Below are 57,073 nucleotides of genomic sequence, written 5' to 3'. Positions count from 1 at the left end.
TGGTTTGGGTTACGACATTATCGAGAAAGGCGCGATCATGGCTGACTAAAAATACCGTGCCCGGATATTCATCGAGTAATTGCTCAAGGAGTTCAAGCGTTTCAATATCCAAATCATTGGTTGGTTCATCGAGCACCAAAACGTTAGCCGGGCGGGTAAATAGGCGCGCTAAGAGTAAACGATTGCGTTCACCCCCCGATAGTGATTTAACCGGGCTGCGTGCACGTTCGGCGGGGAATAAAAATTGCTCCAAATAACCCATGATGTGTTTGCGTTGACCACCGATTTCGACGAAATCATCACCTTGACTGACAGAGTCGGCCACTGACTTTTCTTCGTCAAGTTGTTCACGGAACTGGTCGAAATAAGCGACTTGGATCTTGGTGCCGGCTTTCACTGAACCGGTATCGGGTTCAAGTTCGCCCAAAATCATTTTAAGTAAGGTGGTTTTGCCTGCGCCGTTCGGGCCGATTAGGCCGATTTTGTCGCCACGCAAAATGCGGGTGCTAAAGTCTTTGATGAGGACTTTATCACCGTAGGCTTTGCTGACGTTTTCGAGCTCAGCGACAATTTTGCCGCTGCGATCGCCAGCTTCAACTTGGAACTCCACTTTACCAAGACGTTCACGACGTTCTGAGCGATCACGGCGTAATTGTTCAAGACGACGAACGCGACCTTCGTTGCGGGTGCGGCGTGCTTTGACACCTTGGCGAATCCAAACTTCTTCTGCCGCAAGGTCTTTATCAAACTTTTTATTATTCACTTCTTCTTGCGCGATGAGTTCTTCTTTTTTGGCTTCATAAGCCGCAAAATTGCCTGGGAAGCTCACGATATTGCCGCGGTCGAGTTCAATAATACGATTACTTACATTATCCAAAAAGCGGCGATCATGGGTGATAAATAAGACACTGCCACCAAAGCCTTTGAGCATGGTTTCTAGCCATTCAATCGCGCTCACATCCAAATGATTGGTCGGCTCGTCGAGCAGCAAGACTTGGGGCTCGGTTACTAAAGCTCGCGCAATGGCGACGCGCTTTTTCCAGCCGCCAGAGAGTGCTGAAATCAATGTTTCAGGTGGTAGGCTGAGTTGCGACATGGTGGTCGAAATAAGCGAATCTAAGCGCCAGCCATCTTGGCTTTCCAGTTCATGCTGAATTTCAGTCAGACGATCTAGGCTTTCTTGGCTATCGTCTAAGTGATCGAGCGCTGCATGGTAATCGAGCAAGATTTGTCGAATATTACCAAGGCCTTCGGCAACCGCTTCAAATACAGTGTGCTCAGGGTTGAGCATGGGCTCTTGCGGAACAAAAGCCATTCTTGCGTTGTCAACTAAACGAATCGTGCCTTCGTCGAGTTTTTGTACACCAGCGATGGCTTTGAGTAGTGACGACTTGCCTGCACCATTGCGGCCAATTAAACCAACCCGCTCTCCAGGCTCTAAAACAAGGCCAGCGCCATCCAATAGTGGCCAGTGACCAAAGGCGAGGTGGGCGTTTTCAACCAGTAACAAGGGCATAACAGACTCTTTAATTTGCAATTTAAGCCGCGATTATACGGGTGTGTTGGGTCTTCGGCACGTTAACGATTAGAATCGTGCTCAATCTCATTGTGGAGTAGCGGGATGAAACGACTCGTTCTGTGCGTCATTTTGCTGTGTGTGGCTGGTATCGCTTGGTCGAGCCCGCCGAAGCCGAGCAAGGTTAAAGCAGAGGTCGCTAGTTTGAAAAGCACCCATCCAGCGCTCAAAGCAAAAAGTGCTTTGGCGCAAGCGGGAGCTTTTGATGTGAATAATCCGCCAGATCGAATTCGCGTGTTGGTGGGCTTGGGGGCATCGACTTATTTTTTAAAAGATGGTCGCCCTTACGGCTTAGAGTACGCTTTATTGAGCGGTTTTGAGGCAGAGCTTAATCGAACTCGCGCCAAAGGCTTGCCACCGATTCGGATTCAATTTATCCCTATGGACAGTGGTGAGTTGATTCCTGCTCTATTGGCCGGAGAGGGGGATATTGCCGCAGGTTTAATCCCGATTACTGAAGGGGCTCGCTCATTGATTTCATTCTCCACGCCTTACGCAAAGGATGAATGGTGTTTGCTTGGACCTAAATCGAGCGAAATAACTCGTTTTGACGCCTTGGGTGAGACGCCAGTATTGCTCAGTTCGAGTAGTTTGGGGCGTCGATTGCTGGCGGGCCAAGGCGAATTGAGTGCGCTGGCGCTTGAAGATCCGCCGCTGGGGCAGTCGGTTGAATCGTTGTTGGCGGAAATCAATGCTGGGAAAACGGCGTATACCATCATGAGTCGGGCGATACTAAAACTGTGGGGAGAGCGATTTAAAGACGTTCAAGTGGGTAGTTGTCTTGCTGAGCGCGTCGAGCTGGCGTGGGTGACGCGGCCAGCAGATAGTGGACTACTTGCGGCTTTGAATCGTTATATAGCAACGAAAAAAGTATCGATGGATGCCGCGATCCGCGCAACCCAACGTTTCTTGCCGGTGGATGCCAAAGCGGCGCGTTCTGAGGCGATTTCACCGCTGGATAAATTGGGCTTTTTTATGCCGATGTTTCAGACTATTGCTGCGGCGAATAATTTAGATTGGATGTTGTTGGCGGCGATTGGGCAAAAAGAAACCAAATTAAATCCGGTGGTGCGTAAAAACGGCCCGACAGGCGTGATGCAGGTCAATCCATCAACGGCAAGGGCGATGGGGGTGAGTGATCCGCATGGCAATGAAGGTAATATTACTGCGGCGGCTAAATATTTGGCTTACCTACGTAAAGTGTTTAGTCAGCAGGGCATATCAGAAGACAATCAACTGTACTTTATGATTGCCGCGTATAACGCCGGAGAAGGGCGATTAGCGCAGATTAGAAGCCGAACGAAGGCGCAAGGCTTGGATCCCAATGTTTGGTTAGGTAATGTTGAAAAAACGGCAATGAACCAAGTGAGTAAAGGGATGGTCGATTATGTTTCGACAGTGAATCGTTATTATCTGGCGTATCAATCGGCAGAAAAAACAGTCGCTAAAAAGGCCAGCCATGCCGTTGGCAAAAATACCCAGTAGTGGTTTGAAACCCTATTGGGGTATATCATTACAGACTAATTGCTGTAACGCATAGCTGGTAATACGTTAGATATGTATTTTCTTTGGCGATGATGCGCTCGACCCATGTTGTCTGAGTGGCTTAATTTACAATCGTCATCTACAGTTTTCCTGTTTTTTGTCATGTTTTTGCGCGAAGAAGTCGCGTATTGTTGGCTGATGTTTTTGGCCACTCATTGGAGATTTAAAAGTATGCAATGCGGTACTAAGATTGTTGCCACCCTCGGCCCTGCGTCGAATGATCCAGCGGTGCTGGAAAGTCTCATCGTTGCGGGCGTGAATACCGTACGTTTGAATTTCTCTCATGGTACAGCGCAAGACCATACTGATCGCGCGGCAATGGTGCGCTCGATTGCGGCTAAATTGGGTAAGTCGGTGGCTGTTTTGGCTGACTTGCAAGGCCCCAAAATCCGCGTTGGTAAATTTGAAAAAAATAAAATTGAGCTCAAAAAAGGCGCCAAATTTATTTTGGATGCGGAATGTGAATTGGGTAACCAAGACACCGTGGGCTTGGATTACAAAGAGTTGCCAAATGATGTGGAAGCGGGCGTTGAATTGTTGCTGGATGATGGCAAAATTCAGTTGATCGTTGATTCTGTTGTTGGCGCTAAAGTCTTCACCACGGTGACTGTCGGTGGCTTGCTGTCAAACAATAAAGGGATTAACCGCAAAGGCGGTGGTTTGACTGCGCCGGCATTGACGGCCAAAGACATGGAAGACATTAAAACTGCAGCGGCTTTGCAGGCAGATTATGTTGCGGTTTCATTTCCAAAATCAGCGGCTGATATGTATATGGCGCGCACGTTACTCCGCGCAGCTGGCGGCCATGGTGCTTTGATTGCCAAAATCGAACGGACCGAAGCGATTACTAATTTGGAAGAAATTCTGGCCGCATCGGATGGCATCATGGTTGCGCGGGGTGATTTGGCGGTTGAAGTGGGTGATGCCACGGTGCCAGCGCTGCAAAAACGCATGATCAAGATGGCGCGTAAAATGCACAAATTGAGCATTACTGCGACGCAAATGATGGAATCAATGATCGAAAGCCCAGTACCAACACGGGCTGAAGTATCAGATTGCGCCAATGCGGTACTCGATGGTACAGATGCGGTGATGTTGTCGGCGGAATCCGCTGCGGGTAAATACCCGCTTGAAGCGGTACAAGCGATGGCGCGGACTTGCTTTGAAGCGGAGCGCTCTGGTGAGTGCAAGGTTGAGGCTGAGTTTGATAATGTGAGTGACTTCTCTCGCATTGATGAAGCGGTTGCGATGTCGGCCTTGTATGCCGCTAGCAAGTTGCCAATTAAAGCGATTGTATGTATTTCACATTCTGGTGCATCTGCATTGTGGTTATCGCGTTACAATACTGGCGTGCCAATCTATGTGTTTACGCAAGAATTGAATACCTATCGTAAATTGGCGTTGTTCCGCCACGTTCGTCCGATCATGATGGATCCGAAAGTGGGTGCTGATCGTGAAGAGCAATTGGCATCTGCCCAGCTTGAGTTGCTACGTGCTGGTGTGGTGATCCCGGGTGATAAATTAGTAGTGACTTTGGGTGTGCATAAATCCGGTGTTGGCTCGGGTGCAAACACAATGCGTATTGTACAAGTGGGTAGCGGCACACGTTAATTGGTGCTTTGCTGACACAAACCGGCCTAAGGGCCGGTTTTTTGTTTTTGAGTTGCTCATTGCTGGCGATGGTTAAGTTCCGCGCAATGTGCCCATAATGAATGGTTATTTTTAATAAGGAAACCCCAATGACGCAAGAACTGATTCGTCTTTCCAAACGCATGGTCGAACTTGGCTTGTGCTCGCGTCGTGAGGCCGATGAGTTGATTGAACTGGGGCGCGTGACTGTGGATGGTCAAGTTGTTGATCAGCTGGGCAGTCGTGTGACGACAGAGCAGAAGGTGGTCGTACTGGCGGTTAAAATGCAGCTGCATAAACAACCTGATCGAGTAACGCTGTTGATGAACAAGCCGGTTGCATATGCCGCTTGGCCAGAAGCTGAAGGTGAGACGTGGCAGACGCTATTGAATACTGAACATCGTGATGCGAGTGATCGAACTGGTTTTGTATTGTTAAAAAAGGCGCTCCCTCATTTGCAAGTACCGTGCGGTTTGGATTCTGCCGCGCAAGGTTTGCTGGTGCTGACGCAAGATACGCGGCTGGCCCGTTCTTTGGCGACGGAGTTAGAGCAAGAGTATTTATTGTGGTTTGATGGTGAGCTTACTGCTGAATCGTTAAAACTCATGAATAGCCGGACTAAGTTTGATGGTGCAGTTTTGAAACCGTATAAAATAACCCGACAAAGCGATCAGCAATTGCGCGTTGTTTTGCGAGCGGCGATCCCTGATTTTTTACCCGCCTTATGTGAGTCGGTCGGCATTCAAATGCGCTCATACAAGCGCATTCGAATTGGCCGGATTGGTTTGGGCAGTTTGACTGAAGGGCAGTGGCGATTTGTGCAAAGCAATGAGCGATTTTAAATCGCCGATCTGTTGTGATTGATCAGTTAGGCTGGGTTTTGGGTTTTATGCGCAGACGCTCAATCTTATTTATTTTCGAGCATTTGCCGTATGACCTGATTAAATGGGGCAATCCATTCGGCAGAAAATTGTCGATCAGACGCGTTGATTTCAGCAATCGCTCGTAATATTGAGCGTTGCTGACCACGATGGCTATGGCGTAATAAAATCGAGTCAAAAGCATCAACAATGGCTAAAATTTTCGCGCCATCACATATTTCAGCGTGTTTTAGTTGGTTGGGATAGCCGCTGCCATTGGGTTTTTCATGGTGTTGAATAATCATTTGTGCCGCGTCTTGCCAACCGACCATTCTGGCTGTTATTCCAGCTCCCCATGCAGGATGCAAATTAATTTTTTGGCGCGCAGATTCATCTAAGGATTCGATTTTTAGCCAGTAGTTTTCGGGTAAGAACATCATGCCGATGTCGTGTAGGTAAATTGCCGCTTCGAGTTGAGTTGGATTGACTCGACTTCCTGCCGCGCGATTGGTTTCAAGTGCCAATTCAAGATTTCTTGCAGTGCGACCTGTAAATAAAGGTGAGCGCGTTTCAAGTTGTAATGCAAGCTGATGAAAAAAATTGAGGTCTTCGTGGCGCTCTGCATTATCACGTGCCGCATTGCTGGCATCTCTTTGTGGGATTTTGCTTAACCCCGGTCGAAAGCCCGTTACTGCCTCAATCAGACGTATTGCGCTGGCATCGATACTGTCTGTGCTCTGTAGCGATAAACCCTCTAGACCGAGTGCCAGTGTGGGTAGGGCTAATGCAGCCGCTGATTCATTGTCCCCGAGCAATTCAATGGTTTGTTCTAGCCGATCTAAGGTTAGTAAGATAACCTCGGCAAGTAGATCGCTAAAAGCTAATTCGTTGCTTCGCATTCGCGACAAAATGGTTTCAACGCCATGAATCAAGGGAATAATAAACGGCAGGCGACAGAGCCCCGCATCGCCTTTGATATTGTGAAATAAACGAAATAATTGAGTGATACGACTAAGATCGTCTGGGGTTTGTTTGAGCTCGGCGAGTAGGTTTTCTATTTGTGGTGCGGAGTCGATCAGCCCGTCCCGAAAATCAACAAATGCACTCCAGTCGATAACTTGCGGATTCTGTAGCCCTTGAGTTTTCATTGCGTGACCTAGCCTTTGTTGAAATCAGTTCGTTGAGGTTGAGGCAATTTTTTCATATTGCTTGTTGGTATCACTTATCCAGAAACGATATCTGGCGTGTGAAAAAATAGGTATGTAAATAAATTTAATTACTGCTTTTTGATTTTGTGCTGATTTTATAAATCATGCTGTATTTATAGTTTTGATTTGAGCATGAAGCGAAGATAATGTGATGGTTTAACAAGGAGCGCGCTCAATGATTGAAGTCAATAAATTAAGTCAGTTAGAAGTACGAATACTCGGTGCTTTAATCGAAAAACAACACACCGTACCGGATTCATATCCATTAACTTTGAATGCTTTGCTTGCAGCGTGCAATCAAAAATCCAGTCGTGATCCGGTGATTGACGCGACAGAGGGCGAGCTTCTTGTCGCGCTTGATCATTTGCGTGAACAGGGTTGGGTGCTAGAAGTCAATAAGGGACGTGTACTGCGCTATGAGCAGGCGTTGGCGAAGGTGTTGCGTATTCCGAGTCAATCGGTCGCGTTATTGGCCGTGCTAATGTTACGCGGACCGCAAACGTCGGGTGAGTTGCGCTTAAATTGCGAACGTTTGCACCGGTTTGCTGATATTTCGGCGGTTGAAGGCTTTTTAGAGGAGCTCGCCGCACGGCAACCTGCGGCTCTGGTTTTGCAAATATCGAAGCAAGCTGGCGCGAGAGAATGTCGTTGGTGTCATTTATTGGCCGGGGAGCCACCGGTATCTTCGGTGGAGATGCCGCAATTGGATCTTGTGGCACGAGTTGCTTATTTGGAACAAGAAGTTGAAAAATTAAAGGCGACGATGGCCGCTGTGCTCGAAAAATAAGGTGTCAGCCCTTAAAAATAGTGTGCTTTTCAGTAAATATTGACTTAATCCACCCTTTTTGTCGGAAAACCTCAAATAATGCTTGCCAGCAGCGGCGCGCTCAGCGAAGATACGAGCTGCAGGATCTTCAAGTAGTGGATGTGTGTGATGTAGTGGCCTTGCCGTACCGCAGTGCTTCATTTCCCTTGATTTTCGTGCTTTATATTTATTTTATTTTTAGGGAAATACAAAATGGCTCAAGGTACAGTTAAGTGGTTCAACGATTCTAAAGGCTTCGGTTTCATCACTCCTGATGAAGGCGGCGAAGATTTGTTTGCTCACTTCTCACAAATCAACTCTAAAGGTTTCAAAACTTTAGCTGAAGGCCAAAAAGTTTCGTTTGACGTTACTACTGGTCCTAAAGGCAAGCAAGCATCAAACATTCAACCAGTTTAATTAACTTGGTTTGTTGATGTAGAAAAAAACCCAGCTTGCTGGGTTTTTTTACGTCTACCTCTTATTGGTACTGAGGGTTCTTTCCGCTAATACCTTGGTAAAAATGCTGAATCACCAGCATGTCAGCCTCAATATCCCCTGTTGGATAAAAAACCATACCACAACCACCGGTTTTTTCTTTGAAGTCAATGTATCCCAGTACGATGGGTATATTGGCTTTCAATGCGATATAGTAAAACCCGGTTTTCCAGCGATGTACTTTTTGCCGTGTGCCTTCCGGCGGAATGGCAATAATAAGGCGTTCACTGCGCTGATAAACATCGGCAATTTGTTCAACTAAAGAGTTGGACTTGCGTCGATCAACAGAAATACCGCCGAGCCAACGCGCTAAAAGTCCAAGTGGACCGACAAACAAAGTGTGCTTGCCCATCCAGTAGACTTTTTGCCGTGCAATAAAGCAGAGCGCCAGTCCGATGGGGAAATCCCAGTTGCTGGTATGTGGCGCAGCGATGAGTACATATTTATCTAGCGCAGGAAAGTCACCTTTTAGGCGCCACCCTAATGAGTTGAGCAACCATTTTGATAGCCTTGGCATTACATCACGAATGATGGGAGTATCAAAAATGGTGCGTTGCATTATTTAGCGAGGCCGGTTTGAATCAACTCAGCCACCAAATCATTAAGTGTCATTTCTCGTTCTGAGCAACGGGTGTGTAGCTCTTGCACGAGATCTTTATTGAGTTTGCAGGCAAATGGCACCAAGCCTTTGGCTTGATCTTGTTTGCGCTGCTCTTTTTTGTCGAGCAGTGTGGTTGCTGCTTGACCAAAACGAGCGGGTGCATTAGCTGCACCGAGATCATTGTGTAGCTTTTCAGCTTTACGTTTTTCTAATTCAAATTTCTTCATTGCCATGATTGTTCCTTTGTAAGCGTCGCTATTCTAAGGCTTTGGGCGCTGCTCGTCGCTTACAATTTGCTCGAATGGCGGTGCAATGGCGCTAAAATCCCAGTTGATGGGGTCGGCTTGCTTTTGGTCGCAGAGAAAATCTAGTATTAATACGTAGTATTTCCCATGTTGTGTGGCGATAAACTGAGAATCGACAACGTTTTTAGCGCTGGTTCTTGCTACAATTGGCACTTGATATAATTCACCCGCGCTTAATTGGAGAACTGTGTATGGCTAAGTTATTTATTGAAGACCTCGATCTTGCAGGCAAACGTGTTCTGATCCGTGTTGACTTTAACGTGCCAGTTAAAAATGGCGTGGTTGAAAGTGATAAACGCATCCGTGCCGCATTGCCAACGATTCGCTATGCCTTAGCGCAAGGTGCTTCAGTGATTTTGATGTCGCATTTGGGTCGCCCAAATGGACAGAAAGTAGAAAAATACAGCTTGGCACCTGTTGCTGCGCGTTTAACTGAATTGCTTGGAAGCCCAGTGCAATTTTTGAATGATTGTGTGGGTGCAGAAGTAGAAGCGGCGTGTGCTGCGGTTCAGCCCGGTCAAGTGATCTTGCTGGAAAACGTGCGTTTCCATATCGAAGAAGAAGGCAAGGCTAAAGACGCTGATGGCAATTCAGTTAAAGCTGATCCTGCTCAAGTGGCGGCATTTCGCGCTAGCTTATCTAAATTGGGCGATGTGTTTGTCAATGACGCGTTTGGTACGGCTCACCGTGCGCACTCTTCAATGGTGGGCGTCGATCTGCCACGTGCTGCGGGCTACTTGCTGAAAAAAGAACTCGATTTCTTGGGTGAAGCGGTAAACAAGCCAGTTCGTCCTTTGGTGGCGATTATTGGTGGTTCGAAAATCTCCGGCAAAATCGATGTGATTCAAGCCTTGTTGCCAAAAGTGGATAAATTGATCATTGGCGGCGGTATGGCGTTTACTTTCTTGAAAGCGCAAGGCTATGAGATTGGTAAATCATTGTGCGAAAACGATAAAGTTGATTTGGCGCGTGAACTGATTGCGCAAGCGGGTGATAAGCTCGTGTTGCCAAGCGACACCATGGTGACGCGCGCTTTGAATTTTGATGCCCGTACTTTAGATGGCTTGGTTGAAGTGTCGTCGACAGCGATTCCTGCGGATCAAGAAGGCGTGGATATCGGTTCGGCTTCTTGTGCGCGGTACGCTGAGATTATCAAGTCAGCGAAAACGGTGTTGTGGAATGGCCCGATGGGTGTGTTTGAGATCGATGCTTCGGCTGTCGGTACATTCGCGATTGCACATGCTTTAGTTGAAGCCACAGCCAATGGCGCAATTACCATCGTCGGTGGTGGTGATTCAGTCGCCGCAGTTGAAAAAGCGGGTCTTGAAGATCAGGTCAGCCATGTTTCAACTGGTGGTGGCGCATCACTTGAATTCTTGGAGGGCAAGGCGCTGCCAGGCGTTGATGCTTTAACCGATAAATAATATGGATTTGTTGTTCGTATAAAAGCAAAACACCCTCGAGAGATCGAGGGTGTTTTTTTATGGCTGCTTGTCGTTGATTTTAGGTCTTTAGTTTGCGTTTTATTTTCGCAGTTGCAGCGACCAAGTTGCGAGTGCGGCTAATAACTGTTTTACGCCATCTTGAATGCGCTCGTCGGTCAGGTTGCCATCGGCATCAAATTGCCCAGCAAACGCGTTGGCAAACACTTCGGGTTTGTTGATGGGGTGGATGTCGGTAAAGACAAAAACTTGGCGTAAATGATATTGAGCGCGAGAGGTGCCCATGCCGCCGCCAGAGCCCATGACTGCAGCCGCTTTGCCGCCAAGCAAGGCGTTGTCTGGCGCGCGTGAAGCCCAGTCGATGGCGTTTTTTAGCGCAGGTGAAATGGAATAGTTGTACTCTGGTCCAGCAAATAAAAAAGCATCCGCAGCGGCAAATTGGGCAAGGAGTGTTTTTACTGCTTCTGGTGGTTCGGTGATGTCGGCGTTGTAAAAAGGGATGTTGCTTAGGTCGGCGATCTCAATGTGCATGCCTTCGGGTGCGTTGGCTTGCGCGTAGCGAAGTAGGCCTGTATTGCTGGATTTGGTGCGTAAGCTGCCGCTGAGGGCAAGTACTTTGGTCGTTGGCATTCTGTTGTATTCCTGTTGGGGTAATCTGTGTGTATCGTAGTCCATAGGTATTTGATTGAATAGCAAAAAGACTTGTGTAAGTCATTCAGTTAAATTGAATGGCAGGTCGTTGGTTTTTTGAGTTGGGGTGTTGACGTATTGATTTTGATTGTCCTGACTCACGATTCATCGCAGCCAAAACAGGCTAAAGCTGGGTCTATTGACACCGGTTTTTCTTATTTAATCCATACTCGTTGACAAAAAATGACTGTAGGTTTCACTAATTTGTGGTTTTATGAAATCAATACATCAGCAAGTTAATGAGGTATATCCATCTAGACTAATTATTATCTAGTATTGATGGATATACCCCATATTTATTGTGAGGTTGAATTATGCGTTTATTTCGCGTGCAAGTGCCGCAGACGAATCCTTTGCACGAGCCGCGCCCGAGTACTGGAGTTGATGTGGCCTCGCTTTGCATTGTGGCTGGCTTGCTGCTGGCAATTTTTTTATTACATCTTGTGCCGGCATTGCTGGCCGGTATGCTGGTTTTTTTATTGATTCAAGCTTTGGCTGGGCTGACTTTGGGGGCGTTGTCGATGGCGTGGAGTCGGTGGCTGGCGCTGGCATTGTTGTCAGGAGTGGTGATTACATCGCTGGCTTTCTTGGTTTTAGCCATCTTGAGCCTGATGAAATCAGAGTACGGCTTGATTGCCTTGTTAAGTAAAATGGCGCAAATCATTGCTCAAGCCAAAGGGGTTTTACCGGCATGGCTCAGCGAAGACTGGCCCAGTAGTCCGACGGGTATTCAGGCCGAATTACTGAATGTATTGCATCACCATGCTGCGCAGCTGCAGACGACGGGAAAAGAGCTGGGAATTTTGTTCGCCCATAGTGTTGTTGGGATGGTGATTGGCGGTATTGTGGCCTTGAGCGAAGTCGGTCGGCGTGATCAGTTGGGGTGTTTAAGTCAGGCGCTGCTTATTCGGGTGCAAGGTTTTGCCGTCGCGTTTCGTGCGGTGATGGTTGCGCAATTGAAAATATCGCTGATTAATACCGCGTTGGCTGGGGTGTATGTGTTACTGGTTTTGCCTGCAGTCGGTGTTCATTTGCCATTTGTTAAAACGATGCTGGTTTTAACTTTTATTTTGGGCTTATTACCGATCGTGGGGAATTTATTTTCTAATGCCATTATTGTTACGGTCAGTTTCTCGCAATCGTTGTCGATTGCAATTGCATCGCTGGTTTTTTTGGTTTTGATTCATAAAGGGGAGTATTTTTTAAATGCACACATCATTGGCACTCAAATTCGCGCTAAAGCATGGGAGCTATTATTAGCGATGCTGCTGATGGAGGCGATGTTTGGGGTGGCGGGTTTGGTGATGGCCGCTGTTTTGTATGCCTATCTCAAAGCGGAGTTGCGCTTACATCAGTTGCTTTGAGTTGCCTTTGGTATTTCTTGCTTGCGTTGTCAAATTATCGCTATAAAGAAAGAATATCTTAATTGGGTGGCCCAAATGAGTTCATTTTATGTGCCTAGTGATTTGCGTGCTTTAGTGATTGAGCCGTCAGCGGTGCAAGGTAAGGTCATGGAGGCGCGCTTGCTTGAATTGGGCATCGTCAATGTGCGTTGGGTTGAAACTGCCAGTGCAGCCCTCGCATTGCTACAACCCTTGACCGTGCAATCACCTAATTTAATTTTAAGTGCTTTGTATTTATCGGATATGACCGGTGTTCAATTGCTGACGCATTTACGTGATCGGGCGGAAACACAAGATCTGGCGTTTATTTTGATCTCAAGTGAAATGCGGCCGCAAGTGCTCGAGCCGGTACGGCAACTGGGCGCTTGCGCGATTTTGCCTAAGCCATTTAGTAATGAGCATTTAAATAATGCCCTAATGATGACGTTGGATTATTTGACGGTTGATCATTCGCTCGAAGAGCATGAAATTGAATTGGAATATATTCGCGTTTTATTGGTGGATGATTCACGGGCCGCGCGAAACTACATGCGAAAAGTGCTAGAAAACCTTGGAATTCGCAATATTACTGAGGCAGAGAACGGTAAGGCGGGCAAAGTCTTGTTGGAAGACAGCGCTTTTGATTTGTTAATCACCGATTTCAATATGCCTGAAATGGATGGTCAAGCATTAATTGAATATGTACGAACACAGAGTTGGCAAAGTCAATTGCCGATTTTGATGGTTTCTTCTGAGACCGATGGTGGTCGACTGGCCGCGATCGAGCAGGCGGGGGTGTCTGGGATTTGTGATAAGCCTTTTGAACCGGCGATGGTGAAGTCATTGTTGGAGCGGGTGTTAGCCCCACGTGTTGATTAGGGGGCGGTTTATTTTTTGATGTATTGATCGCTATCTCTTGATTTATAAAGCTTGGGTGATGATACCCCGTATTTTAGATACCTTCTCAAAATGACGATGTAATTTTTACTTGATCATTTTGTCTTTTATTACGTATTAAAATTACAATCCATTGCATGCTCAAGGTATACTCAAGACACATTAATTTGCCTTGCGGCACGTCATTTTGGGAGCCTTGTATGAGCACAAAGTTGCATCGTATCGTCGTTGTTGGCGGCGGAGCTGGTGGTTTAGAGTTAGCCACTAAATTGGGACGAACTTTGGGCTCGGCCAAGCGAGCTAAAGTGGTGCTGGTTGATGGCTCAGCGACACACATCTGGAAACCGTTATTGCACGAAGTGGCGACCGGTGCGCTCAATACCGGTGAGGATGAGGTCAATTATTTTGGTCATGCTTGGCGTAATCATTATCAATTTGAATTTGGCTGGATGGCCGGTGTTGATCGTGAACGTAAAGTGATTCAAGTGGCGGCCGTGTTAGACCAAGAAGGCAAGCAAATCGCCGCACCGCGTGAAATTGCTTACGACACCTTGGTGCTGGCATTGGGGGCGATTGCCAATGATTTTGCAACGCCAGGTGCGAAAGAGCACTGCATGTTTTTGAATAATCCGGTTGAAGCCGAACAACTGCGTAAAAAAATCCTCGATCTCTCTTTTGCCGTCGGGATTTCAGGAAATTCAGTCCGTAAACTCAATATTGGCATTGTCGGTGGCGGCCCTACGGGCGTTGAATTGGCGGCTGAAATTGATCATACCATCCGTGAAATGCATATTTATGGCGCTGAGTTAAGCCCAGCGCAGTTGGAAATCACCATTATCGAAGGGATGAGTCGGATTTTAGCCGGTGCGCCGGAGTCGCTTTCTGAATACGCGACCGAATCTTTGGCTGAGCGCGGTATTTTAGTCGCCAATAATAGTCGCGTCGTCGAAGTGACTGAGCAAGGTTTTGTTTTGGCCGATGGTCGTCAAATTGACAGTGATATTCGAGTTTGGGTTGCCGGTGTTAAAGGTGCCGATTGGTTGACAACGTTGGGTTTAAAAACCAATCGTTTAAATCAAATTGAAGTGACCGCCACCTTGCAAACCTTAACCGATAAGCACATCTATGCCATTGGGGATTGTGCCTCATGTTCACCCAATGATGATGGTGTCACGTTGTCGGCGACCGCGCAGGTAGCGCATCAACAAGCAGAATGGCTAGCCGGAACGATTCAGCAACAATTGGCGGGGCGTGAAGTGTTGCCATTTGTATTTAAACCGCAAGGCATGATGGTGTCTTTGGGTAAGCATACGGCAGTAGGCAGTTTGGCGTCGATTGTTGGCCCTAAGCGCAATTATTATGTTGAAGGCCGTGGCGCGAAATTAATTTACGCTTCGCTGTACCGGATGCATCAAGCGGCAGTACATGGTTGGATGTTGACGGGCTTGCTCTGGGTGGGGGATAAATTACGTCGCGTAGCTCGGCCATCGCTCAAGCTGCATTAAGCTGCATATTGTGGAATAAATAAAAAAGCGCATCGATTGATGCGCTTTTTTTATTGCGAGGCGGAATTCAATTGTCGCCAATTCAATTAGCGCCAATTGAGATTGCCGTCTAAAGCTTCCCATAGCGAGGGGGCTGCAGCAGGATTCCAGTTTGCGCCACGTTCAGATTGATGGCCTTGGCGCACACGATAGCTGCGGCCTTGATAATTCACGATCTGGCCTTTGCTATAGTATTTACCTTCTTGCCAGCCAAAACGACCGTTATTTCGACGCTCTACTGGCGCCCAGAGTGACGCGGCGGCTTCGGGGTTCCAATTGGCACCCCGCTCAGCCTGATGGCCTTGACGTGCCTTATAAGTTTGGCCTTGATAACGCACAATCTCGCCTTGGCTGTAATGGCGGCCTTCGCGCCATGGGCTAGATGCCCATGCGGAAGTGGCTAAAACCAAAAGTAGGGGAAATAGTGCTTTGGTTTTCAATGACATGATAGCAACTCCAAGTGGTCAGTATCGTGAGTATTTCATGCTGATGCATTCAACGACAATGTACTAGATTACTTTTGGCGTTAAAAATGCGGTGTTTAAGCCATTCACGGTAAAAGGGCGCGGAATGAATAGGAAGGAATAAAAAAAGCCATTCAATCGTTGAATGGCTTTTTATTTACGCGGTGTTTATTGAGGCCAGATTAATGGCTTTTACCGCCAAGGCATAAAATCGTTTTGCCGTACACTTCATTCAATACTTGCGCCATTGCAGTGTAAATGGCCGATGCGCCGCACAGTAAACCAACAAAACCAGCAATTTGCTTAATCGTGGCCGATCCGCTGAAGTCGCTGATCGCCAGCAAAGCAAATAACAGGGTCAAAGAACCAAAGATAAATTGCGATGCTTTATCCATTTTGAGCGTGCCGACAAATAAGAACGCAGTGAAAATACCCCACATCAATAAATACGCGCCCATGGCTGAGCTCGTTGCCGCTTCGGCTAAGCCCATTTCAGGTAGGACCAGCAAGCCAACCAAAGACAGCCAGAAGCAGCCATATGAAGTAAATGCGGTCATCCCAAAGGTATTGCCTTTTTTCCATTCTAAAACGCCGGCGATGACTTGGGCTAGACCGCCATAAAAAATGCCCATGGCTAAGATCATGGCGCTATTACCAAACAAGCCCAGATTGTGCAGGTTTAATAGCACAGTCGTCATGCCAAAACCCATGAGGCCCAATGGCGCAGGGTTGGCAGTAAGGTCTTTCTCGGCAAATAGAGTTGGGGCCGTCATCTTGCGTATTCCTATAAATTGTCAATTAGAGCTGCTTTATACAGGGGCGCAATGATATAGGATTTGTAACGTATCAAGAAATAGTTGATTGGTATAATTATTTACTATTTCTGCGGTAATTGAGCCAACCATCCATGGCATATACCGCTAAGGCCAGCCAAATTAAGCCAAAGCCGATGATTCGAGCTGCGCCAAACGTTTCGTGAAAAACAAACACGCCGATCAAAAGCTGTAGCGTTGGGCCGGTGTACTGCAAAATGCCGACTAAAGACAGTGGGATTCTTCTGGCGCCAGCAGCAAACAAAAGCAGTGGAATGGCGGTAATTGGGCCAGCCAATAAAACCAGCGCTTGTGTGGAGATGGGCGCGCGCACGAAATCACTTTGCCCGGTGGTGAGTAAATACACCATGGCCACTAGCGCGATGGGAAATAACACCAAGGTTTCCAGTGACAGCCCTTCGAGCGCGCCAAGTTGAGCCGTTTTGCGCAGTAAGCCATATAGGGCGAAGGTACACGCCAAGATCAGCGCCACCCAAGGCAGGTGCCCAGCTTGCCACGTGAGCCAAGCAACGCCTGCTGCGGCAATGGCCATCGCCAGCCATTGGGCACGGCGCAGTCGTTCATGCAAAAAAATAACGCCCAGCACAACACTAATCAAAGGATTAATAAAATACCCTAGGCTGGCATCAACCACGCGCCCAGCATTGACAGCCCAGATATAGGTATACCAGTTGCTAGCGAGTAAGACGGCGCTCAAGACAAATACGCCAATCAGCTTGGGTTGCTTGAGCGCGGGTTTGAGCCACGCCCAGCGCTGCTTGATGAGTAACACTGTGCTTAAAAAAACCAGTGACCAAATAAAGCGGTGCAGCACAATCTCTTCTGGGGCGATGCCATGCAGCGCTTTAAAATAAAGCGGAAATAAACCCCAAATTAAAAAGGCCAGCAGGGTGTAGATGATGCCGATTTGCATGCCGAGTGCCAAAAAGCGAAGAAAGCCTTTGAGTGTAATCTTTTTGGCTGCTCGGTGTCAGGTGATTTGGCCTAATTGACCTGATGCCGCCAGCTCACGAATTTTGCGAACGGTATCAATATCGGTTTCACGCCATGCTGATTTAAGAAACTCAAGGTAGTGCGCTGTTTCCGGATCGGGAGCATCTGGGTGCGGTGTGATATAGGTAAAACGAACAAACAGTGCTTCTGGACTGGGTTCTTCGATTTTCATGATCATTTGTCCGCCACCATGATCAGAACTGGCTGCGGTGTGATAGTGCACCCGCGTTTCATGCTGGTATTGGATTTTATCGATAACGGTGAGTTTGCCCATCACCATTTTGCGTTGCACCCAATCTTGGCCGCGCTCAAGTAAGGTGACCTCATCGACGTGATCCATAAACGCCATCGGCGACTCAGCACGATAAACTAAGCCTTGCCACAGTTGTTGTCGAGTCAGTAATGGCGTGAGCATTTGTGTTAGGTCGTTAATTTGGATGAGATGTTCAAATTGCATGGCCAGCCTCTTGTCGTGGATTTGATGGGCGCATTATAGGCCGATTGCTTGGCAAAATGGGCTTGACGATAGCAGATGGGCGCTGTATTATCACGCCTCTTTGCATGAATCAGCCTTTGATGCATGCCAGTGCGCCCGTAGCTCAGTTGGATAGAGTATCTGGCTACGAACCAGAGGGTCGGGCGTTCGAATCGCTCCGGGCGCACCATTTCTATTTATTTCCCCTTGTTTTTCTTGCGTGATTTTTACAGCTAGCCTTCTCGCTTGTTGTTTTTGAATCAATCGTAGCTTTTCCTAATATTCCTTACGGTTTTTGTTGTTTCTAAGCGACTTGGCGTTTATTCTCGAGCACTTGTGATTTGGAACTCTCGGTGTGAAGCCCTTCTTGTTTTCCCGTTTAAGCACTTGGTATACCGAAAATCGTTTGGCATGGCGTTTAGCGTGGTCTGTTTTTGCTGCCGGCTTGGTGGTAACGGTTTCGCTGACTTTGGTTTTGCTACAAGTTGAATACAATCGCGGGCTATTAAAAGCGCGGGCAGATTTGCGAACATTAGGGCATAGCGCCGTCTCGCAATTGGCAAGTAATTTGTGGTTGGTCAATACCGAAGCCGTACATGGCCAATTAAACTCTCTGCGGCAAACTCGGGTGATTGATTACGTTCAATTGGTCGAAAATGACGGGCAAATTTACGCCTCTGGTGTCGATATTCAGGGCGCAGAGAACACGCTGACCGAATCCTTTCCGATTGCCTATTTGCATCCACTCACCAATCAGCACGTTAGTTTGGGGCAATTGAGCCTGACGGTCTCGCTCAAAGGCTTTAAAACACAGTTGTTCGATCAATTTTTGCGCTTACTGCTGCTCGAGGGTTTTGGCATGGGCGCGGCGGGTTTGTGCTTTTTGATTTTGTATCATCGCTTAATTGCGCGTCACTTAAGCCATATTGCACAATACACTGGTCAGTTAAATTACAACTTACTCGCCGCGCCGCTGAGTTTAGCGCGCCGCGCCGAAAATGATGAATTGCAATCTTTAGTCCACGCGTTTAATCAAATGCGAATCAATCTGCAGCATGGCGTAAAGCAAAGAGAAGAAGCGCAGCGCGCTTTATATGTAGAAAAAGAACTGGCCGATGTGACGCTGATTTCAATTACCGACGCCATCTTAACCACCACGCCCGACTTTAAAATTAAATTACTCAATCCTGCTGCCGAGCGCCTGCTTGGCTGGTCGCAAAGCGAAGTGCGGGATCGGTGTGTCAGCCAAATCATCTGTCAGGGCGGCGACTTAAAAAGCGCTGATTTTTTTGCCGTCTTGCAGCATGCCAGAGAGCGCAATAAAGCCATTGCCCGGCAAACCGTGGCCTTGGCCAATCGAGCCGGTGAGCGATTCATTGTTGAATATGCGGTTGCGCCGATTAACGACCCGGATGGTCAGGTTGAAGGCATGGTGCTGGTGCTGCACGACGTGACCGAATCGCAAGCGCTGACCGAAAAACTCGCGTATCAAGCCGATCATGATTACCTGACTGGCCTGACCAATCGCCGTGGTTTTGAGCGTGCGCTGATCGCCGCGCACCAGTTGGCCGTCGAAGCCAATCAGCAGCATATTTTAATGCTGCTCGATTTGGATCAATTTAAATTAGTCAACGATACCTGCGGGCATTTGGCTGGCGATGAATTACTGCGGTTGGTCACCAATCTATTGCAAAGCTTAATGAGCACCGAAAATAGCTTATTAGGTCGTTTAGGCGGCGATGAATTTGGGATTTTGATTTCTGGCGACCAAATCCCGCAGGCGCAAATCTTGGCAGAGCGTATTTTGCATGCACTGGCGCAATTTCGCTTTGTCTGGAAAGGTCGCCCACATGGCGTTACGGTGAGCATTGGTTTGGTCTTGATCGATTCGCACTGCGTGAGCGCGCAAGAGGCGATGAGCCAAGCTGACATTGCTTGTTTTGCCGCCAAAGACGCCGGCCGCAATCGCCTGAGTTGGTACAGCCAAGACGATACTGAATTGCAAGAGCGGCATAATGAATTGCAATTATTGGCGACATTAAAAGAAGCCATTGAGCAAAATCGTTTTCAATTGTATTACCAAAAAATAGAGCCTTTTGATCGTGAATTGCATCAAATCCCGCATTATGAAATTTTATTGCGTTTAGTCGATGCCAATGGCCGAATTATTGCGCCTAGCGCTTTTATTCCGGCGGCAGAGCGTTACGACATGATGGCTTTAATTGATTGCTGGGTGGTGGAACACAGCTTGAAATACTTGGCGCAGTGCAAATTGGAACAACGGCCATTACCGCAATTGGCGATTAATTTATCTGGCAAATCATTAAATAAAAAAACGCTGGCATTTATTTTGCAGCAACTGGATTTAACCGGCGTATCACCAACGTATGTGTGTTTTGAAATCACCGAAACGGCGGCGATTTCCAATTTAAAAGAATCATCCCTTTTTATTGAAACATTACGCCATCGGGGCTGTATGTTTGCCTTGGACGATTTTGGCAGCGGTTTCTCATCCTTTAATTACCTTAAAACCTTGCCAGTGGATTATTTGAAGATTGACGGTAGTTTGGTGACCGACATTGCCAATGATCGTGTGAGTCGGCAAATGGTGATTGCCGTGAATGACATCGCGCACAGCTTAGGCTGCAAAACCATTGCCGAATTTGTCGAGACCGAAGAAATTTTGGCGCAATTGGCGACGATCGGCGTCGATTTTGCGCAGGGCTATTACTTTGGTGAGCCTGCACCCTTGGTATGATGTTGGTGGGGAGGGTATTGCTCGCAGTGCTTTTTATTTTAAAGGGTACAAGGCAATACCCATCTAGAAAACGTTCTGATGGTGTGTTGCAGCAAAGCTTGAATCATTGTGGCGAGGATGTTATTTCGGGTTTGTGCCTACTAGCGCGTCATCGCTTGTGTTTGGCACGGACGATGACGGTGCGAGGTCTATTGTGCGGATTCTTATCAATTTATCCACTCGTTCTTATTTGATGCCGCCATCCACGCTCACGCATTTATCCAGTGGTTTGAGCGGCAGCTCCCGACCCAGAGCGGAAGCTCACAAGCTTCTAAAAATTAACACCACATTAGCTTTAATTATGGGGTTACCACAAAGTTTGGCGTTTGATCTTTAAGTTGGCACCAATTGCTATCTGGGTCTTGGAAATTGCCTACAATACCCCATTCAAATTCATGTATCTCAACATGAACTCCTCTGGATATAAGCACATCAGCTGTGTTTTTCACATCCTTTACATTAAATCGAATGATGGTCTGTGTAGAAGTAATATCTCTTATCGCCTCTACTTTGTAGCCTGACTCGATCATCAGATAAGCGCCACCAAAGTCAAAGCATGTTAATCCATCTTTGTCATATAAGAAGGGTAAGCCAACAATTTCTTTATAGAATTCAACACATTGCTCATACTTTTCAGTAAATAAAATTATCCCGGGTCTTTCAATTTTCATTAAGGCTCCATGTAGAATTTTTCTCGATTTAAAGATGCAAGTCTGCTTCTGGCCGACTGCGGCCTGTCGCATAGTTTAAACCCGTCAATCAAAGTGAGCTGCGATCCAAGTTTGACTGTGGCTAAATTAGTAAGCTGCTTGGCGACGTTCGATGAGTTTGGGTGGATAAATTGAATAAGAGAATAAGATTCCGCATATTGGGTTTTAAGCCGTCGTTTTAATTGAGCCGTTCCCAGTTCCGCGTGGCTGAATTGAAAAAACCCGAGTCGCGGTAGATTTTTTCGATGGTGCCTTGTTCCCGTAATTTAGCCAGACCCATATTGAGTGATTTGGCAACGTCGCTGCCGATGGGTGAGGCTTTGCTGACAAAGAAATGCCGGCTGCCTTGTAATCCTACTTTGACATTGCTAATCGGTACCAGTTTACGGCCACCGGCTTGCATTGATAAATCTGGCGTCGGCTGAAATGGCGCGAGCAACACATCGGCGCGTTTTTTGCCCAACATGCCGACCATTGAATCCCAGCTTTGGGTTTTCAACACATGCTTAAATTTAATGGCTTCTAGCGTCGCGACATCGGGCAGCCAGCTTTCGGCTACCACGGCGGTGAGCGCTTGAATTTGTGGCAGTGTTTTTGATAGCCGCGCGTCGGCATTGTCGGCGGTGGTATATAGGCCCGCCTCAAATTCGCCTTGGCGGATGCTGGGCTCACTAATAAAGACTTTGTCGTTAATTTGTTTTAAATCGACCAGCCATGCGCTATTGCCGCCCAGCGTGGCCGATCCTGAGGTTATTTCTTTAATAAAGCGGTTGTATGAATCGCTGGTATTGTCGACTTTCACGATTTTAATCGGATAGCTATTACCACCGGCTTTGAGCGCTTGTTGCACTAAGACCAATTCGACCACATCGCGGCGTGAGCCTGGGCCACCATATTGTGTGAGTGTGACCGGGTCACGCCCGGCTATAAACTGTTGGTAATCATTAAACACATCTTGTTGTGTCAGAATAGTAATGGTCTTGTCGTTAGCAAACCCAGGTAGACTCGACGCACAAAGTAATAAACCAGTTGTGATTTGAATGAATTTTGAGCCAAACATTGCAAGCCTTTGTGATGAAGGTGTCAGTTTTGCTATGATGGCAAGCTGTAAGAACATTGGCAAGCAATGCTTGTATGTCCGGCATTTTCCATATAAATACCAAATAAACAGTAAAAATCACACGGCTCACCTTGAATTGACTCGGTACGCCCCGATATTTAGGCTAGCTGTTCAACCCTTACGATTTAATCCCGCTAGGAGCATTACATGTCTGTACTCGTTGCGAAGCAAGCCCCTGATTTTACCGCCGCTGCTGTTTTAGGCTCGGGCGAGATCGTTGAAAACTACAATCTGAAAGCCACCACTGCCGGTAAGTATGCAGTTATTTTCTTCTATCCTCTGGATTTTACCTTCGTTTGCCCGTCAGAATTAATCGCTTTTGACCATCGTTTGGCTGAATTTAAAGCTCGCAATGTAGAAGTCATTGGTATTTCGATCGACAGCCAATTCTCGCATTTGGCATGGCGCAATACCCCAGTCAATAAAGGCGGCATTGGCCCAGTGGGCTACACCTTAGTGGCCGATATCAAGCACGAAATTTGCAAAGCCTACGACGTTGAATTGGCGGATGCTGGCGTGGCTTTGCGCGGTTCATTCTTGATCGACAAAGCCGGCGTGGTTCAGCACCAAGTGATCAACAACTTGCCATTGGGTCGTGATATCGACGAAATGTTGCGCGTGGTGGATGCCTTGCAATTTACTGAAGAACACGGCGAAGTTTGCCCAGCAGGCTGGAACAAAGGCAAAAAAGGCATGACCGCTTCTGCCGACGGCGTTGCGGACTACCTTGCGAACAACGCAGCAGCGCTGTAATTAGGCATTAAAAACCGAAAAACCCTGCGACTTGCTGCAGGGTTTTTTTTTGAAATCGGTTTTTTGTATTGATTGGCTTCACCACGAGATTTCGTATGTCACAACATGTTATTGCGCCGCCCGCCGTTGGTATTAGTCCACTCACTTGGTATCAATCGCTGGCCAGCCAAGAGGGCTTTATTCGTGACCAATCACAAGCCACCGCGATTGATCGCCTCGAAACGCTTTGGCAAGCCTTGGTGGTGTTTAAGCAAAAGCGCAATCGCCTGTTTGGCAAAAGTTTATTGCCGATGCCAGAGCTGCCGCGTGGCCTGTATTTTTGGGGCGGCGTGGGGCGTGGCAAAAGTTTTTTGATGGATGCCTTTTACGCTGGCCTGCCATTTAAGCGCAAAAAGCGGCTGCATTTTCACCATTTTATGCAGCAAATCCATAAAGATTTACGCGCCCAACAAGGGCAAAACGATCCGCTGGGCAAAGTCGCCGAGCAATGGGCCAAATCTTGCCGTGTGCTGTGTTTTGACGAATTTCATGTGTCCGACATTGCCGACGCAATGATATTGGGGCGCTTAATGGAGCAGCTATTTGCCCGTGGCGTGGTACTGGTGACGACCTCGAATTATCCACCCGATGGCTTGTACCCCAATGGCCTGCATCGGGCGAGTTTTTTACCGACCATTGAACTTCTCAAAGCCAAACTCGATGTGCTCAATGTTGATGGTGGCCAAGATTTCCGCCTACGCACGCTCACTGCGGCGCGCACCTATTTGTACCCGAATAATGCCGAGAATAAGCAAGAACTGACCGAGCTATTTGGCAAAATGGCCACCGCGCATGATGAAAAAACCGATATTCAAATCGAAGGCCGCCAACTGAAAGCCCGCCGCCGCGCCGGTGGTGCAATTTGGTTTGATTTTGCCGTGCTGTGTGGCGATGGCCGTGGGCAAGCTGATTACTTGGCCTTGTCGCAGGAATATCACACGGTATTTTTATCCGGCTTGCCCAAACTGACCGCCGAACAAAGCAATCTCGCGCGCCGCTTTACGTGGCTGGTCGACGTGTTTTACGACAACCGCGTCAAACTCATCATCGCCGCCGATGTGCCGGTGGAAGAGGTCTATGTCGCTGGCTTGCAAGCATCCGAATTCTTCCGCACCGCCAGCCGCCTCTCGGAAATGCAATCCAAAGAATACCTCGCCCTCGCGCACCAAACGCTAGAGCAGCAAACGGCGGGGGTGGTGGAGACGTGATTGGATTGCTGTAGGTACGAATAGCGAAGCGTATTCGTACGCATGAAATTGTTGAGATAGACATTGCGCGTAATGACGAGGCGATGCTTCCGATTTTGCTCCGCTTTATCGGAGTAATGCGACTGAAGATAATTATAATTTCAAATTGTAGTAACGGAAAATTATGAACTCACCGACCACGCTGATTATTTATCATTCCGCAGCCGGTTCAACTGAGCTATTAGCCAAAGCCATTTATGCGGGCGCTGCAGAGATTGATTCTGCGGCGCTGATTGCATTAAATCCTGCCGATATTGTCGCTGGGCGCTATGTGAATGAGGGCGTTTTGCAGCAAGTCGATCAAGCGAGCGCCATTATCTTTGGCACGCCAACTTATATGGGCGGTGCAAGCGCACAATTTAAAGCTTTCGCTGATGCCACAAGTGAGCGTTGGTGCGAGCAGCGCTGGGCCGACAAACTTGCTGCAGGCTTTACGATTGGCGCAAATCTAAATGGCGATCAACTCAGCACACTGACGTATCTCAGTATTTTTGCCGCACAACATGGCATGCTGTGGTGTGGGCTTGATTTGGCCGGGGGCTACGATGCTGAGGGCCGAAATCGTCTTGGTTGCCAATTGGGTTTAACAGCCCATAGTCTCGATGGTCAAATTCATGAAATTGATCAAAAAACAGCATTTTATTTAGGTCGACGAATTGCAAGGCTTGCTCAGCGTTTCAAATAATTGGGTGGGTTATACTCAATGATTAAAGATGATGTTCAGTCCAGTAGCTTGGGCTCGATAGTCCAACGTTGACCGCGCGATTGTTGGGCTGCGCTGGCGCTTAGTCCAACTTACAAAATCTAAACGGTGTAGGCGCCGCCGTGTAGGGCGCACTCAACGCGCAGCGTAGTGCGCCGAATGCACAATGCAAATATGTCAGTCGCAATTTCGTAGGGTGCCAATAAGCGATAGCGGATTGCACCTTTTACATGGCTTGGTGTAATGCGCTGGCGCTTATTACACCCTACATAGCCCAACGTTGACCGCGCGATTGTTGGGCTGCGCTGGCGCTTAGCCCAACTTACAAATTCTAAGCGGTGTAGGGCACCGCCGTGTAGGGCGCACTCAAAGCGCAGCGTAGTGCGCCGAATGCACAATGCACAAATTTATTGGGTGTATCTGCTGCTAGGTCATTGTCTTAAATAGCTAGCGCAAGATACTCTGCTGTTACAAAAAAAATTAACGCTGTTTGCCGGTGCCTTAACCAGTTTTTTTCCCTTTTATCGAGGTGGCTTATGTTGGCGATTACGACGCTGAATCAACAATTGGTTTTGACTGACCATCCAACACCGCAGCCGGCAGCGGGGCAGTTGCTGATTCAGGTGATGGCGGCGGGGGTGAATCGGGCGGATTTGATGCAGGCGCAGGGCAAATATCCGCCGCCCGCCGGTGAGTCGCTGACCATCGGTTTGGAGGTGGCGGGCGTGGTGGTGGCGTTGGGCGATGGTGTGAGCGATTTTGCGGTTGGCGACGCAGTTTTGGGTTTGGTCGGTGGTGGTGCTTATGCCGAGTATTGCTTGCTAGACCAATCACTTTGCTGCTTAAAGCCCGATACCCTCGATTTTGCAGCGGCGGCCAGTTTGCCCGAGGTGTGGATGACCGCGTGGTTGAATTTAATCGATATTGGCCAGCTTGCAGCCGGGCAGCGGGTATTGATTCACGCGGGGGCTAGCGGTGTTGGCGCGGCGGCGATTCAGTTGGCTAAATCGGTCGGCGCTTGGGTGGCGGTGACGACTAGCTCGACGGAAAAGCAGGCGTTTTGTCGCGACATGGGCGCTGATTTAGTCATTGATTATCGCAGCCAAGATTTTGCGACCACGCTCAAAGCCGCAGGCGGCGTGGATTTGATTTTGGATACGGTCGGCGGCGATTATGTCGCCGCCAATCAGCTGTGCCTCAATAGTGATGGCAGTATCATTGTGATTGGCTTACTCAAAGGCCTGAGCTGCGAGATTAATTTGGGGCTGTTATTGGTGAAGCGGCAAAAAATTCAAGGCTCGGCGCTGCGCAGTCAAGCGCTCGCAGAGAAGGCCAAGTTGGCGCAGGCGCTGCGCGATACAGTGTTGCCGCGCATCGTTAGCGGCCAATATCGGATTACGCTCGATCGCACGTTTGCACTCAAAGACGCGCAAGCCGCGCATGACTATGTCGCCGCCAGTCGCAATTGCGGCAAGGTGGTGCTGCTTACCGAGTCGATTGCATAAGAGAGGGTTTATGTTTCAAGGCAATATGCCACAACTGATGGCAGCGTATAACCAATGGCAAAACCAGCAAATGTACGCTGCCGCTGCCACCTTAAGTGATGCTGAGCGCAAGGCGGATCGTGGGGCGTTTTTTAAGTCGATTCATAGCACCCTCAATCATATTATTTGGGGCGATTTGATGTGGCTGTCGCGCTTTACCGGCGAAACGCTGATTAGCTCGCCATCAGGCGTGGATATTTACGCTGATTTTGCCGAACTGCACGCCGCGCGGATGGCGCTCGATGCGCGGATCATGGCGTGGGCCAATGGTTTGGATGCGGCTTGGCTAAACGAGCCGGTGACGTGGACCAGTAAGGTGTATGGCTTTACCCAAACCATTCCACGCTGGGTGCAGGTACAGCATTTTTTCAATCATCAAACGCATCATCGTGGCCAAGTGACGACCTTGCTGATGCAACAGGGGATTGATGTCGGTGTCACCGATTTGCCGCTGTTGCCTATGCTCAATGATTAGTGGGTATATCTTGCTAGGCTTTGTTTTATAAGGCTTAGCAGTTAATACCCATATATTTTTAGCGCAGTGAATTCCAGTTGGCGATGGCTTCTTTTTTATTGCTGCCTTGCTGGCCGATGGCGCTGCAGTTGCCGTTTTTGCCTAGCTTACTGCATTGCACCCAAAAGCGATTAGATCCGGCTTTGTGTTGCTCGGCGATGGCGCCGCATTTTGGACAGGGTTTTGGCGTTGGGCGACCGGTTTGGTCGGTGCTGGAGGTGGTGATCATGGCGGTCTTTCTGCAGTAAAACGTAAGCTTACCTTGTTCTTGGTTTTTTGACTCGTAGAAATTGCAAAAGGCCATGATAAAAGGCCGCAGTAGCGGCTGTGATTTCTAGGTCAATCCTTGCTGCTGCACTCAGTCAACGGCAACAGTTGGCTTGGTTTGCAGTGCAAAATCGTTAAAGCCGCTGGCTTGCGGTTTTGGCCGCCGCTGGGTGAGATTTATGGCTATTGCCAACCGCGTGGGCGTTTTTGTTGTCTGTTACTTGGGCTGTTGACGTTGGGTTTTCCGCCACGAATCGGGAAGTATTCGTGGCGGAAAAGGCGTTTAATGCACCGCTTGCAGCATGCCTTCAACGACTTTTTTCGCGTCGCCAAATACCATCATGGTTTTATCCATATAAAACAACTCATTATCTAGCCCGGCATAACCGGCGCTCATCGAGCGTTTGACCACCATGACGGTGCGTGCTTTGTAGGCGTCCAAAATCGGCATGCCATAAATGCTGCTGCTCGGGTCGTTCTTGGCCGCAGGATTAACCACGTCATTGGCGCCAATGACCAGCACCACGTCGGTGCTGGCAAAGTCGCTATTGATTTCATCCATTTCGATCACGCGCTCATAGGGTACTTCGGCCTCGGCCAATAGCACATTCATGTGGCCGGGCATACGTCCGGCCACTGGGTGAATGGCATAGCGCACATCGACGCCGCGCTCAGTGAGTAAATCAGTCAGCTCTTGCAGCGCATGCTGCGCGCGCGACACGGCTAAGCCGTAGCCGGGGATGATAATCACGCGTTCGGCGTTTTCCATTAAAAATGCCGCATCGTCCGCCGAGCCCGAACGATAGTTTTTCTGCGCGCTGCCTGCGGGGCCCGCTGCAGCCACTTCGGCACCAAAGCCACCGAGCAGCACCGATACAATCGAGCGGTTCATCGCTTTACACATGATGTACGACAAAATCGCACCGGATGCGCCCACGCAAGCGCCAGCGATAATCAGCACCGGATTATCCAGCGTAAAGCCAATGCCGGCGGCCGCCCAGCCCGAATACGAATTGAGCATCGATACCACCACCGGCATATCAGCGCCACCAATTGGGATAATCAGCAGCACCCCAAGCGCCAAGGCAATCGCGACCATCGCCAAAAATGCCGCTGGGCTGCCGGTGGCGTAAAACGCGATTCCAAGGCCGACCATGGTCAGTGCCAGTAGCAGATTGACTAAATGCTGGCCTTTAAAGTTGATCGCGCGCGCGCCGAATTTACCCGACAATTTGCCGTAGGCGACGACCGAAGCGGTAAAGGTAATCGCGCCGATGAATGCGCCTAAAAATAGCTCAATTTGCTGCGCGCCAGTGTGGCTCATTCCGGTATGGAACACGGCGGCAATGGCGATCAGTACCGCTGATAAACCGACCAAAGAATGCATCGCGGCCACCAGTTCTGGCATCGCCGTCATCGCCACGGTGCGCGCTTTATACGCGCCAACCAAGGCGCCAGCGGCCATTGCGGCGACAATCAGCCATACCACTGGGCTCACAGCGACAAAGAATGTCGTTGCCACGGCAATGGTCATGCCGACCATGCCGTATAAATTGCCGCGTAAAGCAGTGTGCGGTGAGGAGAGTCCGCGTAGCGATAAAATAAACAGTACCGCAGCCACCAGATACAGCAGGGCCGTTAAGTTCGCCATTATTTCGCTCCTTTTTTCGATTTGAACATATCGAGCATGCGTTGAGTGACCAAAAAGCCACCAAAAATATTAATGCTGGCGAGGAAAATCGCCACCGCGCCAAGAACGCTAGTGAGCGTAATTTGCTGGGCGTTGATATCCACCACTTGCAGCATGGCGCCAACGACGATAATCCCCGAAATCGCATTGGTGACCGCCATCAGCGGCGTATGCAGCGCTGGTGTGACATGCCACACCACGTGGTAGCCGACAAAAATCGCCAACACAAAAATCGTTAAGCTGGCCATGAAGGGGTCGCTCGCTGCGGCATGGGCGATGGGGGCGAAGGCCGTTGTAGAAGCGGCTAGGGCAAGAGTAGACATGGGTTTTCCTTAAGCAGTAATAGCATCAGTAGTGGCCGGCACCGCGCTCGCTTGGCTTGACTGATTGGCGCTGGCTTGAGCCTCTGGGGCGGCCGAGGCGCTCGCAAAATAAATACTGCCAGCGTGGCAAACCCGAGTGGCTTGGATGATTTCATCGCCTTGCTGCGGGGCGTAATTGGCGTCTTTATCGCTCAACAGCGCTAAAAACGTCAGCACATTGCGCGCAAACATACTCGAGGCATCGGTTGGCATTAAGGCGGCTAAATTACTTTGCCCAACAATGCTGACGCCGTTGTCACTCATCACCACTTGATCGACTTGCGACAGCGGACAATTGCCGCCGTGGCTGACGGCCATATCGATGATCACGCTACCGGCTTTCATGCGCGCCACCGTGGCTGCGGTCAGCAAAATCGGCGCGGCTTTGCCCGGAATCAGCGCGGTGCTAATGATGATGTCAGCTTGCGCTGCTTGTTGCGCAATCAGCTCGCTTTGCCGTTGTCGGTAATCGTCGGACATTTCTTTGGCATAGCCGCCGGTGTGGGCAAACGCGGCTTGCTCGTCGCTAGAGAGTTCAACTTCGACAAATTTTGCGCCCAGCGATTCAACTTGTTCGCGTGTTGCTGGGCGTACATCAAACACTTCAACCACCGCGCCTAAACGTTTAGCAGTGGCAATCGCTTGTAAGCCAGCAACGCCAGCGCCCAAAATTAACACCCGCGCGGGTTTCACTGAGCCGGCGGCGGTCATCAACATCGGCATAAAGCGCGGGAAATAATGCGTTGCCAACAGCACTGCGCGATAACCGGCAATATTGGCTTGGCTTGATAGCACGTCCATGCTTTGCCCACGGCTAATCCGTGGAATTAATTCCAGCGCGTAAGCATCAATGTGCTTGGCGGCGAGTAAGCCAAGATGTGGGTAGCGATGGATATCAAACAGGCTCACTAGCGCAGCGCGGTCGGGATAAAGGCCAATCTCTTGGGTATTGGGCGCTAGCACTTTTAAAATAAGCGCTGCATCGCTATACATGCTGGTTATTTCATCAAAAATTGTCGCGCCAGCGGCGAGGTAATCGCGATCTGACCAAGTTGCCGCTAGGCCGGCGCTCGATTGAACGCGAACTTGATGCCCTTGTTGGACGAGTTTTTTAACCGTTTCAGGCGAGGCGGCGACACGGGTCTCGCCGTGTTGGCTTTCTTTGGGGATCACGATCAACATCTTGGCTTTATTCCCTGTGCGCGGTGAAGGATGAGGTATTTAGCCTCATCTACGCTTGTTACAGTTTGATGCAAAGCAACTTAGGCAAACACCTTAGTGGCTGTTGACACAACTATTTCACTGGATGAAAAAATAAACCAATTGCTATTGATAATTATTCTCATTTGTACAATAATCGGTCCACCTCTTACTTCTCACGAAGGAAAATCAATGAATGCCTATTTGGTCGGTGCCGATGCCTTGGGTAATATCCCGCAATTATTGGCCGAGCACGGCATTACTGTGCAAAAGCACGTCAGCGGGCGCAATGTGGCGCACCAGCGCAAACCACCGAGCTTAAATGGCGCTGATTTATTGATTTTATTTACTGATTTTTTAAGTCACAACGTGATGAAGGCGTATCGAGAATTAGCCAATGACGAGCAAGTGCGCTTTGTCGCCTGCCGCCGCTCGGTATGTGCTTTGAGTCAATCGCTGGAAAAACTAGGTGAAGTTCGCGATTGTAGCCAATGCCCCAATCGCAAAAATAAGCGCTAACGTTGATTGAGCTTGGGGCTGCCAGCACGCATAAATCCCTAGCGCGATGTTTTAAATCGAGTGAATAATTTTGCGTAAGGGCGTTGGAATGCCGGCCGCCAGCGCGGCTGCAGGGCTAAACCATGCGGTATTGGCGCTTTCTTTGGCGCAATCACTGCCTACGACTTGCGCCAATTGTGGGGTAATGGTGAGGCGATAGTGGGTGAATACGTGAACAAACGCCGGTAGCGCTCGATCGAGTTGGATATGTAAGCCAAACTGATTGGCTATTTGCGCGACAGGATCGCTCGGGCTGACTTCGGGCAAACTCCATAATCCGCCCCAAATGCCAGTGGGTGGGCGTTTTTCGAGCAAGAGCTCGCCTTGAGCGTTGCGCAAAAAAATCATGGTGGTGGATTTTTCAGGAATGGTTTTTTTGGGTTTTCTGGTCGGTAATTCAGCTTGCCGATCGCTTTGTCTGGCTTGGCAATCGCTGGCGATGGGGCACAATAAGCAGCTGGGATTTTTTGGCGTGCAAATGGTAGCACCCAAATCCATCAGGCCTTGCGTATGCGCTTTGATGTCGCTAGCCGCTTGCTGGCTATCGGTGCAGCTGGCGGGGAGTAAGGATTCAGCCAATTGCCACAGCTGGTTTTCGATGGCTTTCACCCCCGGATAGCCTTCAATCCCCGCCCAACGCGTTAACACGCGTTTGACATTGCCGTCTAAAATCGCCGCACGATAGCCGTAGGAAAAAGCCGCAATCGCGGCGGCGGTACTGCGCCCGATGCCGGGTAAGCTGGCAATTAGTGTTGGGTCGTTAGGAAATTGCCCAGCAAAATCACGCATCACCGCTTGAGCGCAGGCATGCAAGTTTCTTGCTCGGGTGTAGTAACCCAGCCCACTCCACAAAGCCAATACATCATCGAGCGGCGCGGCGGCTAAATCGGCCAGCGTTGGAAAACGCTGTAAAAATCGCGGGTAATAATCGAGCACGGTGCTCACTTGCGTTTGCTGCAGCATAATTTCAGACAGCCAAACGCAGTAAGCGTCGTTCACTTGCCACGGTAAATGATGGCGGCCAGAATGCTGCTGCCATTGGCGCAAACGTAGAGAAAAATCAGACATTAAGGTTTGCTTACTTTAGTGGTTTTGCGCGGCGTGCTACGCGCTTTGTTTTTGGCGGCGAGTGCGGCTTTTTTTTGTTCGGCTAAGGCGGCGGCTTTTTGTGCCGCCATTTTTTCTTCACGGGCTTTTTTTATGGCGGCGGCGTGATCTATTTTTGCTTGTGCTTCGGCTTTTTGCCGCGCAATGATTTGCTCTTTTAAATTGGCGGTATCGGCTTTATAAACTGGGTTTTGGATCGGGCCGCTAAAGGTGATGGGCAGAGTGAGCCCGATTAAACCGGCCAATTCAGGTACTTTGGGATTGGCACTGGCTTGCATTTGATAGTCGAGCGTGCCGGCCACCAAATCGAGCGTGCCGCCACCTCGGAGTTTTAATACATCGGCGCTGACGCTCAGATCGTGATTTTCGGCGATGCCATTTTTAAGATGCAAGGTGGCGTTGAGCTCAGAAAAATTGGTTTTGCCATTGCTATGGTCTGGTTTACTCACTTCGCCATTCATTAATTTGATTTGTTGGCTGGCTGAGCTGAGTAAGCCGCTAATGTCGATGCCACGAATTGCGCCTTCTTTGAGACTGGCTTTGATTTTGCCGTTCACGCTTTTGCGTAAATCGGCCAAATTTTGCCCTTTGGCGGTCACATCAATGGTGAGATTGCTACGCCCTTCAAAACGACTGGTGTCTAAGGTGTCGGTGAGCAAAGTATTGATATTCATATTCGATAGGGTTTGCTCAACGCGGAAAAACGGCACGGCTTGCGTGGAATTGATTTCAACGCGGCCAGCCAGCTGCCCTTCGTATAGCGTGGCCGACAGTGGGTCGAGCACCAAGCGGTTTTTGCGCGAGATAAGGGTGAGATCCAAATCGTCAACGTGCAAATTATTCAGCACCAACTCGCCGATTTTAATTGAGCCAATGGCGTTGAATTTTTCTAGCCACCATAAATCGAAATTATGATCGGGATTGCTCTTTTTGGCACCAGCGGCCACGGCGGGTAAATAGGGGGTTAAATCAAATTTGGCCAGATTCATATTGATCCGAAACTGCGGGTCAACAAAGCTTTCCATGCCAATTTGCGCGTGTAGTGGCTCGTAGTCTAGCGTGCCATTGCTATCGAGATTGATCAGCTCATTGTGTAAATCAATATCACCCTTGCCGGTTAAATCCAAGCGAATCGCGCCGCGTGGCAAGCTGCGGTTGGTGTAACTGCCGGTGAGGCGGTAATTGGATAGACGCGTTACATTGCCGCGTTCAATGGCCAGTGGCGTACTAAAAACGACATCCAGATTTTGTTCTGGGCTATTAAACTTAACGCTAATTTTGGCGGTATTACTTTGTAAAAAATGTCTTTGCGCGCCGCTGAGTGTCGGCACGGTGGCCGAGGCGCTAAATTTGGCGTTTTTGTCTTGCATCTCAATATCAAATTGCAGACGATTGAGTGCTAAAGCATTATCGGTGAGTTGAATCTCTGGCACGTCGAGCGTGGTTTTCCACTGCTGCCCAGCGCGATTGGCCGATCCAGTGAGTTTTAAATCACCGCCAGTCAGTCGTAATGGATCCCAGCCGTAGTTTAAATTGCCGGTAATTTGCAGCTGGGTATTGCTGATCTTAAGTCCGGTATCGCTCGCGCCTTCTTGGCTGAGTGCCACTTTAATATCGGCAATGTGTAAGCGCCGCTCTTGCTCAACGTAGCGCATCGCGGCCGAGCCTTTGATTTTGCCGCGCCAGCGGGCCGATTCGCCGTTGTTATTGAGGTAAATTTGCCCGTCTAGGTTTAAATCGCCTTTTTTGGGGTCGGTGAGATTGTCGAGTTCTAGATTAAGTTGGCTTAAATGCAGTGTTTCATTGACTAAATCATCTTGCAAAGCCAGTTGCGCATCAGAAAAACTAAAGCGATCCAAGGCCAAATGAATCAGTTGACCCTTGTTTTGTAGTAAATCTTCAAAATTATACGTGCCATCATCGTGGCGAATAACGGTTAGCTCGGGTTTTTCAACCTCGATACTATGGGCGACCGCCTTGCCTTCGCTAATTAAAGGCCACAGGCGAAACACCACTTTAATGGCGTCAGCATGGGCAAAAACGGTGTTTTGATTGGGCTCGGTGAGCGTGGCGTTTTTAATCAGCACAGCCGGACGCGGTAGTAGCACCATATGGGCGCTGCCACGAATGTCGAGCTTACGCTCGGTATCTCGCTGGACTGCTGATATCAATTGATCGCGAACGAGGTCTGACGATAAAAAGTACGGCAAAATACCCAGCAAGGCCGTAAGTGTAAGGACGAGCAAAAAACTGATTCGCAAAGAGCGAGAATGGCGCCAATCCATGTCGTCAAATCAAGGAGTAAAACAAAGATTGGGCGATTATCCACAAGAACTGTCGCAAACAAAAGCATTGCGGCAAAAATAATAGTACATAGCGTGTTCTACATGACTGTTTTTTATTTAAATACCGTGCAAAATAGCGATCAATGGCAAGATTGCTGCTGATTTGGCGAAGATGTGATTTTTTACTAACGAGCGATTTGAATTGATCTAGGAGTGTTGGCTATGGCGCATCTCACCCCCATTAAAGTGCATGGGTTTCATTTGGATTTGTATGGTCACGTCAATAACGCGCGTTATTTAGAGTTTTTAGAAGAGGCGCGCTGGGGCTTGATGGAAGAGTACGGCGATTTGTCGTGGTTTATGGCGCAAAAAATGGCCTTAGTGGTGAGCCGCGTCGATATTCGCTATATCCGCGCCGCAACGATGGGCGATCAGCTACTGATTGAAACGCGCTTGGTTGAATTATTGCCACGCGAAGGAAAAATCCATCAGCGTATTGTGCGAAAAGACAATGGCAAAGTGGTGGCCGAGGCTGACATTAGCTTTGCCGTGATTCATCCGGAGCAAAGAGGCGCGTTGTTAATCGAAGGTGAATTGTTTGAGCGTTTTAATCAAGTATTAATCGCCACGAGTGAATCAGAATGAATTGGCTGCAGCGGTTGGTCGGTGTTTTGGTGTTGAGTTTATTGGATGCGTGTAGCGGCATCGTTAATTTTGAAAAACCACAAGTGAATCTAGCCGATTTAGAGGTGCTCGATTTGGGCTTGTTGGAACAAAAATTTGTGGTGTCATTGCGCGTGACCAATCCAAACGATATGGCTTTGCCGATTGATGGCTTGAAAATGAAGCTAGACGTGAATGGTCAACCTTTTGCAACTGGGGTCTCCAATCAAAAAGTGACTTTGCCGCGCTTGGGTGAGGCGATCGTGAAAGTGAATGTAACCACCAATCTGGGTAGCATTTGGAAGCAGCTGAAAGTCATACAAAGTAAGTCGCTGGCGTATACGATCTCTGGGCAGTTATTTGTTCCCTTAGTGCCCGGTGGCATTAGCTTTAATCGGCAAGGGGAGTTGTCCAGCTTAGGGGCAGCAGTGGCGAAGTAACTTTTGATTGATGATTTAAGCCCCAGCGCAACGCGCACGGCATCGTATTTACTGTCATCTGTTGCGGCCTTATCTTGGGCAATGTTCAGATTACGTGTTGATGGTGATTAAAGCTTCGCGGTATTCCCTCTCCCTTGATGGGAGAGGGTTAGGGTGAGGGTGATACAGCGGCGTATATTTTAAGCTCAACACCCCCATCCCAACCTTCCCCCGTCGAGGGGGAAGGGGTTGAAGTCGATCTGCTCAAGCACTTGTGATACAAGCCATCAACATCAAGTCTGAACATTGCTTTATCTTGTTGGGTATTTCGATGTGGGCTATATAAAAAATAGCCTGCATTCAGATACCGCTGTATTTTTCATTGGAGTGACAAATGGCAGTCAATCAAGCCAAACAAGAAGCCAAACGCTTAAAGCAAGATCATCAGGCGGCGGGGCAGATTGAAGATGCCAATACCGAGGCTGAGCGGATTTTGGCCTTAAATGCATGGAAGAAAGCCGCCGCGCTCAAAGAGCGGCAAGCGGCAGCAGAGCGGCATATTGCCAAGGCCGAGCTAGAAAAACTCAAGCGCAAAAAAACCTAATTGCCACTGACCGATCACAGCCATCCTCTGGATCTTGCCGAAGAAGAAGATGGCTCGCACCCGGTATTCAATTGCCGATGGCTGGCGATTGAATGCGGGGTGTTTTTTTGCGCTGCAATTAGAATTTTTCAGTCACGATGCGCAGTGGATGCTCGCTCGTGCTGCTGATTTTAATTTTTCTTTTTGGCAGTTTAACGGGTTCTTGTGGTAAATCTTCGTAAGGTACATGCGCCAGAATATGACTTAAGACATTGAGTCGAACGCGTTTTTTGTCTTCTGAATGGGCGATATACCACGGGGAAAATTCGGTGTCGGTGTATTTAAACATGTCATCGCGGGCCGTGGTGTAGTCGTCCCAACGGTTAAACGACAAAATATCCATGGGCGAGAGCTTCCACGTTTTGCGGCCGTCGTCGATGCGATCGCGTAAGCGCCGTTCTTGCTCTTCAGGGGTGACTTCAAGCCAGTATTTGAGCAAGATAATCCCCGAGTCGATAATGGCTTTTTCAAATTGCGGCGCACCATGCAAAAACGCCTGTGTTTGCTCTGGCGTACAAAAACCCATTACCCGTTCAACGCCCGCGCGGTTATACCAGCTGCGATCAAAAATAACCACTTCGCCCGCTGCAGGTAAATGGGCAATGTAGCGCTGCAAATACATTTGGGTTTTTTCGCGATCGGTGGGCGCTGGTAAGGCCACAACGCGAAAGGTGCGCGGGCTCACGCGTTCAGTCAGCGCTTTAATCGTGCCGCCTTTACCCGCGCCATCGCGGCCTTCAAAAATAATACACACTTTCAGGCCGCGCTCTTGTACCCAGCGCTGCATTTTGACCAGCTCGATATGCAGTTTGCGCAGTTCAGACTGATAGGTTTTTTCGGATAGGGCGGGCTTTGGGCTGACGGCAGTATGCTCCGCGGCTTGGGTTTTAGGGCTTAGATTTTTTTTACTCATGGTGTGGCTCCTTCGGGGCAATGATTTAAATCGTATTGCGCTTGCAAGTGCTGTTCATAAGCAATACGCGCTTGCTTGAGTGTAGAAAACAATAAAAAGTCACGCTTAATGCGCTCAAGCTGACCTTGCTGCTGAGCGCGGCGTTCGATTTGCCGCTTGCGGCCGGCTAAAGCGAGGCGAATTTCACGCTCAGCAAGCGCTTGCTGCAATTGCCACATGGCTTGCTCACCTGCAGCATCAATTTGCGAAATCGTCGCTACATCAATCACCACCCATTGCACTGGACTTACGCTGCCGTCGACTAAGGACAGCACGCGCTGACGGAAAAAATGAGCATTAAAAAAATTGAGTGGCGACTCAAATCGATAGACCAATAAACCGCTAATGGCGTGCGCGTCGGGGTGATGCTTTAAATCGTGAAACGACTGCCCGGTTGGATACACCCCCAGCAAGGCTTCTTGCGGGCGGGCCAGATGAATTAATAGCCGTAATGTCGACAGTAACACGGCAAACAACATGCCTTGCATCACGCCAACACAGGCTACGCCGATTAAGGTCACAATGGCAATCAGCCATTCGCCGCGCCCCAGTAAACGAAAGTACTGGATGCTGGCAAAATTCATCAGTCCTAAAGACGCCGTAATCAACACCGCGCCTAATGCTGCAATCGGCACAAAGTACAAAGCGGGTGTGAGAAGCAGCATGGCAATCGCAATGGTCAGCGCGGCAACAATGCTGACCATTTGGCTTTTGCCGCCCATCGCGTCATTGACTGCGGTTCTGGAGTCCGCGCCGCTAATGGCAAAGCCTTGGGAAAAACCGGCGGCAATATTGGCCATGCCCAGCGCGGTAAATTCACGATCGGCGTCGATGTCATAACGGTTTTTGGCGGCAAAGCTGCGTGCGGTGAGCATGGCGCTACTAAAGCTAATCAAAGCCAAACCGGCGGCTGAACCGAGTAATTCGCCCAGTTGCGAGTAGGGCAGTACTGGCCAATGTACTTTGGGTAAGCCGGCGGGTAAAGCGCCAATGACGCTGACGCCGTGTTGATCCAAGCGGAAAATAAACACCATTAAACCCGCTGCCACCATGGCCACCAAGGCCGATGGCAAACCGGGTAACACGCGGCGGGCAACTTGCTGTAGCAGCAATGTGCCAAGGCCGACTGCGCTGGTGATGGGGTGGGCCTCGAGGATTTTGAATGGCAATTGCATGACCCGCTCAATTAAACCGTTTTCACTAAAGTCAAAACCAAAGACTTTGCCCAGCTGGCCCACGACAATGCTGATGGCCACGCCATTTAAAAAACCCGCCAAAATCGGCGGCGATAAAAAATCAGCTAAAAATCCCAAGCGCAATCGACTGGCAATCAGGCAAAACACGCCAGTGAGCAAGGCCAAACTCACCGACAAGGACACATAGAGCGTGGCGTCCCCTGCGGCAATCGGCGCAAGGGTGGAGAAAATCATGGCGCAGGTCGCTGCATCGGGGCCCACGATGAGTTGGCGTGATGAGCCAAACAGCGCATACGCGAGCAGCGGTAAAATACTGGCGTATAAACCAGCCACTGGGCTCATTCCCGCTAATTGGGCGTAAGCGACGCCAACGGGGATCGCCACGGCGGCAACAGAAATCCCCGCCCGCCAATCATTAGACCACCATGCTTTAGGATAATGCCGCAGCAAGGTGAGGCCGGGCATGGTTTTGGTGAGCCAGCGAGAGACAAAATGAAGAGCCAGCATGAATGACGTAATCCAAAATCAGCGCGATGAAGGCGTGATTTTACACACAAGTGGCTTTGCTTGAGGTTTTATGTAAGTTTTGAGTGAGTTGTTGCGTGTAGTGTGTAACTGAGGCTTAAGGTTTGGGGTGTCCCCATCAAATCCTGCTGGACTTGATGGGGTATTGCCCAAGATAGGGCAGGTATTGAAGGGTTAAACGGCGTCGTTAGTTAAATTGCGATAAGTTGCCAAATCCAACTCACCCTCAGCGCGCGCCACCAATACGGCCGCCAGCGAGTCGCCTGAGACATTGGTCGCGGTATTCATCATGTCGATAATGCGATCCACCGCAGCAATCGCCGCCACCACTTCGAGTGGCAGACCGACTGAAGTCAGCACCAAACTCATCACGATCAAGCCCGTTCCCGGTACACCGGCAGCGCCAATGGCCGCTAAAACCGTGGTGATAATCACCGTGACCATTTGCAATAAGGTTAATTCAATGCCGACGGCGTTGGCGGCAAAAATCGCCACTGCGCCCAAATAGGTGGCTAAACCATTCATATTCACCGTTGCCCCTAAAGGCAATACAAATGAGGCAATCGAATTATGCACGCCCAATTGGTGCTCACAGGTTTCCATATTGAGCGGCAAAGTGGCGTTGCTCGACGCAGTGGAATAAGCAAACAGTTGCACCGGCAACATTTTGCGAATAAACGGCCAAGCGGGCAGCACAAATAAGCGCAATAACAACGGAAAAACCACCACCAGCATTAAAGTGCACGACAAATAAATCACGCCAACCAGCGAAGCCAGCTCGCCTAAAACGCGAAACCCATTGTCGGCCGTTACATAAGCGATCAGTGCAAACACGCCATACGGCGCGAAAGACAGCACCATCAAGATCAGCTTAAACACCACTTCATTGAGTGCGACAAATAAGCGTTGCACCGGTTCACCCGCAGTACCGGCTTTATTGATCGCAATACCAAAAAAGATGGCAAACACAATAATCGGTAGCACTTGGCCTTCGGCGAAGGCTTTAAATGGATTGTCAGGAAAAATCCCCATCATGGTGTCGAGCAAAGACGTTTTTTGCATCTCTGGCGCGGTTACGCCATGCAGCATGCTGCTCATGCCCGAGCCAATGCCAAAAGTCATCGACAATAGCATCGCAATGGCCGCAGCAATACCCATTGTTACGGCGTAAATTAGCAGTGTTTTAGCGGCGACCCGACCCATTTTGCTTAAGTCTTTTAGTGCGGTAATGCCGCAGACTAAAGACACAAAAATAACAGGCACCACGGTCATTTTCAGCAGGGCTAAAAAGATGTCGCCAATTGGTTTTAGTTGCTTAATCCACTCACCACCGACCAAACCCGCGATAACACCAAGGATGAGCGCCAGCATAATTTTTAGCCACATCGGCCATGATTTTTTTTGTGATAACAATTCTTTCTCCTAAGCAATTGGCGCGAGCATTGCTTATTTTGCCCCTGTAAAACAATAGCTGACACGGTTTTGTGAACTATTAACATTCATTTGTTGCATTAAAATAAATGCGATTAATCTGATTGCGAGTATGGGTATTGCCATGTATGTCTTTATTTGTAAAGACTTGGCATATATACCTCGGATTTTTTGTGTGTAAGCGGCGCGAGTCTAGCCGGTGCTTGGCGATGCGTTATTTGTGGGCTTTAATTGGGAAGGTTGTGAGGCACTGCGGCGCTGGCGTATCACCAAAGAGGTGGTTGAGTGGGTCCGATGCGGGCGTTGGCGCGGGCAAAAAAATGGCGGCGAGCATCGTCGCAAAAGGCTAACGGCTTTCGCTGGGCAGTTTGCCGGTTTGCTGTTGCCAAACACGGCGAAAGTCGCGTGCCGAGGCAAAACCGGCTTGTTCAGCAATGCGCTCAATCGATAACTGTGGTTGCTGGAGTAATTGCCGGGCGCTGGCAATGCGAATGTCCAATTGATATTGATGCGGCGTAATGCCGCAGTGCTGCAAAAATAAGCGGGCTAAATTGCGGCTGCTGGTATGGGCATAGTCCGCCATTTGTTGCAGTGTGATGCGCTCGCTGATTTGGCGACTAATTAAATCTTGAACTTTATGCACCATTGGATGCAAATGATTGCGGTGCGCCAGCCAAGGCGAGAGTTGCGGATCTTGGCCGCTACGGCGCAGCCAAACCACCATCTCGCGCGCGACACTTTGGGCGATCAAGGGGCCGGCATCTTGCTCAATCAAATGCAGTGCCAAATCAATTCCCGAACAAATCCCCGCGCTGGTGGCGACGGGGCCGTCTTGCACGAATAAACGATCGTCGTGCACCAGCGCTAAAGGCGCGGTTTGGCGTAAGCGATCAATGATTTCATGGTGGGTGGTGCATTGCCGCCCATCGAGCAAACCGGCTTCTGCCGCGAGCATGCTGCCTGAGCATACGCAGGCCAGTTGATGCTGCTGGGCATCAAAATACTGGCGTAGCCAAGTGACCACTTGCTGGGATTCGGCGTTTTTTAGATTGACTAGCGAATTTTGCGCGCCAATTAAAATCACCGTCGCCCCAGCTGGAATCGGCGTTGGCAAGGGCGCGAGCTGGTGCTGCTTGAGCCCGACCGAGGAGGTTAGCTCAGTGAGTGGTGACACCAGATTGATTTGATAATTTGCGCCATGCAGCACGGCGATTTGAAACGCTTCTGCGGGGCCTGCTAAATCGAGCAACATAAATTGCGGGGTTAACACAAAATATAAATCAAGCATGCAAGGCCTTGTGGTTAGGGTCTGTTGACGTTTGGTTTTCCGCCGCGCTGGATCGATTTTCGCGGCGAATCAAGGCGTAGTAAGCGATGCATAGTCATTCTATGCGAGCTTGCTACAACACAGAGTCGCCGCGAAAAACGCCCAGCCCGCAGGGTTTGGCGGCTTTTGACCTGATGCTGCGTTACAAAGCGCTGGCGTAGAATGACTACGCTGCGCGCTTCGTGCCTTGCCTCAGGCCAAAATCCGCGCAAACGCGGTTGGCAAACCAAACGTCAACAGACCCTAGTCAGCGCCATGAGTGAAAATACTGACGCAGGCATAAATTATGCATGAATTAAACTGGCGCGGGATTGACGCGTTGATTTTGTGTTGACGCGACGCGGGTGATGAATGCCGCGCAGCGCCACCGTAGCGTCAAATGCCCAGCGCGCCTTGCTGGCTAGTTTTGAGTCGCCAGTTTTCGCGCTCGCCACATTTGCTGAATTTGCCCGCCAAAAATATTAATCACCAAGCCAGTCATTAATAGCAGCGCCCCCCACCATTGCTGCGGCAATAATTGCTCGTTCAGTAGCAGCGCAGCGGCGCTTAAACCGACCCAAGGCACCAGCAAACTAAACGGCGCAACCAAATTGGTTGGATGGCGCTTGAGGAGTAAATTCCACAAACTCATCCCCAAAAGGGCGGCAAAAATAGCTTGATACAGTACCGCCAATAACGATTGCATTGAAAAATGCTGTAAGGCGGTGGCGATCTCTTGTGGGCCTTCTAGCCACAAACTCAGGCCAATAAAACCAATCAACGGTGCAATTGAGGCCCAAACCATAAAGGGCAGGACATCAAATTGCAGACCTTGCTGGCTGCATTTTTTTAAAATCACATTGCCCATGGCCCAACCGGCCGCGCCCAGCAGCGTCATCACAAAACCCAGCAAAGTCATACTTTGGCCGTGACTACTGCCGATGAGCCACAAGCCAACGCCTGCGATCAATAGACCAATGAGTTGGCTGTGTTTGAAGGATTCTTTTAAGAACACCGCGGCAAAAATCAGCGTAAAAAAAGCTTGTGATTGCAACACCACCGACGCCAAACCGGCCGGCATGCCGTTGGCCATGGCCGAGAATAAAAACCCCAACTGACACAAGCCCCAAGTCAGGCCGTAAACGATTAAATATCGCCACGGCAGATTAGGGCGGCGTAAGAAAAACACCGCCGGAAATACCGTCGCAGCAAAACGCAAGCTGGCTAACAGTAGCGGCGGCAAGCCGACCAAGCCCCATTTGATGACGACAAAATTAAAGCCCCAAGTCAAAACAACAACGAGGGCGAGTAATAAGTCACGAGCTGGCATGACGAGTTCCTTGTTGAGTACGCTGATTGCAGCGTGGTGAGCCGTGGTGAGCGTGCTAGTTTAAATCGAAAGCCAAATTGGATGTATTGCGCTGCAACGTAAATTATCCCAAAGCGAGCAGTCTATACCCCCATGCGCGATGTGCCGATGGGGAGTGGATGCAGGCACGCTCAAAAATCATCACTACGCCTGAATGCCCGCATTGACGATCTTGGTTTTCGCCGGCGCACGGGGTGCGTGAGCGAGCGCTGGCCAGCTGGCGACCAGCTGATCAACACTGCAAATTCGGGCAAATCGGTCACTTAATACTAGCTCGGTGCGCGTTTTAATTTCGCTGGCGCTAAAGCATTGGCCATTGGCATGCTGCATGGCAAAAGTGAGCGTGGCCTCGGTGACAAAGTCAATTGAGTAGCCTAAATCAGACCCCACGCGTGCCGTGGTTTCGCAGCATTGCTCGGTGCGGATGCCGCTGATGATTAAATGCTGGATGTGGCGTTGTTGTAAGAATTCGTGCAGCCCTGAGCCGATTAGTGCGTTATGCACGGTTTTTTCAAATACCGGGCCGTGGTGTGGCGGTAAAAAATCCATGGGTTTCACCCAGCCGGATGCTTTAGAAAAAGGACCGGTTTGTTCAACGTGCAAAATTTGGATGATCGGAATGTGCTGGCGCTGGCAGGCAGTAATCAGTTCGACTTGCTTGGCCTGATAGCGCGGCAGATCGCTGGCATCAAAGTAAGGCATATGTAAAAAAGAGTGCTGTACATCAATCACTAGCAACGCAGAGGCGGACATTTTTGCTCCTTTAACGATGTGAACCACAGATTCTGAAGGCGATAGAAACAGTGTAAAACAAGGTGTTCGTTAAAGTGAGCACAAGAAACGACAAGGTAGGGGACAAAACAAGACGAGTCGTGTTGCGATTTGATGCAGATGAATTGCTGAAATAACGGCCATCAGCATGGACGGCGAGAATGCGGCAAGGCGGGGCTTTATCGCAGACCCCGCGCGCAGCGATAAAGCGGGGTATTAAACCGCAACGCCACCAACCAGCAGTAATCCGCTGCAGGTAGCCATAAAAATCAATTCAATACGGTCTTGCCGCGCCAGCAGCATTTGGCAAAACGAAATCGAGCAAGCTGCGCCCATGCCATACAAGACGATTTCTGCGGTACTCATGATGCACTCCAGTGATGTTGTTTGCATCCAGTAGAGCGGGCTGCGCGAGTGAAGTTCCGGTGCGAGATTAAAATAACTGGGTCAGCGAGCATTCACTCACCGAGCCGCAATCTATACAAATAAAATTCACGAAAGTTTCACTTTAAGTCAGCTATGGTGAGTGGGTCTGCCTGATGGAGTGATTGACGATGCATGTCGCTTTGCGAATTAAGCATAAATTATGGATGTTGACCGGCTTGGCGCTGATTGGCTTGTTGGGGATTGGCATTGCGATGTTGTTGTCGAGTCGGCAATCGATGCTCGAAGATCGGGAGGCCAAAACTTTAAGTCTGATTGAGCTGGGCCACAGCGTGATCGCGCATTATGGGCAACTAGAAAAAAACGGCATCCTGTCGAAAGAAGCCGCGCAAGCGCAAGCCAAAGCGGCGTTAAAAAACCTGCGTTACGACCAAGACAATTACTTCAGTATTTATGATCCGCAGTACCGCATGGTGCAGCATCCGATTAAACCTGAGCTAACGGGCAAAGATTTGTCCGGTCTCAAAGACAAAAATGGCGTGCCGATTGTCGTTGAGCTTGTTAAAGCGGCGCAAAGTGGGCAGGTGGAGTTTGTTCGCTATCTGTGGCCTAAACCGGGGCAAGATAATCCAGTAGCCAAAATCTCTACCGCTAAGCTGTTTCAACCTTGGGGCTGGGTGATTGCTTCGGGAATTTATATTGACGATCTGGATGCGATTTTTCAGCGCCGCGCCTTGCTACTCGGCGGCGCTTTGGCTGTCGTGGCCTCGGTATTGTTGCTGGCATCGTTGTGGATTGCCCATAGTATTACTTCGCCTTTAGATACCTTACGTGTGGCGATGCAGCAAATTGCCGTTAGTGGCGATTTAACGCGGCGGGTCAAAATCAGCGGCAATCGCGATTTGGCTGAAATCGCTGACACCTTTAATGCATTGATTGCCAGCTTGCAGCAGTTATTAATGCGTGTATCTAGCGCCACCCAGCAAGTGTCGCAAACCACCGATCAGTTGGTGAATTCTTCGCAAGCCGTTGAGCAAAGCTCGGTGGCGCAGCATCGCGCTGCGGCGTCGGTGACGGTGGCCATTGAGCAAATTAGCACCAGTATTGATCAAGTGGCGGCCAATGTGTGTGGCACTGCGGATGTGACGCGAGAGTTGCGTGAGTTAGCTGGCCACGGTCGGCAAGCGGTGAAAGCCGCCGCCGATGAAATGCATCAAATCGCGAACGACATCGATGCTTCTGCGGACGCGGTGCATAGCATGGGGCAGCGCTCGTTGCAGATTTCTGAAATCGTCGGTGTGATTCGTGAAATTGCCGATCAAACCAATTTATTGGCGCTCAATGCCGCCATTGAAGCGGCGCGCGCCGGAGAAACCGGCCGAGGTTTTGCGGTGGTCGCCGATGAAGTGCGTAAATTGGCCGAGCGAACAGGGCAGTCCACGCAGCAAATTACCGAAACCATTCAAAAAATCCAGCAAGAAACGCAAAGTGTGGTGGGTAATATTGTAGGGGTAAGCCAGCGCGCCAGACAGGGCGCACAATTGGCGCAGCAAGCCGATTTGTTGGTTGAGCAGTTAGATCAGCATTCAGCGCAAGTGGAGCCTTTAGTAAGCGAGATTTCAAGCGCGACACAAGAGCAAAGTCGTGCCACGCAGCACATTGCGCGCAATGTAGAGGACATTTCGAGCATGGCAGAAAACAATGTGCGCGAAGTGGGCGGCGCCGCCAATTCGGTGCGCCAGCTTAAAACGCTGGTGCTGGAACTCAACGGTCGCGTCGAGCAATTTAAGGTATAGCTTTGTAGTGTAATGGTGATAAGGCGTACAGCGGTATACCTTCAGCCAAAGCAAAACCCGCCCGATGCACTAAATGCCATCGGGCGGGTTTTTTATTGTCGCAGCCATTGCTGGCTTTAGGCGGATTATTGTTCGACGCGAACGACGAGTTTGCCGAAGTTTTTGCCTTCAAGTAAACCCATAAAGGCTTCTGGGGTGTTTTCTAAGCCTTGAACGAGGTCTTCTTTAAATTTGATTTTGCCATCAGAAAGCCATTGACTCATCGCACTAAAAAATTCGCCGTAACGATGGCCGTAATCATCAAAAATAATAAAGCCTTGCATCTTAATGCGTTTTTTTAATAGCGTGCCCATCAATAAGCCGAGTCGATCTGGCCCTGCGGGTAGTTGCTGGTCGTTGTAATGTGCGATTAAACCGCAAACTGGAATGCGAGCGCCGACATTCAGTAGCGGCAAGACGGCATCAAACACCGCGCCGCCGACGCTTTCAAAATACACATCAATCCCGCTTGGGCAGACTGCGGCCAGTTGCGCGGCAAAATCGGCGTCTTTGCGATCGATACAAACATCGAAACCCAAGTCATTGGTGACGTAGTCACACTTATCTTTGCCACCCGCAATGCCAATCACGCGGCAGCCGTTGATTTTGGCAATTTGCCCGACAATCGCGCCCACCGCACCGCTCGCTGCTGCCACCACCACGGTGTCGCCCGCTTTCGGTTGGCCAATATCGAGTAAACCCATATACGCGGTAAAGCCGGGCATGCCCAAAACACCAAGCGCCAGCGAAGGCTGCGCCATATCGGCCGGTAACACATTCACGCCTTCGCCGTTCGAAATCGCGTAGTCTTGCCAGCCGCTATAGCTAAGCACCACATCACCGACTTTAAATTGCGGGTTATTCGACGCTTCAACGCGGGCAATGGTGCCGCCGACCATCACGTCATTGAGCGCAACCGGTGGCGCGTAAGAGGGGGCATCGCTCATGCGGCCACGCATATACGGGTCTAGCGACAGATACGTGGTGCGAAGCAGGATTTCACCCGTCGCTGGCGTTGGTATCGCCGATTCAATTAAGCGAAAGTCGGCTGGCGTTGGCGCGCCTACGGGACGGGAATTTAAAACGATTTGACGATTGGTGTGCATTATTCATCCTTTAGGTTGAAGTCGGCCAATCGGTGTTAACTTGGCCGTTGAGTCCATTGTTTATAGTGCGGCAGTTAATATGTCGCGACTGATTTCAAGGCTGACATCTTGGCGTTCGCCCAATTGCGTCATGCCGTGGGCTGCGAGTTGCGCAATCACGGCGTCGATGGCGGCTGGGCCTAAGTCGTAATCAGCTAGTTTGGTTTTAATACCCATGGCTGCAAAGAAATCACGGGTTTTTTTAATCGCCGCGGCGATGCGCTCGTCTTCACTGCCGTGGTGTAGATGCCAAACGCGATCGGCGTATTGCAATAGTTTTTCGCGCTTGCTTTCGCTACGCAGCATCAAGCTGGCCGGCAAGATGATCGCCAGTGTGCGGGCGTGGTCGATATTAAATAGTGCCGTCAGTTCGTGGCCGATCATATGCGTTGACCAATCTTGCGGTACACCGGCACCGATTAAGCCATTGAGCGCTTGGGTGGCCGCCCACATTAAATTGGCGCGTAAATCGTAGTCTTGTGGATTGGCTAAGATTTTTGGGCCGATTTCAATCAAGATCTGTAATAGGCCTTCGGCGTAGCGGTCTTGCACCATGCCATTGACGGGGTAAGTCAGGTATTGCTCAATGGTATGGACAAAGGCATCAACCACGCCATTGGCGATTTGGCGCTCGGGCAAGGTGAAGGTTTTGCTTGGGTCCAAGATCGAAAATTGCGGAAAGACCAAAGGATTCATAAATGGCAGTTTGGTTTGCGTGGCTTTTTGGGTAATCACTGCGCCATGATTCATTTCTGAGCCGGTGGCAGGTAGCGTTAACACGGTACCCAATGGCAAGGCGCTTTGAATGTTGCCGCCAAAGTGGGTCAAAATATCCCAAGGCTCGCCAGCAAAAGGCACCGCTGCGGCGATAAATTTAGTGCCATCAATCACTGAGCCGCCGCCAACTGCCAGTAGAAAGTCGATTTTTTCGGCGCGAATAATCTGTACCGCTTGCATCAGTGTTTCGTAAGTGGGATTGGGCTCAATGCCGTTAAATTCGTGCACTTCACGTGCGCCAAGTGCGGCTTTGACTTCAGCGAGAGTGCCGTTTTTACGCGCGCTTTCGCCGCCGAGCAAAATCATCACGCGGGCGTTGGCAGGAACCAATTGATCAAGCTGAGCGATGGTGTTGCTGCCAAAAACGATTTTAGTGGGATTGAAAAATTCAAAATTAGTCATCATAAAGCCTTTATTAGACTGGTCGTCTAGTTACTGAATTAAAAAATAATCGCTTGAGCGATTGATTGCGGTGTTGGGATGGGCTGCGCGGTAAAGCGCGCAGCGCCGGAAAATATTTCGCCATGGGCGGCCTAAAGACCGCAGTAGTGAACTCGATGGTTAGCTTGGGCTTACGCCTAAAATGCTTTTGGTGCTGAGCATCGCGCTCTCGAGCGCGCTGCGATCGCGGCGAATTTTGGTGAGCAAAGTCGCGCCCAACCAAATTTCGTATAAATGCAGTGCGGTTTGTTCGGTACTGGCAAAGTGGGGTATTGAGCCATCTTGCTCGCCCTCGCTTAGGCACTGAGCAATACGGGCTAATAATTGCTGGGTGCCGCGCACTAAACTGCCGCGCATGCTTTCAGATAAATCCGAAACTTCGGCGGCCAACTTTACGGTGAGGCATTGCCCATCGCGGTCGTCGCAGCTTTGGGTTTCTAGCCAACTGCCCCAGTACGCCAACATCCGCTCGCCGGCGTTTGAGCCTTGGACATTAAAAATTTCATCCAAGCGCTGGCAGTAATTGGCAAAATAATCCTCCAGCAAGGCTTCGCCAAACGCTTCTTTGGATTTGAAGTAATGGTAAAACGAGCCTTTGGGGACAGCGGCAGCGCTTAAAATTTCGGTCAAGCCGACAGCCGAAAACCCCTTGCCGAGAATAATCGGCTTGGCGGTATCCAAAATATGCTGACGTACGTCGATGTGTTCAGAAGTCATGAATGCATCCTACACCAGACTAGACCGGTCGTCTAGTTGGTTTTTTGTTTGGCTAAACTAATTTGCGGCACATTGGGCATGGTCATAAAGGGATTGCGCCGAATGAGGGGCTGGCGTATTGCCGCTGCGCGGCGAATACGCCCTACATTTTTTGTTGACGTATTGGCGGGTGAGTCTTGCTGGTAAAGGCTCGGGGGGCAATACATCAGTTATTTTCTTTTTGAATGCCACCGGTTGGCAGATATCCATCAAACCGTGTACTTTCGCCGTCAAAAACAAAATCAGGTCGTGCGCCGGCCATCAGTGGGGCGAGACGGGGGCGTTTGACGATGATGCGTTTTTTGGCGATCAGGCGCGCCGGCGCCAGTAGTGCGTCGGCGTCTTCGTCGCCACCGATCAGCGTTTGAAAAGCGGCCATGCTTTTTTTGGATTTGGCGCGTTTGCCCGGTTCTGGAAACATCGGGTCTAGATACACCACGTCAAACTCTTGCGCAGCCAGCGGCCCTAAGCCTTGCGCGCGCTCAGTTAGCCATGCACGGCCATCGCCAAAATGCAGCGTCATTCTGGCAGCGATCTCGGCGGTTTGGCCGTCCGCTGCGGCGCGTTTTAGGCCGTCGCTCAGTAGTAAATACGCAATCGGCGTGCGCTCGATCAGCGTCATGCTGCAGCCTAAACTCGCTAGCACATAGGCGTCGCCGCCAAGTCCGGCGGTGGCGTCCAAAATGCGCGGTATATATTCGCCCTTAATGCCAATCGCTTTGGCAACCGGTTGCCCACGGCCACCGCCAAATTGGCGACGATGTGCGGCCGCGCCTTTCACAAAGTCTACGCACACAATGGCTTTATCATGGATGGAGAGTAACTCGAGTCGGTCGGTATTCCATTGCAGTATATGCGTAGCGCCTTCAGGGATGGTATCCCACAGGGCAATACCCAGTTGTTGTGCTTGGTGGGTGATGTCGATTGGGGCGGTGTGGCGTAGGCCGATCATGCGCTGGGTTCACTGTATTGGGAGATTGGGCGGTAAGGGCTGGGGCTCAGCCTTTGGGCGGTGTCTTGTTTATAAAACAGCACCATTTGCGTGTAAACATCGGGGTAGTGCGCTTGGAGGATTTGCGGCGCTTCAAAAAATACTTCGCTCAGTACCGCAAAGCACTCGGCCGGATTGGTGGCGGCATACAGATCAATGTCTGAATGCTCGCCAGCGTCGGCTTTGCTGCTTAAGTCGGTAAAGGCGGCGGTAAACGCACTCTGCCATGCCGCTTCGCTCATGCCAGCGTGCAGCGCTGGATAACCATTGGCGTTGCCGCCGTTTTTCATGTCGAGCTTGTGCGCTAATTCATGAATCACCACATTCCAGCCGTCTAAATGCGGCCCATTCATCACGTCGTTCCACGAAAACAGCACCGGACCATCGCCGCGCGCTTGGCCGGCGAGCAATTGCGCGCCTTCGTGTACCACGCCGATGGCGTCAACGTGGCGGTGGTCGGCGTAAAACGGGCGCGGGTAAATAATGATTTCCTGCCAATCGTCATACGCTTCAAAACCCAGATTTAAAATCGGTAGCACCGCTTGCGCCGCCAAAATCACCCGCATTGGGTCCGAAAACTCAATCCCTTCGCTCGCTTGGATGACCTTGGTGTGTAAAAACCACGCGGCAAGTTCACGTAAACGCGCTAATTCACTCACGCTGAGGTTTTTTAACACCGGCATGGTAGTGGCGGGCAACCACAGCGCATCGTCAATCGGGTGCTGGGCGAGCCAATGATCACGGCGTTTGCGACGAAAGTAGTTGAGCATGATTTTCCTTGGTGCGTGATCAACAAATGGGTCTCGCGGCGCGCAATTCAAGGTAATCGCGCTATTTTGTCGGTGGTGCCGGTGTTTATTGAAATGCAACAGTCATAAATGACTGCTGTGTGTGTAAGAAAAGTGCTTGTATTATCAATGGCTAATGAGATTTGCTGACAAATCCACTACGGAGCACGATTCAATGTGCCGATTAGGTTGATATAAGCCATGTTTTAGGGGAGTTTGCACGATGTTAAATCGCAATCATATTATTGCCGCAGTGGCTTTGGTGTACGGTTTGCTGATGTTGGGGGTGTTGTGGCGGGTCGGGCAAAGTCAAGATGCGGCGGTCAATGCACTGTTTTTTTCGCTCGCTTTGATGATGGTGCTGGCGGGCGCTGTTTTGCTGGCGGTGGTGTTTTTTGGCCTGCAACGTTTGTTTGCGCCTGTGGCACAGATGCGCGATTTAATGCACCAACATGCTAGCGATCATGCTGATTTGAGTGCGCGATTGCCAGAACATAGCGACGCGCAATGGGGGCCCATATTTAAAGCGTATAACGCGGCCACCGATAAAGTGCAGCGCACGCTACGCGATGTGCAGCGCGAAATGGAAGGGCTGGCTTTGGGTTTGTCCGAGCTGACCGCCGTGACCGCGCAAATGGGTAAAGACACCCGAATGCAGTCTGATCATGCGGCGTCATCGGCGGCGACGGTGGAGCAAATCACCGTCAGCATTAATCACATCGCCGATCACGCCCGCGATATGGATCATGTGGTTGAGCAAACGCAGCAGTTGTCTAGTGAGAGTGCTGATTCGGTACTGCGCGTGTCGGAAGAAGTCGGCAAAGTCTCTGAAGCGGTCGCGGCATTAACCCAAACCATGGATGGCTTGGGGGCCAGCTCGCAAGAAATTAGCGGCATTGTTGGCGTGATTAAAGACATTGCCGATCAAACCAATTTATTGGCGCTGAATGCCGCGATTGAAGCTGCACGTGCCGGCGATATGGGGCGTGGTTTTGCAGTGGTCGCCGATGAAGTGCGTAAACTGGCCGAGCGCACCAGCCATGCCACGGTAGAAATCGCGCATAAAATCGAATCGGTGGGCCGCGAAACGCAAAGCGCGGTGGGCAATATGGCGCTGACGGCCAATCGCGTGGCGCACAGTGTCACCATGGCCGAAGACGCACGCGGGCATATGTTGGGGATTCGTGAACATATGGGCAGTGTGGTGACGGCGGTGCGGCAAATTGCCGAATCCACCCAAGAGCAATCTTCCGCGACGCATACCTTGGCCAGCTCGGCTGAGCGACTCGATGTGATGACGCAAGCCACCGACTCGGCGTTGCAGCAAGCGAGCCATACCTTGCAGCATTTGGATGAGCGCGCCAAGCGTTTATTGAAGTCGCTAGGGCAATTTAAGCTGGCCGATATTGAGGTGTTTCATAGCTGGGCGGCATCGAGCGAGGCGCGCGCGGTGTCGGAAATCAAGGCGCTACTCAATCAGCAAGGTCATCATTGGGCGGATGCGGTCGGGGATCATTCTGCGGCGACGATTAAGTCGCGCATCGCTACCGGCAATCCGCCAACCGCGGCGGCCATTGGCGGGGTGAAAATTCAAAACTGGGCCAAAGACGGTGGTTTGGCCAATTTGAACGATGTGGCGAAGCAGCAAGATTGGCACCGCATATTGCCGGCGGTGCTGGATAAAATGCTGCAGGCCAATGGCCAGTATGTGGCGGTGCCGTTGGGTGTGGCGCGGGTGAATGTGATGTGGATGAATGCCAGTGTGCTCAAACGCGCTGGCGTGCAAGCGCCTAAAACCTGGGATGAGTTTTTTGTGGTGGCCGAAAAGCTGCGCCAATTGGGTACGCCAATGCTGGCCGTGGGTGAGCAGGCTTGGCAAATTGCCACTTTGTTTGAGGCGATTACCTGCGGTTTGGGTGGCGCATCGTTTTACCATTCGGCGTTTTGCCAACTCGATTCGGCAGCATTGACGGGGCCGGTGATGATTCGCTGTCTTGAAGCTTTGCGTAAATTAAAACCATATTGCACGCCCGATGCCGCTGGGCGCGAGTGGAATTTAGCCACGGCGGACGTGATTAATGGTCGGGCAGCGATGCAATTAATGGGCGATTGGGCCAAGGGTGGATTTGCTCAAGCGGGTAAGGTGCAAGGGATTGATTATCTGTGTATGGCTGCGCCAACGCAAAACGGCGAGTACAGCTTTGCGGCCGATACTTTATTGATGTTCAAACAAAACGATCCACGCTTGGCGGCGGCACAACAAGACTTTGTGTCGCTGTTGATGAGTAGCGCAGGGCAGGAAGTGTTTAATTTGTATAAAGGCAATATCCCTGCCCGCATCGACGTGAATATGAATCGCTTTGACGACTACGCCAAACAGTCGGCGCGTGAGTTTGCCAGTGCCGCCAGTAAGCAAGTGTTGCTGCCGTCTTGGGCGCACAATATGGCGGTGCAAGACAGTGTGCGTAGCGCCTTGTTTGACGCGGTGGATGCGTTCTGGAAAAACAGCAGTATGAGTCCGCAAGACGCGGCGCGGCGATTGCTCGATGCCACACGGCGCACGGCGTAGGCGGTAATATTGTGAGTTCGCCTTGATTTGTCGGTCTGCGCCTTGCCGTCAAATCAAGGCGCAGTGTAAGATCGAAAAATGTTTAAGTTCCGCTGCTTCTTTTTGCTATTGATCTCGCTGGTGCTGTCACTGAATGTGGCGGCGGCTAAGCAGTTGCCGTCGGCTGGCGCCGTGCTGTGCCATAACGCGGTGATTGAGCCGTTAGCAAAAACAGAATGCCAGCAAGACCAGCATGATCATGCGGCGAGTAATGCCAAAATGAGTCATTGCGGCGCTTGTGCTGCGGCATTGCCGATGCTGTTGCCGCAAGCGCAATTGGCGTCGGCTGGCACCATTCAAAATAGTCATGATGCCATCATGCAGGTCGGTTTAAGTCGGCCACCGTTATTACCTCCTCCTCTACTGCGCGCTTAGGCGCGACTTAGGCGCTGTCCTCGCTTTATTGCTCTGAATAAAGCTGGGTAGCGCTGCAGTTGTCATTCGTGTTTACTGATTTAAATGGCTTTGAATTTTGCTGCTAGCGCCGCGCATGTTTTGCGGGCGTGATCGGGTTGAATGCCCGAGATCGCCGCGCTGCGCTGCATCAAGTCCCCATTTTAATATCAGTAAATTCAGGCAATGTTCAGATTACGTGTTGATGGTTTTAAGTGCCTGCGGCACATTGTTTTACAGTCGCAGTCCGCGACGGGGACCCCATTTTCTTTGACTCGCCAAAGAAAATGGGGGAAAAGAAAGGCGACCCGAGCGCGCCCAGCTCCGCTGTGCCCTCGATTGTCGTGAGCCAAACGATGAAACCGTTTGTCTCTCTCCGCACTCGGTGCGCTTAGACGGGATTTTAAGCCCCAGCTCGACGAGCGCGGCACAGCATCAACACCAAATCTGAACATGGTCTAAATTCAAGATGTATTGCTATCAATGCATTATAAATAATCATTTGCATGGCAATACCCCAGTTTATTGTGAATTGAGCCGTTGTTTGCTCAGTCTGTGATTTAGAGGTGGTTTATGAATCGACGTCAGTTTTTATTTAGCTCTAGCGCCAGCGGTGCTTTGCTGTGCTTGCCCACCGCTTGGGCGGGAATGGATCCCGCAATGGACCATTCCGCGCATCAAGGTCATGCTGCGCAGGGTGGATCAGCCGCCATGCCGCAGCCGCTAAAAACCGTGGCCGATATGCCCTTGTTGCCCGAATCGGCCTTGCCCGCGGGCCAGCCATTACAGGCATTAAAAGTTTTAAACAGCAGTAGCGCCAATAAAATGGCCGCCACGCTGACCGCTGCCGCGCATGAAGTGGAATTAGTGCCCGGTAAAAAAACCAGCATGTGGTTGTATAACGGCCAAGTGCCCGGCCCCTTGATTGAAGCGTTTGAAGGCGACGAAGTGGAAATTCGCTTTGTGAATCAGTTGGCGCAAGCATCAACGATTCATTGGCACGGCATGCCCGTGCCGCCAGAGCAAGACGGCAATCCGCATGATGCGGTGCCAGCGGGCGGTGAGCATATGTATCGCTTTAAATTGCCAAAAAACTGCGCTGGTACGTATTGGTATCACCCGCATCCGCATGGCGACACGCCTGAGCAGGTGTATCGCGGTTTAGCCGGTTTATTTATTGTGCGTAGCAAAACTGATCCTTTGGCGGGTTTTTCCGAGCAGCATTGGGTGATTTCCGACCTTAAATTGGCGGCTGATGCGTCGATTCCAGATAACACCGCCAACGACTGGATGAATGGCCGCGAAGGGCAGTTTGCGCTGGTTAATGGTCAGCGTGAACCAGTGATAACGATTGCTGGCCGTCAGCGAGTGCGGGTGTGGAATGCCTGCAGCGCGCGCTATTTGCGCTTGGCGATACCGGGGCAAAAAATCACCGTGGTCGGTAGCGACGGTGGTTTGCTCGAAAAACCACGGGTAGTTGAAGAGCTATTGTTGGTGCCCGGCCAGCGCGCAGAATTAATTGTCGGTGACGGCAGCAGCGCCAAAACTACGCTCAAAGCCTTGGTGTATAACCGCGAAAAAATGGGCAAAGTCGCGCCAGAAGTTGAACGCGTTTTGGCCACGCTGCAATTCACCGCAGGGCCAACGCCCAAAGTACCCGCGACATTGCGAAAAATCGCTGATTTTGGCCGCGCCGTGGCAATGAAAAAAGTCGAGTTTAGCGAAACCATGAGTATGGACAACGGCGTGCACAGCATGGCGTTTTTGATCAACGGTAAAAGCTACGATATGAATCGCAATGATTTAGTCAGCAAAGTGAACGACGTTGAAGTGTGGGAAGTGTTTAATAACTCGCACATGGATCATCCGTTTCATATTCATGGCACGCAATTTATGCTGCTCGATAGCGAGCTCAATGGTAAGCGCCAAGATGCGCCGTATCGCGCTTTGCAAGACACCATTAATTTACGGCCGTACGAAAAAGTCCGGCTCAAAATGGTGCAGCACGATAAAGGCCTGCGGATGTTCCATTGCCATATTTTGGAGCATGAAGGGCAGGGCATGATGGCGCAGGTGCTGATTAAATAATTCAATAAGTAGGCAGGCAAAAGTACTGGTGCCGCCTTGCTTTGCCTTGTGCGAAAAGGTTTGCCCAGTGACTTAGATTCATAGATCAATAGATTAATTCATCGTCTTGGCGCGTTGCCATCGCCTGCGCCAAGGCGGTGAACCATAAAAAAAAGGAAATACCATGTCTTTAAAAGCAGTTTTGAGTGCAGTTTTATTTGCCCCCACCTTGGCGCTAGCCGCTTTGCCAGCCGGCACCATGTATAAAGATCCGTATTGCGGTTGCTGCGGTGAGCACGCGAAATATTTGCGTAACGCCGGCTTTGATATTAAAGAAGTGGTGCGTCAAGACATGCAAAGCATCAAGCAGCAATACGGCACCGATATTGCCCAAAGCTGCCATACGATTGTGATGCAAGGCTATGCCATTGAAGGCCATGTGCCAGCCAATGCGATTCGTAAATTGCTCAAAGAAAAACCCAACGCCAAAGGCATTACGGTGTCGGGCATGCCCGCCACATCACCGGGCATGGGCGAGTATAAAGTCGGCACCATTGCGGTCGAAATCATTGGTAAAGACGGTAGCTTAAAGCCTTACGGTAAGTTTTAAATCGAAAAGCCGACGCAGAGACGCAGAGACGCAGAGACGCGGAGAAAATCAACCCAAAATTGGGTTTACCTAAACCATCAGCAAACCACAGGTTAAATCGTCGTTTTTGCTGGAGTTTGAGTTCTGAATTGGCTTTTCTCTGGCCTTTGCTTCTTCGGTGATTCATTTTGATGTTTAAGCATCGAAAAGCTGATGCAGAGGCGCAGAGACGCGGAGAAAATCAACCCAAAATTGGGTTTACCTAAACCATCAGCAAACCGCAGATTAAATCGTCGTTTTTGCTGGAGTTTGAGTTCTGAATTGGCTTTTCTCTGGCCTTTGCTTCTTCGGTGATTCATTTTGATGTTTAAGCATCGAAAAGCT

General features: G+C 50.0%; 55 protein-coding genes and 1 tRNA gene (1 of these 56 cut by a window edge). 25 read left to right on the top strand and 31 right to left on the bottom strand.

What is annotated here, in order from left to right; genetic code table 11:
* Positions 1-1,516, bottom strand: the 5' portion of a protein-coding gene (locus LG219_RS10400) for an ATP-binding cassette domain-containing protein (RefSeq protein WP_226764424.1). The gene continues 374 nt to the left of window position 1, outside the view; the window shows 1,516 of its 1,890 coding nt (coding positions 1-1,516); its start codon is at positions 1,514-1,516; its stop codon lies beyond the left edge, outside the window.
* A 105-nt stretch (positions 1,517-1,621) separates the two neighbouring features.
* On the opposite strand from LG219_RS10400, the gene LG219_RS10395 reads away from it, so the two are divergent.
* The 3 genes from LG219_RS10395 to LG219_RS10385 all read left to right on the top strand — a co-directional run bounded on the left by LG219_RS10395 (position 1,622) and on the right by LG219_RS10385 (position 5,592).
* Entirely contained in the window at positions 1,622-3,061 is a 1,440-nt protein-coding gene (locus LG219_RS10395; protein WP_226764423.1) for an MltF family protein, read from the top strand.
* Between the two features lie 231 nt (positions 3,062-3,292).
* The gene (gene pyk, locus LG219_RS10390; RefSeq protein ID WP_226764422.1) at positions 3,293-4,732 is read left to right on the top strand and encodes a pyruvate kinase; all 1,440 of its coding nucleotides are present in this window, start codon (positions 3,293-3,295) and stop codon (positions 4,730-4,732) included.
* Between the two features lie 128 nt (positions 4,733-4,860).
* Positions 4,861-5,592, top strand: coding sequence for a S4 domain-containing protein (locus tag LG219_RS10385; RefSeq protein ID WP_226764421.1), 732 nt, complete (start codon positions 4,861-4,863; stop codon positions 5,590-5,592).
* A gap of 65 nt (positions 5,593-5,657) precedes the next feature.
* Here the strand turns inward: LG219_RS10385 and LG219_RS10380 are convergent, their stop codons facing one another.
* On the bottom strand, positions 5,658-6,758 hold the full coding sequence (locus LG219_RS10380) for an HD domain-containing phosphohydrolase (RefSeq protein ID WP_226764420.1): 1,101 nt from the start codon (positions 6,756-6,758) through the stop codon (positions 5,658-5,660).
* 235 nt (positions 6,759-6,993) lie between these two features.
* On the opposite strand from LG219_RS10380, the gene LG219_RS10375 reads away from it, so the two are divergent.
* Complete coding sequence (locus tag LG219_RS10375) at positions 6,994-7,605, top strand: YceH family protein (RefSeq protein WP_226764419.1); 612 nt, start codon at positions 6,994-6,996, stop codon at positions 7,603-7,605.
* Positions 7,606-7,836: 231 nt separating this feature from the next.
* Positions 7,837-8,040 carry a cold-shock protein gene (locus LG219_RS10370; protein WP_173533694.1) on the top strand — a complete coding sequence of 68 codons (204 nt, stop codon included), beginning with the start codon at positions 7,837-7,839 and terminating at the stop codon, positions 8,038-8,040.
* Positions 8,041-8,101: 61 nt separating this feature from the next.
* Here the strand turns inward: LG219_RS10370 and LG219_RS10365 are convergent, their stop codons facing one another.
* Positions 8,102-8,677 carry a lysophospholipid acyltransferase family protein gene (locus tag LG219_RS10365; protein WP_226764418.1) on the bottom strand — a complete coding sequence of 192 codons (576 nt, stop codon included), beginning with the start codon at positions 8,675-8,677 and terminating at the stop codon, positions 8,102-8,104.
* On the bottom strand, positions 8,677-8,952 hold the full coding sequence (locus LG219_RS10360; protein ID WP_226764417.1) for a hypothetical protein: 276 nt from the start codon (positions 8,950-8,952) through the stop codon (positions 8,677-8,679). The genes LG219_RS10365 and LG219_RS10360 overlap by 1 nt, the downstream gene beginning before the upstream one ends.
* A 263-nt stretch (positions 8,953-9,215) precedes the next feature.
* On the opposite strand from LG219_RS10360, the gene LG219_RS10355 reads away from it, so the two are divergent.
* A complete protein-coding gene (locus LG219_RS10355; RefSeq protein ID WP_226764416.1) occupies positions 9,216-10,448 on the top strand; it encodes a phosphoglycerate kinase in 1,233 nt (410 codons plus the stop codon).
* 99 nt (positions 10,449-10,547) lie between these two features.
* On the opposite strand, the gene LG219_RS10350 is transcribed toward LG219_RS10355, so the two are convergent.
* On the bottom strand, positions 10,548-11,096 hold the full coding sequence (locus tag LG219_RS10350; RefSeq protein WP_226764415.1) for an NADPH-dependent FMN reductase: 549 nt from the start codon (positions 11,094-11,096) through the stop codon (positions 10,548-10,550).
* Positions 11,097-11,470: 374 nt separating this feature from the next.
* Between LG219_RS10350 and LG219_RS10345 the strand changes: the two genes are divergently transcribed.
* From LG219_RS10345 to LG219_RS10335, 3 genes are all read left to right on the top strand, one after another.
* Positions 11,471-12,520 carry an AI-2E family transporter gene (locus LG219_RS10345; RefSeq protein WP_226764414.1) on the top strand — a complete coding sequence of 350 codons (1,050 nt, stop codon included), beginning with the start codon at positions 11,471-11,473 and terminating at the stop codon, positions 12,518-12,520.
* 75 nt (positions 12,521-12,595) lie between these two features.
* Positions 12,596-13,417: a response regulator gene (locus tag LG219_RS10340; protein ID WP_226764413.1), complete on the top strand. Its 822-nt coding sequence runs from the start codon at positions 12,596-12,598 to the stop codon at positions 13,415-13,417.
* Positions 13,418-13,635: 218 nt separating this feature from the next.
* Positions 13,636-14,940: an NAD(P)/FAD-dependent oxidoreductase gene (locus LG219_RS10335; protein ID WP_226764412.1), complete on the top strand. Its 1,305-nt coding sequence runs from the start codon at positions 13,636-13,638 to the stop codon at positions 14,938-14,940.
* 86 nt (positions 14,941-15,026) lie between these two features.
* On the opposite strand, the gene LG219_RS10330 is transcribed toward LG219_RS10335, so the two are convergent.
* The 4 genes from LG219_RS10330 to LG219_RS10315 form a co-directional block, all read right to left on the bottom strand.
* Positions 15,027-15,425, bottom strand: coding sequence for a carbohydrate-binding protein (locus LG219_RS10330; protein ID WP_226764411.1), 399 nt, complete (start codon positions 15,423-15,425; stop codon positions 15,027-15,029).
* A 200-nt stretch (positions 15,426-15,625) separates the two neighbouring features.
* Positions 15,626-16,216: an acetate uptake transporter gene (locus LG219_RS10325; protein WP_226764410.1), complete on the bottom strand. Its 591-nt coding sequence runs from the start codon at positions 16,214-16,216 to the stop codon at positions 15,626-15,628.
* A 97-nt stretch (positions 16,217-16,313) separates the two neighbouring features.
* Positions 16,314-17,189, bottom strand: a complete 876-nt coding sequence (gene rarD, locus LG219_RS10320; RefSeq protein WP_226764409.1) for an EamA family transporter RarD — start codon at positions 17,187-17,189, stop codon at positions 16,314-16,316.
* Positions 17,190-17,246: 57 nt separating this feature from the next.
* On the bottom strand, positions 17,247-17,726 hold the full coding sequence (locus tag LG219_RS10315) for an SRPBCC family protein (protein WP_226764408.1): 480 nt from the start codon (positions 17,724-17,726) through the stop codon (positions 17,247-17,249).
* A 131-nt stretch (positions 17,727-17,857) separates the two neighbouring features.
* On the opposite strand from LG219_RS10315, the gene LG219_RS10310 reads away from it, so the two are divergent.
* A tRNA-Arg gene (locus LG219_RS10310) sits at positions 17,858-17,934 on the top strand.
* Between the two features lie 165 nt (positions 17,935-18,099).
* Entirely contained in the window at positions 18,100-20,502 is a 2,403-nt protein-coding gene (locus tag LG219_RS10305) for an EAL domain-containing protein (RefSeq protein ID WP_226764407.1), read from the top strand.
* A 338-nt stretch (positions 20,503-20,840) separates the two neighbouring features.
* Here the strand turns inward: LG219_RS10305 and LG219_RS10300 are convergent, their stop codons facing one another.
* Both LG219_RS10300 and LG219_RS10295 read right to left on the bottom strand, forming a co-directional pair.
* Positions 20,841-21,212, bottom strand: a complete 372-nt coding sequence (locus LG219_RS10300) for a VOC family protein (protein WP_226764406.1) — start codon at positions 21,210-21,212, stop codon at positions 20,841-20,843.
* A gap of 217 nt (positions 21,213-21,429) precedes the next feature.
* On the bottom strand, positions 21,430-22,311 hold the full coding sequence (locus tag LG219_RS10295; protein ID WP_226764405.1) for a hypothetical protein: 882 nt from the start codon (positions 22,309-22,311) through the stop codon (positions 21,430-21,432).
* Between the two features lie 207 nt (positions 22,312-22,518).
* On the opposite strand from LG219_RS10295, the gene LG219_RS10290 reads away from it, so the two are divergent.
* From LG219_RS10290 to LG219_RS10270, 5 genes are all read left to right on the top strand, one after another.
* Positions 22,519-23,124: a peroxiredoxin gene (locus LG219_RS10290; RefSeq protein ID WP_226764404.1), complete on the top strand. Its 606-nt coding sequence runs from the start codon at positions 22,519-22,521 to the stop codon at positions 23,122-23,124.
* A 95-nt stretch (positions 23,125-23,219) separates the two neighbouring features.
* Positions 23,220-24,371, top strand: coding sequence for a cell division protein ZapE (gene zapE / locus LG219_RS10285; RefSeq protein ID WP_226764403.1), 1,152 nt, complete (start codon positions 23,220-23,222; stop codon positions 24,369-24,371).
* A gap of 163 nt (positions 24,372-24,534) precedes the next feature.
* Complete coding sequence (locus LG219_RS10280; RefSeq protein WP_226764402.1) at positions 24,535-25,095, top strand: flavodoxin family protein; 561 nt, start codon at positions 24,535-24,537, stop codon at positions 25,093-25,095.
* A 554-nt stretch (positions 25,096-25,649) separates the two neighbouring features.
* Complete coding sequence (locus tag LG219_RS10275) at positions 25,650-26,618, top strand: NAD(P)H-quinone oxidoreductase (RefSeq protein WP_226764401.1); 969 nt, start codon at positions 25,650-25,652, stop codon at positions 26,616-26,618.
* A gap of 10 nt (positions 26,619-26,628) precedes the next feature.
* Positions 26,629-27,132, top strand: coding sequence for a DinB family protein (locus LG219_RS10270; RefSeq protein ID WP_226764400.1), 504 nt, complete (start codon positions 26,629-26,631; stop codon positions 27,130-27,132).
* Between the two features lie 58 nt (positions 27,133-27,190).
* Here LG219_RS10270 and LG219_RS10265 read toward each other — a convergent pair whose 3' ends face one another.
* The 4 genes from LG219_RS10265 to LG219_RS10250 form a co-directional block, all read right to left on the bottom strand.
* Entirely contained in the window at positions 27,191-27,400 is a 210-nt protein-coding gene (locus LG219_RS10265) for a Lar family restriction alleviation protein (protein ID WP_173533715.1), read from the bottom strand.
* A gap of 321 nt (positions 27,401-27,721) precedes the next feature.
* Entirely contained in the window at positions 27,722-29,089 is a 1,368-nt protein-coding gene (locus tag LG219_RS10260) for an NAD(P)(+) transhydrogenase (Re/Si-specific) subunit beta (RefSeq protein WP_226764399.1), read from the bottom strand.
* Entirely contained in the window at positions 29,089-29,376 is a 288-nt protein-coding gene (locus LG219_RS10255) for a proton-translocating transhydrogenase family protein (RefSeq protein WP_226764525.1), read from the bottom strand. The genes LG219_RS10260 and LG219_RS10255 overlap by 1 nt, the downstream gene beginning before the upstream one ends.
* 84 nt (positions 29,377-29,460) lie before the next feature.
* Complete coding sequence (locus LG219_RS10250) at positions 29,461-30,672, bottom strand: Re/Si-specific NAD(P)(+) transhydrogenase subunit alpha (RefSeq protein WP_226764398.1); 1,212 nt, start codon at positions 30,670-30,672, stop codon at positions 29,461-29,463.
* Positions 30,673-30,882: 210 nt separating this feature from the next.
* Between LG219_RS10250 and LG219_RS10245 the strand changes: the two genes are divergently transcribed.
* The gene (locus LG219_RS10245) at positions 30,883-31,209 is read left to right on the top strand and encodes a DUF2325 domain-containing protein (protein WP_226764397.1); all 327 of its coding nucleotides are present in this window, start codon (positions 30,883-30,885) and stop codon (positions 31,207-31,209) included.
* Between the two features lie 51 nt (positions 31,210-31,260).
* On the opposite strand, the gene mutY is transcribed toward LG219_RS10245, so the two are convergent.
* On the bottom strand, positions 31,261-32,316 hold the full coding sequence (gene mutY / locus LG219_RS10240; RefSeq protein ID WP_226764396.1) for an A/G-specific adenine glycosylase: 1,056 nt from the start codon (positions 32,314-32,316) through the stop codon (positions 31,261-31,263).
* Positions 32,316-34,640: an AsmA family protein gene (locus LG219_RS10235; protein ID WP_226764395.1), complete on the bottom strand. Its 2,325-nt coding sequence runs from the start codon at positions 34,638-34,640 to the stop codon at positions 32,316-32,318. The genes mutY and LG219_RS10235 overlap by 1 nt, the downstream gene beginning before the upstream one ends.
* Before the next feature lie 222 nt (positions 34,641-34,862).
* Between LG219_RS10235 and LG219_RS10230 the strand changes: the two genes are divergently transcribed.
* The 3 genes from LG219_RS10230 to LG219_RS10220 all read left to right on the top strand — a co-directional run bounded on the left by LG219_RS10230 (position 34,863) and on the right by LG219_RS10220 (position 36,326).
* Complete coding sequence (locus LG219_RS10230) at positions 34,863-35,285, top strand: acyl-CoA thioesterase (RefSeq protein WP_226764394.1); 423 nt, start codon at positions 34,863-34,865, stop codon at positions 35,283-35,285.
* Positions 35,282-35,743, top strand: a complete 462-nt coding sequence (locus LG219_RS10225; protein WP_226764393.1) for an LEA/WHy family protein — start codon at positions 35,282-35,284, stop codon at positions 35,741-35,743. Before LG219_RS10230 ends, LG219_RS10225 begins: the two co-directional genes overlap by 4 nt.
* Before the next feature lie 373 nt (positions 35,744-36,116).
* On the top strand, positions 36,117-36,326 hold the full coding sequence (locus LG219_RS10220) for a hypothetical protein (protein WP_226764392.1): 210 nt from the start codon (positions 36,117-36,119) through the stop codon (positions 36,324-36,326).
* 118 nt (positions 36,327-36,444) lie between these two features.
* On the opposite strand, the gene ppk2 is transcribed toward LG219_RS10220, so the two are convergent.
* The 7 genes from ppk2 to LG219_RS10185 form a co-directional block, all read right to left on the bottom strand.
* Positions 36,445-37,278 carry a polyphosphate kinase 2 gene (gene ppk2, locus LG219_RS10215; RefSeq protein ID WP_226764391.1) on the bottom strand — a complete coding sequence of 278 codons (834 nt, stop codon included), beginning with the start codon at positions 37,276-37,278 and terminating at the stop codon, positions 36,445-36,447.
* A complete protein-coding gene (locus LG219_RS10210; RefSeq protein ID WP_226764390.1) occupies positions 37,275-39,020 on the bottom strand; it encodes a SulP family inorganic anion transporter in 1,746 nt (581 codons plus the stop codon). Before LG219_RS10210 ends, ppk2 begins: the two co-directional genes overlap by 4 nt.
* A 192-nt stretch (positions 39,021-39,212) precedes the next feature.
* Positions 39,213-40,451, bottom strand: coding sequence for a dicarboxylate/amino acid:cation symporter (locus LG219_RS10205; RefSeq protein WP_226764389.1), 1,239 nt, complete (start codon positions 40,449-40,451; stop codon positions 39,213-39,215).
* 364 nt (positions 40,452-40,815) lie between these two features.
* Complete coding sequence (locus LG219_RS10200) at positions 40,816-41,757, bottom strand: GlxA family transcriptional regulator (RefSeq protein WP_226764388.1); 942 nt, start codon at positions 41,755-41,757, stop codon at positions 40,816-40,818.
* Between the two features lie 439 nt (positions 41,758-42,196).
* Positions 42,197-43,105 carry an EamA family transporter gene (locus LG219_RS10195; protein ID WP_226764387.1) on the bottom strand — a complete coding sequence of 303 codons (909 nt, stop codon included), beginning with the start codon at positions 43,103-43,105 and terminating at the stop codon, positions 42,197-42,199.
* A 183-nt stretch (positions 43,106-43,288) separates the two neighbouring features.
* On the bottom strand, positions 43,289-43,897 hold the full coding sequence (locus LG219_RS10190) for an isochorismatase family protein (RefSeq protein ID WP_226764386.1): 609 nt from the start codon (positions 43,895-43,897) through the stop codon (positions 43,289-43,291).
* Positions 43,898-44,131: 234 nt separating this feature from the next.
* Positions 44,132-44,281: a hypothetical protein gene (locus LG219_RS10185; protein ID WP_226764385.1), complete on the bottom strand. Its 150-nt coding sequence runs from the start codon at positions 44,279-44,281 to the stop codon at positions 44,132-44,134.
* Positions 44,282-44,469: 188 nt separating this feature from the next.
* On the opposite strand from LG219_RS10185, the gene LG219_RS10180 reads away from it, so the two are divergent.
* Positions 44,470-46,095, top strand: a complete 1,626-nt coding sequence (locus LG219_RS10180) for a methyl-accepting chemotaxis protein (protein WP_226764384.1) — start codon at positions 44,470-44,472, stop codon at positions 46,093-46,095.
* A gap of 125 nt (positions 46,096-46,220) precedes the next feature.
* Here LG219_RS10180 and curA read toward each other — a convergent pair whose 3' ends face one another.
* The 6 genes from curA to LG219_RS10150 form a co-directional block, all read right to left on the bottom strand.
* A complete protein-coding gene (gene curA, locus LG219_RS10175; protein WP_226764383.1) occupies positions 46,221-47,240 on the bottom strand; it encodes an NADPH-dependent curcumin/dihydrocurcumin reductase in 1,020 nt (339 codons plus the stop codon).
* A 60-nt stretch (positions 47,241-47,300) separates the two neighbouring features.
* Entirely contained in the window at positions 47,301-48,458 is a 1,158-nt protein-coding gene (locus LG219_RS10170) for an iron-containing alcohol dehydrogenase (RefSeq protein ID WP_226764382.1), read from the bottom strand.
* Between the two features lie 159 nt (positions 48,459-48,617).
* A complete protein-coding gene (locus LG219_RS10165; protein ID WP_226764381.1) occupies positions 48,618-49,214 on the bottom strand; it encodes a TetR/AcrR family transcriptional regulator in 597 nt (198 codons plus the stop codon).
* Between the two features lie 32 nt (positions 49,215-49,246).
* The gene (locus tag LG219_RS10160) at positions 49,247-49,420 is read right to left on the bottom strand and encodes a hypothetical protein (protein WP_226764380.1); all 174 of its coding nucleotides are present in this window, start codon (positions 49,418-49,420) and stop codon (positions 49,247-49,249) included.
* Positions 49,420-50,205 carry a class I SAM-dependent methyltransferase gene (locus tag LG219_RS10155; RefSeq protein WP_226764379.1) on the bottom strand — a complete coding sequence of 262 codons (786 nt, stop codon included), beginning with the start codon at positions 50,203-50,205 and terminating at the stop codon, positions 49,420-49,422. Before LG219_RS10155 ends, LG219_RS10160 begins: the two co-directional genes overlap by 1 nt.
* The gene (locus LG219_RS10150) at positions 50,202-51,014 is read right to left on the bottom strand and encodes a M90 family metallopeptidase (RefSeq protein ID WP_226764378.1); all 813 of its coding nucleotides are present in this window, start codon (positions 51,012-51,014) and stop codon (positions 50,202-50,204) included. Before LG219_RS10150 ends, LG219_RS10155 begins: the two co-directional genes overlap by 4 nt.
* A 241-nt stretch (positions 51,015-51,255) precedes the next feature.
* Here LG219_RS10150 and LG219_RS10145 point away from each other — a divergent pair, with 241 nt between their 5' ends.
* The 4 genes from LG219_RS10145 (at position 51,256) to LG219_RS10130 (ending at position 56,710) form a co-directional block, all read left to right on the top strand.
* Positions 51,256-53,601: an extracellular solute-binding protein gene (locus LG219_RS10145; RefSeq protein ID WP_226764377.1), complete on the top strand. Its 2,346-nt coding sequence runs from the start codon at positions 51,256-51,258 to the stop codon at positions 53,599-53,601.
* Between the two features lie 78 nt (positions 53,602-53,679).
* A complete protein-coding gene (locus tag LG219_RS10140; RefSeq protein ID WP_226764376.1) occupies positions 53,680-54,015 on the top strand; it encodes a hypothetical protein in 336 nt (111 codons plus the stop codon).
* A gap of 591 nt (positions 54,016-54,606) precedes the next feature.
* Positions 54,607-56,121 carry a multicopper oxidase family protein gene (locus LG219_RS10135; RefSeq protein WP_226764375.1) on the top strand — a complete coding sequence of 505 codons (1,515 nt, stop codon included), beginning with the start codon at positions 54,607-54,609 and terminating at the stop codon, positions 56,119-56,121.
* Positions 56,122-56,284: 163 nt separating this feature from the next.
* Positions 56,285-56,710: a DUF411 domain-containing protein gene (locus LG219_RS10130; protein ID WP_226764374.1), complete on the top strand. Its 426-nt coding sequence runs from the start codon at positions 56,285-56,287 to the stop codon at positions 56,708-56,710.
* A 92-nt stretch (positions 56,711-56,802) separates the two neighbouring features.
* Here the strand turns inward: LG219_RS10130 and LG219_RS10125 are convergent.
* On the bottom strand, positions 56,803-57,073 hold a 271-nt coding region (locus tag LG219_RS10125), incomplete at its 5' end, for a hypothetical protein (protein WP_226764373.1).

The sequence above is a fragment of the Deefgea salmonis genome, assembly GCF_020531905.1.
Classification (GTDB): Bacteria; Pseudomonadota; Gammaproteobacteria; order Burkholderiales; family Chitinibacteraceae; genus Deefgea; species Deefgea salmonis.
Note: the sequence above shows the minus strand (reverse complement) of the source record. Positions and strands in the feature narration are given on the sequence as shown.

Bases quoted from the DNA above. Each gene is read 5' to 3' on its own strand.
- LG219_RS10290 (WP_226764404.1), top strand. From the start codon at position 22,519: ATGTCTGTACTCGTTGCGAAGCAAGCCCCTGATTTTACCGCCGCTGCT.
- LG219_RS10315 (WP_226764408.1), bottom strand. From the start codon at position 17,726: ATGCAATTTGAACATCTCATCCAAATTAACGACCTAACACAAATGCTC.
- LG219_RS10275 (WP_226764401.1), top strand. From the start codon at position 25,650: ATGTTGGCGATTACGACGCTGAATCAACAATTGGTTTTGACTGACCAT.
- LG219_RS10380 (WP_226764420.1), bottom strand. From the start codon at position 6,758: ATGAAAACTCAAGGGCTACAGAATCCGCAAGTTATCGACTGGAGTGCA.
- LG219_RS10295 (WP_226764405.1), bottom strand. From the start codon at position 22,311: ATGTTTGGCTCAAAATTCATTCAAATCACAACTGGTTTATTACTTTGT.
- LG219_RS10270 (WP_226764400.1), top strand. From the start codon at position 26,629: ATGTTTCAAGGCAATATGCCACAACTGATGGCAGCGTATAACCAATGG.
- ppk2 (WP_226764391.1), bottom strand. From the start codon at position 37,278: ATGAGTAAAAAAAATCTAAGCCCTAAAACCCAAGCCGCGGAGCATACT.
- zapE (WP_226764403.1), top strand. From the start codon at position 23,220: ATGTCACAACATGTTATTGCGCCGCCCGCCGTTGGTATTAGTCCACTC.
- LG219_RS10250 (WP_226764398.1), bottom strand. From the start codon at position 30,672: ATGTTGATCGTGATCCCCAAAGAAAGCCAACACGGCGAGACCCGTGTC.
- LG219_RS10355 (WP_226764416.1), top strand. From the start codon at position 9,216: ATGGCTAAGTTATTTATTGAAGACCTCGATCTTGCAGGCAAACGTGTT.
- LG219_RS10245 (WP_226764397.1), top strand. From the start codon at position 30,883: ATGAATGCCTATTTGGTCGGTGCCGATGCCTTGGGTAATATCCCGCAA.
- LG219_RS10230 (WP_226764394.1), top strand. From the start codon at position 34,863: ATGGCGCATCTCACCCCCATTAAAGTGCATGGGTTTCATTTGGATTTG.
- LG219_RS10330 (WP_226764411.1), bottom strand. From the start codon at position 15,425: ATGTCATTGAAAACCAAAGCACTATTTCCCCTACTTTTGGTTTTAGCC.
- LG219_RS10360 (WP_226764417.1), bottom strand. From the start codon at position 8,952: ATGGCAATGAAGAAATTTGAATTAGAAAAACGTAAAGCTGAAAAGCTA.
- LG219_RS10160 (WP_226764380.1), bottom strand. From the start codon at position 49,420: ATGTATTGCCCCCCGAGCCTTTACCAGCAAGACTCACCCGCCAATACG.
- LG219_RS10180 (WP_226764384.1), top strand. From the start codon at position 44,470: ATGCATGTCGCTTTGCGAATTAAGCATAAATTATGGATGTTGACCGGC.
- LG219_RS10300 (WP_226764406.1), bottom strand. From the start codon at position 21,212: ATGAAAATTGAAAGACCCGGGATAATTTTATTTACTGAAAAGTATGAG.
- LG219_RS10190 (WP_226764386.1), bottom strand. From the start codon at position 43,897: ATGTCCGCCTCTGCGTTGCTAGTGATTGATGTACAGCACTCTTTTTTA.
- LG219_RS10280 (WP_226764402.1), top strand. From the start codon at position 24,535: ATGAACTCACCGACCACGCTGATTATTTATCATTCCGCAGCCGGTTCA.
- LG219_RS10395 (WP_226764423.1), top strand. From the start codon at position 1,622: ATGAAACGACTCGTTCTGTGCGTCATTTTGCTGTGTGTGGCTGGTATC.
- LG219_RS10345 (WP_226764414.1), top strand. From the start codon at position 11,471: ATGCGTTTATTTCGCGTGCAAGTGCCGCAGACGAATCCTTTGCACGAG.
- LG219_RS10200 (WP_226764388.1), bottom strand. From the start codon at position 41,757: ATGCTTGATTTATATTTTGTGTTAACCCCGCAATTTATGTTGCTCGAT.
- LG219_RS10255 (WP_226764525.1), bottom strand. From the start codon at position 29,376: ATGGCCAGCTTAACGATTTTTGTGTTGGCGATTTTTGTCGGCTACCAC.
- LG219_RS10365 (WP_226764418.1), bottom strand. From the start codon at position 8,677: ATGCAACGCACCATTTTTGATACTCCCATCATTCGTGATGTAATGCCA.
- LG219_RS10165 (WP_226764381.1), bottom strand. From the start codon at position 49,214: ATGACTTCTGAACACATCGACGTACGTCAGCATATTTTGGATACCGCC.
- LG219_RS10145 (WP_226764377.1), top strand. From the start codon at position 51,256: ATGTTAAATCGCAATCATATTATTGCCGCAGTGGCTTTGGTGTACGGT.
- LG219_RS10135 (WP_226764375.1), top strand. From the start codon at position 54,607: ATGAATCGACGTCAGTTTTTATTTAGCTCTAGCGCCAGCGGTGCTTTG.
- LG219_RS10235 (WP_226764395.1), bottom strand. From the start codon at position 34,640: ATGGATTGGCGCCATTCTCGCTCTTTGCGAATCAGTTTTTTGCTCGTC.
- pyk (WP_226764422.1), top strand. From the start codon at position 3,293: ATGCAATGCGGTACTAAGATTGTTGCCACCCTCGGCCCTGCGTCGAAT.
- mutY (WP_226764396.1), bottom strand. From the start codon at position 32,316: ATGTCTGATTTTTCTCTACGTTTGCGCCAATGGCAGCAGCATTCTGGC.
- LG219_RS10185 (WP_226764385.1), bottom strand. From the start codon at position 44,281: ATGAGTACCGCAGAAATCGTCTTGTATGGCATGGGCGCAGCTTGCTCG.
- LG219_RS10170 (WP_226764382.1), bottom strand. From the start codon at position 48,458: ATGACTAATTTTGAATTTTTCAATCCCACTAAAATCGTTTTTGGCAGC.
- LG219_RS10340 (WP_226764413.1), top strand. From the start codon at position 12,596: ATGAGTTCATTTTATGTGCCTAGTGATTTGCGTGCTTTAGTGATTGAG.
- LG219_RS10150 (WP_226764378.1), bottom strand. From the start codon at position 51,014: ATGCTCAACTACTTTCGTCGCAAACGCCGTGATCATTGGCTCGCCCAG.
- LG219_RS10210 (WP_226764390.1), bottom strand. From the start codon at position 39,020: ATGCTGGCTCTTCATTTTGTCTCTCGCTGGCTCACCAAAACCATGCCC.
- LG219_RS10140 (WP_226764376.1), top strand. From the start codon at position 53,680: ATGTTTAAGTTCCGCTGCTTCTTTTTGCTATTGATCTCGCTGGTGCTG.
- LG219_RS10130 (WP_226764374.1), top strand. From the start codon at position 56,285: ATGTCTTTAAAAGCAGTTTTGAGTGCAGTTTTATTTGCCCCCACCTTG.
- LG219_RS10335 (WP_226764412.1), top strand. From the start codon at position 13,636: ATGAGCACAAAGTTGCATCGTATCGTCGTTGTTGGCGGCGGAGCTGGT.
- LG219_RS10155 (WP_226764379.1), bottom strand. From the start codon at position 50,205: ATGATCGGCCTACGCCACACCGCCCCAATCGACATCACCCACCAAGCA.
- LG219_RS10265 (WP_173533715.1), bottom strand. From the start codon at position 27,400: ATGATCACCACCTCCAGCACCGACCAAACCGGTCGCCCAACGCCAAAA.
- LG219_RS10260 (WP_226764399.1), bottom strand. From the start codon at position 29,089: ATGGCGAACTTAACGGCCCTGCTGTATCTGGTGGCTGCGGTACTGTTT.
- LG219_RS10325 (WP_226764410.1), bottom strand. From the start codon at position 16,216: ATGACGGCCCCAACTCTATTTGCCGAGAAAGACCTTACTGCCAACCCT.
- rarD (WP_226764409.1), bottom strand. From the start codon at position 17,189: ATGCAAATCGGCATCATCTACACCCTGCTGGCCTTTTTAATTTGGGGT.
- LG219_RS10225 (WP_226764393.1), top strand. From the start codon at position 35,282: ATGAATTGGCTGCAGCGGTTGGTCGGTGTTTTGGTGTTGAGTTTATTG.
- LG219_RS10375 (WP_226764419.1), top strand. From the start codon at position 6,994: ATGATTGAAGTCAATAAATTAAGTCAGTTAGAAGTACGAATACTCGGT.
- LG219_RS10195 (WP_226764387.1), bottom strand. From the start codon at position 43,105: ATGCCAGCTCGTGACTTATTACTCGCCCTCGTTGTTGTTTTGACTTGG.
- curA (WP_226764383.1), bottom strand. From the start codon at position 47,240: ATGCACACCAATCGTCAAATCGTTTTAAATTCCCGTCCCGTAGGCGCG.
- LG219_RS10385 (WP_226764421.1), top strand. From the start codon at position 4,861: ATGACGCAAGAACTGATTCGTCTTTCCAAACGCATGGTCGAACTTGGC.
- LG219_RS10220 (WP_226764392.1), top strand. From the start codon at position 36,117: ATGGCAGTCAATCAAGCCAAACAAGAAGCCAAACGCTTAAAGCAAGAT.
- LG219_RS10350 (WP_226764415.1), bottom strand. From the start codon at position 11,096: ATGCCAACGACCAAAGTACTTGCCCTCAGCGGCAGCTTACGCACCAAA.
- LG219_RS10370 (WP_173533694.1), top strand. From the start codon at position 7,837: ATGGCTCAAGGTACAGTTAAGTGGTTCAACGATTCTAAAGGCTTCGGT.